The sequence below is a fragment of the Methylobacterium sp. Leaf104 genome, from assembly GCF_001422885.1.
GTDB lineage: Bacteria > Pseudomonadota > Alphaproteobacteria > Rhizobiales > Beijerinckiaceae > Methylobacterium.
Genome location: NZ_LMMZ01000039.1, coordinates 1 through 54,860, shown reverse-complemented (window position 1 = coordinate 54,860; position 54,860 = coordinate 1). Strand labels below are relative to the sequence as shown.

At 70.1% G+C, this 54,860-nt stretch carries 56 protein-coding genes, 1 tRNA gene and 1 pseudogene; 29 read left to right on the top strand and 29 right to left on the bottom strand.

Going from position 1 to position 54,860, the window contains the following annotated elements; genetic code table 11:
• The first annotated feature begins 47 nt into the window (after positions 1-47).
• From ASF49_RS19940 to pyrF, 3 genes are all read left to right on the top strand, one after another.
• Positions 48-2,255, top strand: a complete 2,208-nt coding sequence (locus tag ASF49_RS19940; protein ID WP_056477257.1) for a xanthine dehydrogenase family protein molybdopterin-binding subunit — start codon at positions 48-50, stop codon at positions 2,253-2,255.
• Between the two features lie 61 nt (positions 2,256-2,316).
• Positions 2,317-2,961 carry a uracil-DNA glycosylase family protein gene (locus ASF49_RS19935; protein ID WP_056477253.1) on the top strand — a complete coding sequence of 215 codons (645 nt, stop codon included), beginning with the start codon at positions 2,317-2,319 and terminating at the stop codon, positions 2,959-2,961.
• A gap of 48 nt (positions 2,962-3,009) precedes the next feature.
• Positions 3,010-3,705 carry an orotidine-5'-phosphate decarboxylase gene (gene pyrF, locus ASF49_RS19930; protein WP_056477250.1) on the top strand — a complete coding sequence of 232 codons (696 nt, stop codon included), beginning with the start codon at positions 3,010-3,012 and terminating at the stop codon, positions 3,703-3,705.
• A gap of 12 nt (positions 3,706-3,717) precedes the next feature.
• Here the strand turns inward: pyrF and ASF49_RS19925 are convergent, their stop codons facing one another.
• From ASF49_RS19925 to ASF49_RS19905, 5 genes are all read right to left on the bottom strand, one after another.
• Positions 3,718-4,341, bottom strand: a complete 624-nt coding sequence (locus ASF49_RS19925) for a TetR/AcrR family transcriptional regulator (protein WP_056477247.1) — start codon at positions 4,339-4,341, stop codon at positions 3,718-3,720.
• Between the two features lie 143 nt (positions 4,342-4,484).
• Positions 4,485-4,682: a hypothetical protein gene (locus ASF49_RS19920; protein ID WP_056477244.1), complete on the bottom strand. Its 198-nt coding sequence runs from the start codon at positions 4,680-4,682 to the stop codon at positions 4,485-4,487.
• 226 nt (positions 4,683-4,908) lie between these two features.
• Positions 4,909-6,705, bottom strand: coding sequence for an NADPH-dependent assimilatory sulfite reductase hemoprotein subunit (locus ASF49_RS19915; protein WP_056477241.1), 1,797 nt, complete (start codon positions 6,703-6,705; stop codon positions 4,909-4,911).
• A gap of 140 nt (positions 6,706-6,845) precedes the next feature.
• Positions 6,846-8,621, bottom strand: coding sequence for a diflavin oxidoreductase (locus tag ASF49_RS19910; RefSeq protein ID WP_056477238.1), 1,776 nt, complete (start codon positions 8,619-8,621; stop codon positions 6,846-6,848).
• A gap of 109 nt (positions 8,622-8,730) precedes the next feature.
• Positions 8,731-9,237: an Lrp/AsnC family transcriptional regulator gene (locus tag ASF49_RS19905; protein WP_056185002.1), complete on the bottom strand. Its 507-nt coding sequence runs from the start codon at positions 9,235-9,237 to the stop codon at positions 8,731-8,733.
• A 226-nt stretch (positions 9,238-9,463) separates the two neighbouring features.
• On the opposite strand from ASF49_RS19905, the gene ASF49_RS19900 reads away from it, so the two are divergent.
• The 6 genes from ASF49_RS19900 to ASF49_RS19875 all read left to right on the top strand — a co-directional run bounded on the left by ASF49_RS19900 (position 9,464) and on the right by ASF49_RS19875 (position 15,004).
• Entirely contained in the window at positions 9,464-10,276 is an 813-nt protein-coding gene (locus ASF49_RS19900) for a phosphoadenylyl-sulfate reductase (protein ID WP_056477235.1), read from the top strand.
• Positions 10,273-11,214, top strand: a complete 942-nt coding sequence (gene cysD, locus ASF49_RS19895) for a sulfate adenylyltransferase subunit CysD (protein WP_056477231.1) — start codon at positions 10,273-10,275, stop codon at positions 11,212-11,214. The genes ASF49_RS19900 and cysD overlap by 4 nt, the downstream gene beginning before the upstream one ends.
• A 1-nt stretch (position 11,215) precedes the next feature.
• Positions 11,216-12,616, top strand: coding sequence for a sulfate adenylyltransferase subunit CysN (gene cysN, locus ASF49_RS19890; protein WP_056477228.1), 1,401 nt, complete (start codon positions 11,216-11,218; stop codon positions 12,614-12,616).
• A 227-nt stretch (positions 12,617-12,843) separates the two neighbouring features.
• Positions 12,844-14,046 carry a pyridoxal phosphate-dependent aminotransferase gene (locus ASF49_RS19885; RefSeq protein WP_056477225.1) on the top strand — a complete coding sequence of 401 codons (1,203 nt, stop codon included), beginning with the start codon at positions 12,844-12,846 and terminating at the stop codon, positions 14,044-14,046.
• Positions 14,047-14,139: 93 nt separating this feature from the next.
• A complete protein-coding gene (locus tag ASF49_RS19880; RefSeq protein WP_056477222.1) occupies positions 14,140-14,337 on the top strand; it encodes a hypothetical protein in 198 nt (65 codons plus the stop codon).
• Positions 14,338-14,707: 370 nt separating this feature from the next.
• Positions 14,708-15,004 carry a hypothetical protein gene (locus ASF49_RS19875; RefSeq protein WP_056477219.1) on the top strand — a complete coding sequence of 99 codons (297 nt, stop codon included), beginning with the start codon at positions 14,708-14,710 and terminating at the stop codon, positions 15,002-15,004.
• Positions 15,005-15,088: 84 nt separating this feature from the next.
• Here ASF49_RS19875 and ASF49_RS19870 read toward each other — a convergent pair whose 3' ends face one another.
• Positions 15,089-15,664, bottom strand: a complete 576-nt coding sequence (locus ASF49_RS19870) for a type 1 glutamine amidotransferase domain-containing protein (protein WP_056477216.1) — start codon at positions 15,662-15,664, stop codon at positions 15,089-15,091.
• A 156-nt stretch (positions 15,665-15,820) separates the two neighbouring features.
• On the opposite strand from ASF49_RS19870, the gene ASF49_RS19865 reads away from it, so the two are divergent.
• Complete coding sequence (locus ASF49_RS19865) at positions 15,821-16,039, top strand: hypothetical protein (RefSeq protein WP_056477523.1); 219 nt, start codon at positions 15,821-15,823, stop codon at positions 16,037-16,039.
• Positions 16,040-16,045: 6 nt separating this feature from the next.
• Here the strand turns inward: ASF49_RS19865 and ASF49_RS19860 are convergent, their stop codons facing one another.
• A complete protein-coding gene (locus ASF49_RS19860; RefSeq protein ID WP_056477212.1) occupies positions 16,046-16,435 on the bottom strand; it encodes a hypothetical protein in 390 nt (129 codons plus the stop codon).
• Positions 16,436-16,724: 289 nt separating this feature from the next.
• Between ASF49_RS19860 and ASF49_RS19855 the strand changes: the two genes are divergently transcribed.
• Complete coding sequence (locus tag ASF49_RS19855) at positions 16,725-16,934, top strand: cold-shock protein (protein ID WP_026175704.1); 210 nt, start codon at positions 16,725-16,727, stop codon at positions 16,932-16,934.
• 207 nt (positions 16,935-17,141) lie between these two features.
• Positions 17,142-17,372 (top strand): hypothetical protein, encoded by a 231-nt coding sequence (locus tag ASF49_RS19850; protein WP_056477208.1) that lies wholly within the window; start codon positions 17,142-17,144, stop codon positions 17,370-17,372.
• 126 nt (positions 17,373-17,498) lie between these two features.
• Here ASF49_RS19850 and ASF49_RS19845 read toward each other — a convergent pair whose 3' ends face one another.
• On the bottom strand, positions 17,499-18,326 hold the full coding sequence (locus ASF49_RS19845; RefSeq protein WP_056477205.1) for a 3'(2'),5'-bisphosphate nucleotidase CysQ: 828 nt from the start codon (positions 18,324-18,326) through the stop codon (positions 17,499-17,501).
• Positions 18,327-18,642: 316 nt separating this feature from the next.
• Here ASF49_RS19845 and ASF49_RS19840 point away from each other — a divergent pair, with 316 nt between their 5' ends.
• Positions 18,643-19,140, top strand: coding sequence for a DUF6101 family protein (locus tag ASF49_RS19840; RefSeq protein ID WP_056477202.1), 498 nt, complete (start codon positions 18,643-18,645; stop codon positions 19,138-19,140).
• A gap of 16 nt (positions 19,141-19,156) precedes the next feature.
• On the opposite strand, the gene ubiA is transcribed toward ASF49_RS19840, so the two are convergent.
• Positions 19,157-20,110, bottom strand: a complete 954-nt coding sequence (ubiA, locus tag ASF49_RS19835) for a 4-hydroxybenzoate octaprenyltransferase (RefSeq protein ID WP_056477199.1) — start codon at positions 20,108-20,110, stop codon at positions 19,157-19,159.
• A 51-nt stretch (positions 20,111-20,161) separates the two neighbouring features.
• Positions 20,162-20,632, bottom strand: a complete 471-nt coding sequence (locus ASF49_RS19830) for a hypothetical protein (protein WP_056477196.1) — start codon at positions 20,630-20,632, stop codon at positions 20,162-20,164.
• A gap of 284 nt (positions 20,633-20,916) precedes the next feature.
• On the opposite strand from ASF49_RS19830, the gene ASF49_RS19825 reads away from it, so the two are divergent.
• The 5 genes from ASF49_RS19825 to ASF49_RS19805 all read left to right on the top strand — a co-directional run bounded on the left by ASF49_RS19825 (position 20,917) and on the right by ASF49_RS19805 (position 24,795).
• Complete coding sequence (locus ASF49_RS19825) at positions 20,917-21,669, top strand: 16S rRNA (uracil(1498)-N(3))-methyltransferase (RefSeq protein WP_056477193.1); 753 nt, start codon at positions 20,917-20,919, stop codon at positions 21,667-21,669.
• 128 nt (positions 21,670-21,797) lie between these two features.
• Positions 21,798-23,165, top strand: coding sequence for a glutamate--cysteine ligase (locus ASF49_RS19820; RefSeq protein ID WP_056477191.1), 1,368 nt, complete (start codon positions 21,798-21,800; stop codon positions 23,163-23,165).
• Between the two features lie 154 nt (positions 23,166-23,319).
• The gene (locus ASF49_RS19815) at positions 23,320-23,724 is read left to right on the top strand and encodes a hypothetical protein (protein ID WP_056477188.1); all 405 of its coding nucleotides are present in this window, start codon (positions 23,320-23,322) and stop codon (positions 23,722-23,724) included.
• A gap of 140 nt (positions 23,725-23,864) precedes the next feature.
• Complete coding sequence (locus ASF49_RS19810; RefSeq protein WP_056477185.1) at positions 23,865-24,152, top strand: sulfurtransferase TusA family protein; 288 nt, start codon at positions 23,865-23,867, stop codon at positions 24,150-24,152.
• A gap of 70 nt (positions 24,153-24,222) precedes the next feature.
• Positions 24,223-24,795 carry an NUDIX domain-containing protein gene (locus ASF49_RS19805; RefSeq protein ID WP_056477182.1) on the top strand — a complete coding sequence of 191 codons (573 nt, stop codon included), beginning with the start codon at positions 24,223-24,225 and terminating at the stop codon, positions 24,793-24,795.
• Between the two features lie 14 nt (positions 24,796-24,809).
• Here ASF49_RS19805 and ASF49_RS19800 read toward each other — a convergent pair whose 3' ends face one another.
• The 13 genes from ASF49_RS19800 to ASF49_RS19740 all read right to left on the bottom strand — a co-directional run bounded on the left by ASF49_RS19800 (position 24,810) and on the right by ASF49_RS19740 (position 39,935).
• A complete protein-coding gene (locus tag ASF49_RS19800) occupies positions 24,810-25,622 on the bottom strand; it encodes a WecB/TagA/CpsF family glycosyltransferase (RefSeq protein ID WP_082511438.1) in 813 nt (270 codons plus the stop codon).
• Between the two features lie 144 nt (positions 25,623-25,766).
• Complete coding sequence (locus ASF49_RS19795) at positions 25,767-27,245, bottom strand: GumC family protein (RefSeq protein WP_056477180.1); 1,479 nt, start codon at positions 27,243-27,245, stop codon at positions 25,767-25,769.
• Positions 27,246-27,556: 311 nt separating this feature from the next.
• Positions 27,557-28,666, bottom strand: coding sequence for a glycosyltransferase (locus ASF49_RS19790; RefSeq protein WP_056477177.1), 1,110 nt, complete (start codon positions 28,664-28,666; stop codon positions 27,557-27,559).
• Positions 28,663-30,747, bottom strand: a complete 2,085-nt coding sequence (locus ASF49_RS19785) for a glycosyltransferase (protein ID WP_082511437.1) — start codon at positions 30,745-30,747, stop codon at positions 28,663-28,665. Before ASF49_RS19785 ends, ASF49_RS19790 begins: the two co-directional genes overlap by 4 nt.
• A 344-nt stretch (positions 30,748-31,091) precedes the next feature.
• Positions 31,092-31,168, bottom strand: a tRNA-Pro gene (locus ASF49_RS19780).
• A gap of 96 nt (positions 31,169-31,264) precedes the next feature.
• On the bottom strand, positions 31,265-32,047 hold the full coding sequence (locus ASF49_RS24905) for a 4'-phosphopantetheinyl transferase superfamily protein (RefSeq protein WP_082511436.1): 783 nt from the start codon (positions 32,045-32,047) through the stop codon (positions 31,265-31,267).
• A gap of 129 nt (positions 32,048-32,176) precedes the next feature.
• Positions 32,177-33,049, bottom strand: a complete 873-nt coding sequence (locus ASF49_RS19770) for an RNA polymerase factor sigma-32 (protein WP_056477170.1) — start codon at positions 33,047-33,049, stop codon at positions 32,177-32,179.
• Positions 33,050-33,300: 251 nt separating this feature from the next.
• On the bottom strand, positions 33,301-33,891 hold the full coding sequence (locus tag ASF49_RS19765; protein ID WP_056477167.1) for a CarD family transcriptional regulator: 591 nt from the start codon (positions 33,889-33,891) through the stop codon (positions 33,301-33,303).
• 428 nt (positions 33,892-34,319) lie between these two features.
• The gene (gene fdxA / locus ASF49_RS19760; protein WP_055956805.1) at positions 34,320-34,658 is read right to left on the bottom strand and encodes a ferredoxin FdxA; all 339 of its coding nucleotides are present in this window, start codon (positions 34,656-34,658) and stop codon (positions 34,320-34,322) included.
• Positions 34,659-34,890: 232 nt separating this feature from the next.
• The gene (locus ASF49_RS19755; RefSeq protein WP_056477165.1) at positions 34,891-35,166 is read right to left on the bottom strand and encodes an RNA-binding S4 domain-containing protein; all 276 of its coding nucleotides are present in this window, start codon (positions 35,164-35,166) and stop codon (positions 34,891-34,893) included.
• Positions 35,167-35,172: 6 nt separating this feature from the next.
• Positions 35,173-38,616 carry a helicase-related protein gene (locus ASF49_RS19750; RefSeq protein WP_056477162.1) on the bottom strand — a complete coding sequence of 1,148 codons (3,444 nt, stop codon included), beginning with the start codon at positions 38,614-38,616 and terminating at the stop codon, positions 35,173-35,175.
• Positions 38,617-38,682: 66 nt separating this feature from the next.
• Positions 38,683-39,030 (bottom strand): hypothetical protein, encoded by a 348-nt coding sequence (locus ASF49_RS19745; RefSeq protein WP_056477159.1) that lies wholly within the window; start codon positions 39,028-39,030, stop codon positions 38,683-38,685.
• Entirely contained in the window at positions 39,027-39,935 is a 909-nt protein-coding gene (locus ASF49_RS19740; protein ID WP_056477156.1) for a DUF3108 domain-containing protein, read from the bottom strand. The genes ASF49_RS19745 and ASF49_RS19740 overlap by 4 nt, the downstream gene beginning before the upstream one ends.
• A gap of 331 nt (positions 39,936-40,266) precedes the next feature.
• On the opposite strand from ASF49_RS19740, the gene rpmB reads away from it, so the two are divergent.
• From rpmB to ASF49_RS19720, 4 genes are all read left to right on the top strand, one after another.
• Positions 40,267-40,572: a 50S ribosomal protein L28 gene (gene rpmB, locus ASF49_RS19735; protein ID WP_056185141.1), complete on the top strand. Its 306-nt coding sequence runs from the start codon at positions 40,267-40,269 to the stop codon at positions 40,570-40,572.
• Positions 40,573-40,706: 134 nt separating this feature from the next.
• Positions 40,707-41,636, top strand: coding sequence for an AEC family transporter (locus ASF49_RS19730; RefSeq protein ID WP_056477153.1), 930 nt, complete (start codon positions 40,707-40,709; stop codon positions 41,634-41,636).
• A gap of 72 nt (positions 41,637-41,708) precedes the next feature.
• Entirely contained in the window at positions 41,709-42,182 is a 474-nt protein-coding gene (locus tag ASF49_RS19725) for a nuclear transport factor 2 family protein (RefSeq protein WP_056477150.1), read from the top strand.
• 10 nt (positions 42,183-42,192) lie between these two features.
• On the top strand, positions 42,193-42,756 hold the full coding sequence (locus tag ASF49_RS19720; RefSeq protein ID WP_056477147.1) for a TetR/AcrR family transcriptional regulator: 564 nt from the start codon (positions 42,193-42,195) through the stop codon (positions 42,754-42,756).
• Positions 42,757-42,799: 43 nt separating this feature from the next.
• On the opposite strand, the gene ASF49_RS19715 is transcribed toward ASF49_RS19720, so the two are convergent.
• Entirely contained in the window at positions 42,800-44,083 is a 1,284-nt protein-coding gene (locus tag ASF49_RS19715; RefSeq protein WP_056477144.1) for a PQQ-dependent sugar dehydrogenase, read from the bottom strand.
• 330 nt (positions 44,084-44,413) lie between these two features.
• Here ASF49_RS19715 and trxA point away from each other — a divergent pair, with 330 nt between their 5' ends.
• On the top strand, positions 44,414-44,734 hold the full coding sequence (gene trxA, locus ASF49_RS19710; protein ID WP_055956782.1) for a thioredoxin: 321 nt from the start codon (positions 44,414-44,416) through the stop codon (positions 44,732-44,734).
• Positions 44,735-45,028: 294 nt separating this feature from the next.
• Here the strand turns inward: trxA and ASF49_RS23335 are convergent.
• Together ASF49_RS23335 and ASF49_RS24630 are read right to left on the bottom strand one after the other, a co-directional pair.
• A pseudogene (locus ASF49_RS23335) lies at positions 45,029-45,141 on the bottom strand (AAA family ATPase); the annotation flags it as partial.
• 1 nt (position 45,142) lies between these two features.
• Positions 45,143-46,176: hypothetical protein (locus tag ASF49_RS24630; protein WP_244472841.1), on the bottom strand; the 1,034-nt coding region annotated here is incomplete at its 3' end.
• A gap of 528 nt (positions 46,177-46,704) precedes the next feature.
• Between ASF49_RS24630 and ASF49_RS19700 the strand changes: the two genes are divergently transcribed.
• The gene (locus ASF49_RS19700) at positions 46,705-47,028 is read left to right on the top strand and encodes a GCG_CRPN prefix-to-repeats domain-containing protein (protein WP_056477520.1); all 324 of its coding nucleotides are present in this window, start codon (positions 46,705-46,707) and stop codon (positions 47,026-47,028) included.
• Between the two features lie 5 nt (positions 47,029-47,033).
• On the opposite strand, the gene ASF49_RS19695 is transcribed toward ASF49_RS19700, so the two are convergent.
• The gene (locus ASF49_RS19695; protein ID WP_082511435.1) at positions 47,034-47,381 is read right to left on the bottom strand and encodes a hypothetical protein; all 348 of its coding nucleotides are present in this window, start codon (positions 47,379-47,381) and stop codon (positions 47,034-47,036) included.
• Between the two features lie 153 nt (positions 47,382-47,534).
• Here ASF49_RS19695 and ASF49_RS23330 point away from each other — a divergent pair, with 153 nt between their 5' ends.
• Positions 47,535-47,804, top strand: a complete 270-nt coding sequence (locus tag ASF49_RS23330) for a hypothetical protein (protein WP_082511434.1) — start codon at positions 47,535-47,537, stop codon at positions 47,802-47,804.
• Positions 47,805-48,498: 694 nt separating this feature from the next.
• On the opposite strand, the gene ASF49_RS19690 is transcribed toward ASF49_RS23330, so the two are convergent.
• Positions 48,499-49,578, bottom strand: a complete 1,080-nt coding sequence (locus tag ASF49_RS19690) for a helix-turn-helix domain-containing protein (RefSeq protein ID WP_056477138.1) — start codon at positions 49,576-49,578, stop codon at positions 48,499-48,501.
• Positions 49,579-49,938: 360 nt separating this feature from the next.
• On the opposite strand from ASF49_RS19690, the gene ASF49_RS24090 reads away from it, so the two are divergent.
• Positions 49,939-50,274: a hypothetical protein gene (locus ASF49_RS24090; RefSeq protein WP_056477136.1), complete on the top strand. Its 336-nt coding sequence runs from the start codon at positions 49,939-49,941 to the stop codon at positions 50,272-50,274.
• Positions 50,275-50,295: 21 nt separating this feature from the next.
• Entirely contained in the window at positions 50,296-50,592 is a 297-nt protein-coding gene (locus ASF49_RS23925; protein WP_056477133.1) for a hypothetical protein, read from the top strand.
• A gap of 484 nt (positions 50,593-51,076) precedes the next feature.
• On the opposite strand, the gene ASF49_RS24900 is transcribed toward ASF49_RS23925, so the two are convergent.
• On the bottom strand, positions 51,077-51,664 hold the full coding sequence (locus tag ASF49_RS24900) for a hypothetical protein (RefSeq protein WP_156653110.1): 588 nt from the start codon (positions 51,662-51,664) through the stop codon (positions 51,077-51,079).
• A 32-nt stretch (positions 51,665-51,696) separates the two neighbouring features.
• Between ASF49_RS24900 and ASF49_RS19670 the strand changes: the two genes are divergently transcribed.
• Complete coding sequence (locus tag ASF49_RS19670; protein WP_056477127.1) at positions 51,697-53,112, top strand: two-partner secretion domain-containing protein; 1,416 nt, start codon at positions 51,697-51,699, stop codon at positions 53,110-53,112.
• Between the two features lie 1,061 nt (positions 53,113-54,173).
• The coding region (locus ASF49_RS24895; protein WP_442919040.1) for a GLUG motif-containing protein at positions 54,174-54,860 on the top strand (687 nt) is incomplete at its 3' end.

Here is a 54,860-nt window from a genome sequence, read left to right as displayed (position 1 = left end):
AACGACCCCCTGATTGTCTGAATCGCGCGTCTGAACTGGAGCCACCCATGCTGAAGGTCCGTCAGGCCACCCCGCCCGTGCCATCCCGCCGCGCCTTCCTGGGCGGCGCCACCGTGGCCGCCGGGGCGCTCGTCATCGGCTTCACCCTCGATCCGGCGAAGTTCGCCCAGGCCGCCGCCGGCCCCGACCTCTCGGGCCTGCCGCCGATGCCGAACGCCTTCGTGCGGATCGCCGCCGACGACACCGTGACGGTGGTGATCAAGCACCTCGACATGGGCCAGGGCAACACGACCGGGCTGGCCACCATCCTGGCCGACGAACTCGACGCGGACTGGGCCACCATCCGCACGACCTTCGCGCCGGCCGATGCCACGCTCTACAACAACTTCGCCTTCGGCCCCGTCCAGGGCACCGGCGGCTCCACCGCCATCGCCAATTCCTGGGTCCAGTTGCGCAAGGCCGGCGCGGCCGCCCGCGCCATGCTGGTGGCGGCCGCCGCCGAGCGGTGGAAGGTCCCGGCCTCCGAGATCACCGTCGAATCCGGCACGGTGCGCCACGCGGCCTCGAGCCGGCAGGCCCGCTTCGGCGAACTGGCCGAAGCCGCCGCCGCCCAGCCGGTGCCGAAGGAACCGCGCCTCAAGGAGGCGAGCGCGTTCACCCTCATCGGCAAGAAGGTGCCGCGCGTCGATTCGGCGGCCAAGACCGACGGCACGGCGATCTACTCCCTCGACATTCGCCGCCCCGGACAGCTGACCGCGGTGGTGGCCCATTCGCCGCGCTTCGGCGGCACCGTGAAGAGCGTCGACGACAAGGCCGCCCGCGCGGTGGCGGGCGTGGTCGACGTGGTGACGATCCCCACCGGCGTCGCCGTCCTCGCCAAGGATACCTGGTCGGCCATGAAGGGCCGGGACGCGCTCAAGGTCACCTGGGACGACAGCGCGGCCGAGACGCGCTCGTCCGACGCGATCCTGGCCGATCACCGGAAGCGCCTCGAGACGCCGGGCCTCGTCGCCTCGAAGAAGGGCGATGCAGCGAACGCGATCGCCGGCTCGGCCAAGGTGCTGGAGGCCGAGTTCACCTTCCCCTACCTCGCCCACGCGGCGATGGAGCCCCTCAACGCCACCATCGAGAAGGCCTCTGACGGCACCTACGACGTCTTCGCCGGCTGCCAGCTCCAGACGATCGAGCAGGCGGTGGTGGCCGCCAATCTCGGCGTGACGACGGACAAGGTCCGGCTGCACACGCAATGGGCCGGCGGCTCCTTCGGCCGGCGCGCGACGCCGAGCGCCGACTACTTCGCCGAGACCGCCTCGATCGTCCGCGCCACCGGCGGCAAGGCGCCCATCCACCTCGTCTGGACCCGCGAGGACGACATGGCCGGCGGCTTCTACCGGCCGATGGTGGTCCACCGCCTGCGCGCCGGCCTCGACGCCAAGGGCGGGATCACCGGCTGGGAACACCGGACCATCGGCAAGTCGATCATGATCGGCACCGCCTTCGAGACCATGATCGTGAAGGAGGGCATCGACGCGACCACCGTCGAGGGCGCCTCGGACACGCCCTACGCGCTGCCCGCCTACCGCTTCGAGGTCCATAACGCCCGCGAGGGCGTACCAGTGCTGTGGTGGCGCTCGGTCGGCCACACCCACACCGCCCAGGCGATGGAAGTGTTCATCGACGAGCTCGCCCATGCGGCCGGCGCCGATCCGGTCGCCTACCGCCTCGGGCTGCTCGGGGGCGCCCCGCGCCTCTCCGCCACCCTGAAGCTCGCCGCCGAGAAGGCCGGCTGGGATCCGAAGAAGGCGGCCGACAAGAACCGCGGCCTGGGCGTCGCGGCGCACGAATCCTTCGGCTCCTACGTCGCCATGGTGGCGGACGTGACCGCCGAGGACGCCAAGGTGAAGGTGAACCGCATCGTGGCCGCGGTGGATGTCGGCGTCGCGGTCAACCCCGACGTGATCCGCGCCCAGGTCGAGGGCGCCGTGGGCTTCGCCCTGTCCTCGGTCCTGCGCAACAAGATCACGCTCAAGGATGGCGTGGTGCAGGAGAAGAACTTCGACGCCTACGAGCCGACCCGCATGAGCGAGATGCCGGTGGTCGAGGTCCACATCGTGCCCTCCACCGCCGCGCCCACCGGCATCGGCGAGCCTGGCGTCCCGGTGATCGCCCCGGCGATCTCGAACGCGATCTTCGCCGCCACCGGCCAGCGCCTGCGCTCGCTGCCCCTCGACCTCAGCGGCCTCAAGGGCGCCTGAGCCGGAGCGACGACGCGGCCCCTCGTCCGAAGCGCGGGCGCCGCCTATCTCGGAGGGCATCATGCTCTCCGAGACCAAGCCGGCCGAGACCCCCTTCGACGCCACCGTGGCGCGCCTGCGTGCCTGCCGGATCTGCCGGGACGCGCCGATCTACGGCGCGCCCCTTCCGCAGGAGCCGCGCCCCATCGTCCAGGGCCTCGCCTCGGCCCGGCTCTGCGTCGCGAGCCAGGCCCCCGGCAACCGGGCGGACAAGAGCGGCATCCCCTTCATGGACCCCTCGGGCACCCGCCTGCGGGACTGGCTCGGCCTCGACGAGGCGGCGTTCTACGATGCGAGCCGCCTCGCCATCGTGCCGATGGGCGCCTGCTTCCCCGGCTACGACGCGAAGGGCGGCGACAAGCCCCCGCGCCGGGAATGTGCCGAGCGCTGGCGAGAGGAACTGTTCGCCGGCCTGCCCGACCTCGAACTGATCCTGGTGATCGGGCAATACGCACAGGCCTGGCACCTCGGCCGCTCCAAAGCGGGTCTCACCGACACCGTGCGGCGCTGGCGCGAGATCCTGGCGGGCCCCCGCACGCCGCGGGTGCTGCCGCTGCCCCATCCCTCCTGGCGCAACAGCGGCTGGCTCAAGGCCAATCCCTGGTACGAGGCCGAATTGCTGCCCGTCCTCAAGGCGGAGGTGGCCCGGGCGATGGCGCCCCGTTGACAGGCGGGGTCCTGCGCGGGATCGCTCGCCGCGGAGACGGAGACATTCATGACCGCAATGCTGGACCCGCGCGACCGCCTGATCGTCGCCCTCGACGTGGCGACCGTCGACGAGGCCGAGCGTCTCGTCGACCGGATCGGCGATGCCGCGACCTTCTACAAGATCGGCTATCGCCTGGCCTATTCGGGCGGGCTCGCCCTGGTGCCGCGCCTCGCCGCCTCGGGCCGCAAGGTCTTCCTCGACCTCAAGCTCCACGACATCGGCAACACCGTGGAGGAGGGGGTGCGCGCGCTCACCGACCTCGGGGCCACCTTCCTGACCGTCCACGCCTATCCGCAGACCATGCGGGCGGCGATCCGGGGCCGGGGCGCGAACGGCCCGAGGATCCTCGCCGTGACGGTCCTGACCTCCTACGACGACGCGGACGCGGCCGAGGCCGGCTATGCCCTGCCGGTGGCCGACCTCGTGGCCCGGCGTGCCGGCCAGGCGGCGGAGGCCGGCATCGACGGGATCGTCTGCAGCGCCGCCGAGGCGCAGGCGGTGCGTGCCCGCATCGGGGCCGACCGTGCCATCGTCACCCCGGGCATCCGGCCGGCCGGCACCGAGGCGGGGGATCAGAAGCGCGTGACGACGCCCGGCGCGGCACGGCGGATCGGTATCGACCACGTCGTCGTCGGCCGGCCGATCACCCAGGCGGCAGACCCCCGCGCGGTCGCCCAGGGCATCGTCGCGGAGATGCGCTGAGAATCGCGTGCGTCAGGCCTTGCGGCGTAGGCTTCCGAGCAGGAAGTCGATCATCGCGGCGACGGGCGGCGCACCCGCATCGGGGTAATGGCTGACCAGGGCAGGGTGGCAGTAGCGGATGATACCGGTGTGGATGCAGGCCGCCGCGATGGCCGGATCGGCCACCTCGAACTCGCCGGTGTCCACGCCCTCCTGGACCAGGCGGCGCAGAACCGAGCCGATCGCGTCGACATGGGCACGGCAGACGTCCCAACTCTCGGTGATGGCCGCCTCGACCATCTCGTGCAGACGGGGATTGGCCTCGCAGCGCTCGACGCAGGCCTGGTGCATCACCGTGATGACGCCCGCGATGCGCTGGGCCGCATTCCGGCCCGGCGCCACGGCAGCCAGCGCCACCCTCTGCTCGGTATCGTCCATCAGGCGCTGGATCACCGCCTCGTGGATCGCCTTCTTCGATTCGAAAAAGCGGTACACGTTGGCGGGACTCATCCGCAGCGTCTTGGCGATGTCGGCGACGGTGGTCTTCTGGTAGCCGATCAGCCGAAACGCTTCCTCGGCCGTCGCCAGGATGCGGCAGCGCGTGGTCGGAGCGGATTCTTCGGAAATGTCGCGGACGATGGCCACTGCACGGGTCATGGCGATAAACTAGGCTGTTGCCAGGTCGACGTCAAAGAACGCGCCGCACCGTGCCCCTCGCTGCCGGCAGCATGCCGATGCGACGCGAAGCCCAGCGCCTCGCGACGCCGGGACGTGTCTCACCAGATCCGGATCGAAAGAAACTAGGATCCGAACTGCGAACCCAATTGCTCCAGATATTCGGCCAGATCGACGCCGCCGATCCGCTTGCCGTAGTCGAAGCGCATGCCCTGGCGGATGTCGACGCTGCTGCTCTTGGTCGTCAGCGTGAAGGGCTTCACGCAGATCCAGGCGCCGTCACGCCGATGTTCGAAGAAATTCAGGATCTCATGCTTGGCCATGGCGCGCTCCCGGCTGTCTCTCCAGACAACGGGTCGGGACGGAAACGGTTGCGCTCCCACTTAGCGAAGTTCGAGCTTGACCTTTAGACTTGGTCGGCACCGCGCCGCACTCCGTGATGGTGCGGCGCGACTGTGCTGCTCTTGAGGGGATTACCACGAGGCCCGTGAACGTGGCTGCCGGAGGGCCTGTGGTCCGTCTGCGTCGCGCATTCCGGGTGATCCGAAATCAGGCGGCGCTCTTCAGCGCACCCGTGCTGTCGTGGAAATCCGGCCCGTTGATCGTCCGGGTCACGTAGCCGTCACGGATCAGGTAATCGCCGAACCGCTCGCCGGGCTGCTTGTTCCGGGCATAGGCCGCGAAGAGCGGATCGAGGATGGTCTTGATCTCCGAGGCGGTGACGTCCTCGGCGTAGAGCTTGCCGAGGCGCGAGCCGTCGAAGGCCGCACCCAGGTAGAGGTGGTAGCGCTCGGGGCCGCGTCCGACGAAGCCGATCTCGGCGATGAAGGGCCGGGCGCAGCCGTTGGGGCAGCCGGTCATCCGGATGGTGATCTCGTCGTCCTGCAGGCCGTGGGAGGCGAGGCTCGCTTCCAATTCGTCCATCAGGCTCGGCAGGTAGCGCTCGCTCTCGGCCAGGGCCAGGCCGCAAGTCGGCAGGGCGACGCAGGCCATGGAGTTGCGGCGCAGGGCGCTGGCGCCCTTCATCATGCCGTACTGGTCCACCAGCGCCTCGATCTCGGCGCGCTTCTCGCCCGGCACGTTGGCGATGATGACGTTCTGGTTTCCGGTCAGGCGGAAGTCGCCCTCGTGGATCTCGGCGATCCGGCGCAGGCCGGTCAGCAGCTGCGGACCGTTCTCGTAGTCCTTGATCCGGCCCGAGGCGACGTAGAGCGTCAGGTGGTGGCGGCCGTCGTCGCCCTCGGTCCAGCCGTAGCGGTCGCCGTTGCCCGTGAAGGTGAAGGGCTTCGGGTCGTCCAGCGGCTTGCCGACGCGCTTCTCGACCTCGGCCCGGAAGGCGGCGAGGCCGTAGCGCTCGATGGTGTATTTCAGGCGGGCGTTCTTGCGGACCTTGCGGTTGCCCCAGTCGCGCTGGACCGTCATCACGGCCTCGGCCGCCTTCAGGGCGTCCTCGGGCTTCACGAAGCACATCACGTCCGCGGTGCGCGGGAAGGTGTCGGTCTCGCCGTGGGTCATGCCCATGCCGCCGCCGACCGTGACGTTCCAGCCCGTGACCTTGCCCTTCTTGTCCAGGATGGCGATGAAGCCGAGGTCGTGGGCGAAGATGTCGACCTCGTTCGAGGGCGGCACCGCGACCACGGTCTTGAACTTCCGGGGCAGGTAGGTCTTGCCGTAGACCGGCTCGATCTCGGCTGCGTCTTCGCCGCCGACCACGCGCTCGCCGTCGAGCCAGATCTCGCGCCAGGCGCTGGTCTTGGGCAGGAGCGAATCCGAGATGTCCTTGGCGAGCTGGTAGGCGGCCTTGTGGGCGCCGGTCTGGGCCGGGTTCGTCGCCGCCATCACGTTGCGGTTGACGTCGCCGCAGGCCGCGATGGTGTCCAGCAGCGTCGCGTCGATGGCCGCCATCGTGCGCTTGAGGTTCGACTTGATGACGCCGTGATACTGAAAGGTCTGGCGCGTGGTCGCCCGCAGGGCGCCGCCCGCATAGGTCGTGGCGATCTCGTCCAGCGCCAGCCACTGCTTGGGGGTGACGACGCCGCCGGCGATGCGCAGGCGGATCATGAAGCTGAAGGCCTTCTCGAGCTTCTTCTTCGTGCGCTCGGCCCGGATGTCGCGGTCGTCCTGCAGGTACATCCCGTGGAACTTCACGAGCTGCCCGTCATCCTCGGAGATGGCGCCGGTGGCGTGCTTCAGGAGGCCGTCCGCCAGGGTGCCGCGCAGGTAGCCACTGGCGATCTTGATGTGTTCGTTGGCGGCCAGACCCGCCGCGCGCGCCGCGTCCGCGTCCGAGATCGGGCGGTCGGTGGGCGGGGTCTCGTAGGTGCGGGTGGTGGTCTTGTCGGCCATGGCGGGATTTCCGGTTCGGGAGCTCTCCTCCCCCCTGTGGGGAGGAGTTGGAGGTGGGGGTGGTGCAGGAGGCACCGCGAGCGCTCGATCCTGCACCACCCTCACCCTCGGTCCCTCCCCACGAGGGGGAGGGCGGGATCTCAGTAGACGTCCTGCTGGTAACGGTGGGCACGCTCCAGGGCGGCGACGGCCGTCTCGGCATCCGCCGGGCTCAGCGACTTCACGTCCTGGTAGGCCTTCACCACCGCGTGGCGCACGTCCTTGGCCATCCGGGTGGCGTCGCCGCAGACGTAGAAATGCGCACCGCCCTCCAGCCAGGCGACGATCTCCGTAGCGTGCTGGGCGATCCGGTCCTGCACGTAGATCTTTTCCGGCTGGTCCCGCGAGAAGGCGACGTCGATCTGCGTGAGCGACCCGTCCTCCAGGGCCTCCTGCCACTCGAGCTGGTACAGGAAGTCGTGGGTGAAGTGCCGGTCGCCGAAGAACAGCCACGAGCGCCCGGGGGCCTCGACGGCGCGGCGCTCCTGCACGAAGGCGCGGAACGGCGCGACGCCGGTGCCGGGGCCGACCATGATGATGTCGGTGGCCGGGTCCTGCGGCAGGCGGAAGTGACGGTTGGGCTTCAGCTTCACCCGCAGCTTGGCGCCGTTCCTGATGCGGTCGGCCACGTGGGTCGAGGCGACGCCGCCGCGCGCCCGGCCATGGGTCTCGTAACGCACCGCCGCGATCACGAGGTGGACCTCGTCGCCCACCTCCTTGCGCGAGGAAGCGATGGAATAGGCCCGCGGCGGCAGGGGCCGGGTGATGGTGTTGAGGTGCTCGGCCGTGAGCGCCGCCGGATAGGCGGTGATGAGGTCGATGAGGTGGCGGCCCTCGATCCAGGCGCGCAGCTCGCCGCCGTCGATCAGCTTCTGCGCCTCCGCATGGCCCGTGGCCTTGACGAAGCGCTCCACCGTGGTGGCCGACAGGGTGGTGATGTCGCGTTCGGCCAGCAGCGCCCGGCGCAGGGCCGCGTCGCCGGAGAGCCCGGTGGCGGTCAGAATCTCGTCCACCAGGGCCGGGTCGTTCTCCGGATAGATCTCCAGCGAATCGCCGGGTTCGTAGGCCGGGGCGCCGTCCTCGAATTCGAGGGCGAGGTGGATCGTCTCCTTGTCGGAGCGCGACGAGTTCAGGTTGACGTGGTCGATGACCTCGACGACCCGGGGCTCGCGGCTCGGCTCGGCCTCCTCGTCCTCGTCGCCGGCGGCGCGGGCGGCGAAGTCCACCGCCACCACGTTGTCGGCGCTCGGCGGCGGGGCCAGGGCCTTGAGGGTCTCCTTGATCCAGGCGGCGGCCGGCGTCTCGAAATCGAGGTCGAGGTCGGCGCGCGCGTGCGCACGGGTGCCGCCCAGCGCTTCGAAGCGGGCGTCCAGCGCCTTCCCGATGGCGCAGAACTCCGCATAGGAGGTGTCGCCCAGCGACAGCACGCCGAAGGACACGCCGTCGAGTCGCGGCGCGCCGTCGGCCATCAGCTCGTTGTAGGCGCGCACGGCCCGGGCCGGCGGCTCGCCCTCGCCCCAGGTCGCCGCGATGGCGACGATGCGCTTCTCCTTGGCGAGACTGGCGATCTCGAGATCCGCGAAGTCGACGATCTTCGGCTTGAAGCCGTTCTTGCGGGCGAGCTTGGCCATGTCGCCGGCGAGCTTCTCGGAGTTTCCGGATTCGCTGGCGAACAGGATGGTCAGCGGCTCGGCCGCCTTCGGTGGCGCGGCCGGGACGGCGGCGGCCTGCGGGGCGCCGCTGGCGTCGAGGCCGGCGAGGAAGCCGGCGAGCCAGGCGCGCTGGATCGGGGAGGCGGCGCCGAGGACGGCGTCGAGGCTCGCGCGTTCGGTGTCGCCGAAGGGAGCCGTGCGGGGGATGATCGCGTGTCGTGCCATGTGGGAAGCCATGTCGTCCTGAGAGGCCGGCTGTCAACGGGGTTGTCCGTTTTACAGAACGACGTCACGGTAGAAGGAGCTGCCTGCGTGTGCAGTGCAAAAGAGAATTTTATTCCCCGGCCACCACTGACAGCGTCGGCGTGAAGCGTCCGTTGGCGGGTGGGGCCGGAAGGGGCAGGGCGGTGGTGGACTTGACCTTCTCCATCGCGAACCGGGAGGTCACGTTCTTGAGGGGCAGAGTCGCGATGAGGTGCTTATAGAACGTATCGTAGGCGCGCATATCGGCGACGACGACGCGGAGCATGTAGTCCACATCGCCGGCCATGCGATAGAATTCGAGCACTTCGGGCATCGCCGAGACCGTCTCGGCAAAGCGCTCAAGCCATTCGCGCGAGTGATCCGCCGTCTCGATGGAGACGAAGACGGTGAGCCCGAGGCCGAGTTTCACCGGGTCGAGGACGGCCACGCGCCGGTCGATGACGCCGTCGGCCTCCAGGCGCTGGATGCGCTTCCAGCACGGCGTCTGCGACAGGCCGACCTTCTCGCCGATGGTGGCGATGGACAGGGTGGCGTCGTGCTGCAGCAGCGCCAGGATCTTCAGGTCGATCGAATCCAAGCTGGCCTCGCGGGTTCGTGAGCCGGGCCGGCGTGCGCGGGAGCACGTCGCGGCGACCGGTCAAAAGGAATTTTCTTCGCCAGGCAACGGAAAACGGTCCGTGCCCGTTGCGACAGGGCGGTGTTCGCGGATGGGGATTGCCCCGCGCGGATGGCCGCCATGCCTTGACAGCGTTCGTTATAGCGAACATTTCAGGGTCCAGACAAGCCACTTCACAAAGTCTCCCATGACCTCTCAACTGGATAAGGCGGCGCGGGACCTGGCCTCCGCAATGGCCGGCCTCGACCTCAAGGGCCGCATCGCGCACATCGAGGCGGCCGTGCCGGGTCGCTTGGTCTTCACCACCAGCCTCGGCATCGAGGATCAGGCGCTCACCCACGCGGTGGCGATGCACAAGGGCCGGACCGAGATCGTCACCCTCGATACGGGCCGCCTCTACCCCGAGGCCTACGACACCTGGACGGAGACCGAATCCGCCTACGGCATCCGCATCCGCGCCTATGCGCCGGAGCGCGAGGCCGAGGAGCGCTTCGTGGCCGAGTCCGGCATCAACGGGTTCCGTCATTCGGTCGCCGCGCGCCAGGCCTGCTGCGGCTTCCGCAAGGTCGAGCCGCTGGGACGCGCCCTCGCGGGGGCCGCCGGCTGGCTCACGGGCCTGCGGGCCGGGCAGTCGGCCAACCGCGCCGACACGCCGCTGGCCGAGGCCGACCCGGCGCGCGGGCTGATCAAGATCAACCCGCTGGCGGATTGGTCCCGCGCCGACGTCGAGCGCTTCGTCCTGGAAAACTACGTTCCCTACAACGTGCTGCACGACCGCGGCTTCCCGTCGATCGGCTGCGCGCCCTGCACCCGGGCGATCCGGGTCGGCGAGGACGAGCGCGCCGGCCGCTGGTGGTGGGAGCAGGCCTCCAAGAAGGAATGCGGCCTGCACGTCCAGACTTCGGACCTGCACGCGCCCGACGAGACCGTCGCGCCCGGCCAGGAAGCGGCCGCCTTCGAGACGACCCGACACGCCAACACCCTGGAGATGGCCCGATGAGCGCCGCACCCCTCACCACCCATGCGGCGAGCCGGTCCGAACGGCTCACCCACCTTCAGCGCCTGGAAGCCGAGAGCATCCACATCATGCGGGAGACGGTCGCCGAGACCGAGAACCCGGTGATGCTCTATTCCATCGGCAAGGATTCGTCGGTGCTGCTGCACTTGGCGCTGAAGGCCTTCGCGCCCGGGCGCCTGCCGTTCCCGCTGATGCACATCGACACCACCTGGAAGTTCAAGGAGATGATCGCCTTCCGCGATCGGCGCGCGAAGGAGCTCGGCCTCGACCTCATCGTGCACACCAACCAGGACGGTCTCGCCCGCGGCATCGGCCCGGTGAGCCACGGCTCGGAAGTGCACACCGACGTCATGAAGACCCAGGCGCTGCGCCAGGCCCTCGACAAGCACAAGTTCGACGCGGCCTTCGGCGGTGCCCGGCGCGACGAGGAGGCGAGCCGAGCCAAGGAGCGCATCGTCTCCCTGCGTACGGCGCAGCACCGCTGGGACCCGAAGCGCCAGCGTGCCGAGCCCTGGCACCTCTACAACATGAAGAAGAAGCGCGGTGAGTCGCTGCGCGTGTTCCCGCTCTCGAATTGGACCGAGCTCGACGTCTGGCTCTACATCGAGCAGGAGCAGATCCCGATCGTGCCGCTTTACTTCGCCAAGCCGCGTCCGGTGGTGGAGCGCGACGGCCAGCTCATCATGGTCGATGACGATCGCTTCCCGCTCGAGCCGGGCGAGACGCCCCAGGAACTGACGGTCCGCTTCCGGACGCTGGGCGACTATCCCCTGACCGGGGCCGTCGAGAGCGACGCCGCGACCCTGCCGGAGATCATCGGCGAGACCCTGGCCGCCCGCACCTCGGAGCGCCAGGGCCGGGTCATCGACAAGGACGGCGCGGGCGCCATGGAGCGCAAGAAGCAGGAGGGGTATTTCTAAGATGACGATCCATCAGTCACCCGAAACCTTCGGCTACGACGCCTTCCTGTCCGCGCACCAGAACAAGGAAGTCCTGCGCTTCATCACCTGCGGCTCCGTCGACGATGGCAAGTCGACGCTGATCGGCCGCCTGCTGCACGACACCAAGCAGATCTTCGACGATCAGGTCACGGCGCTGCAGCGCGACTCGCGCAAGCACGGCACGCAGGGCGCCGAGATCGACCTGGCGCTCCTGGTCGACGGCCTCCAGGCTGAGCGCGAGCAGGGCATCACCATCGACGTCGCCTATCGCTTCTTCTCCACGGACAGGCGCTCCTTCATCGTCGCCGACACCCCCGGCCACGAGCAGTACACCCGCAACATGGCCACGGGCGCCTCCACGGCGGACGTGGCGGTGATCCTGGTGGATGCCCGCCAGGGCCTGACCCGGCAGACCCGGCGGCATGCGCTCCTCGTCTCGCTGCTGGGCATCAGGCGCGTGGCCCTCGCGGTGAACAAGATGGACCTCGTCGGCTGGTCCGAGACCCGCTTCGAGGAACTCCTTGCGGCGTTCAAGGACTTCGCCACGCCCCTGGGCTTCACCGAGGTCCGGGCGATCCCGCTCTCGGCCAAGAACGGCGACAACGTCGTGCTGCCGGGCGCCGCGGCGCCCTGGTACACCGGCACGCCGCTGCTGCAGTACCTCGAAGAGGTCCCGGTCCGCGTCGAGGAGCAGGCCGCCCCGTTCCGCATGGCGGTGCAGTGGGTCAACCGGCCGAACTCGGACTTCCGGGGCTTTTCCGGCCTCGTCGCCAGCGGGCGCGTGGCTCCCGGCGACGCCGTGATCGTCGAGCCCTCGGGCCGGACCTCCAGGATCGCCCGGATCTTCACCGCCGACGGCGATCTGCCCCACGCGGTGGAGGGCCAGTCGGTGACCCTGGTGCTGGCCGACGAGATCGACGCCTCGCGCGGCTCGGTCATCGTCACCGCCGACGCGCCGATGCGGGTGACGGACAGCCTGGACGCCCGCCTGTTCTGGGCGGCCGAGACCGAATTGCTGCCCGGCGCCACCCTGCTCGCCAAGATCGGGACCGTGACGGTGAACGCCGTCGTGTCCACGATCCGGACCCGGATCGATCCGGAGACCGGCAATCCCGAGCCGGCCGCGCGCCTCACCGCCAACGACATCGCCGACGTCACCCTGACGCTCGACCGGGCCGTGGCGGTGGATGCCTATACGCAGAACCGCGACACCGGCGGCTTCATCCTGATCGACCGCGAGACCACCGACACGGCGGCCCTCGGCCTGATCCAGGCCGATGCCGCGGCGGCCACGGTCAAGGACGAGCCCGCGGAGGTGCGCGAGAAGCGCTCCGGCGGCGGCTTCCTGTCGAAGCTGCGCTGGGTCTTCGGCGGGATCTGACGGGGCCGGACCCGGCCCGATGGCGCCCGGATAGAACCCACCATCGACGGCCCTGCCGCCGCGGCTTCCCCTGGAGCCGCGGCGGTTTGCGTTCGCCGCAAGCAGGTCGCCGGGTCGCGGAGGGTATCGCTGCAGCAACGGAAGGTCTCCCTTGCCCGTGCGCGGCGGCGCGACTAGGGTCCGCGCCGCTCGATCCGACCTTCGTCAATATACGGGAGTGACCACCCATGGGCTTTCTGGCCGACGCCTTGTCCCGCGTGAAGCCGTCCGCGACCATCGCGATGACGCAGAAGGCGCGCGAGCTGAAAGCGCAGGGCATGGACGTGATCAGCCTCTCCGTGGGAGAGCCGGATTTCGACACGCCCCAGCACATCAAGGATGCGGCCATCGAGGCGATCCGGCGCGGCGAGACCAAGTATCCGCCGGTCTCCGGCATCGTGCCGCTGCGCGAGGCCATCGCGAAGAAGTTCAAGCGCGAGAACGGCCTCGACTACAAGCCGTCCCAGACCATCGTCGGCACCGGCGGCAAGCACGTCATCTACAACGCGCTCCTCGCCACCCTGAATCCCGGCGACGAGGTGGTGATCCCGCGTCCCTACTGGGTCTCCTACCCGGAGATGGTGGTGCTGTGCGGCGGCACCCCGGTCTTCGCCGAGACCGACATGGCGCATGACTTCAAGCTCCAGCCCGAGGAGCTCGAGCGGGTGATCACGCCCAGGACCAAGTGGATCATCCTCAACTCGCCCTCGAACCCCTCCGGCGCGGCCTATGCCCGCGACGAGCTCAAGAAGATCACCGACGTGCTGATGCGCCACCCGCAGGTCTGGGTGCTCACCGACGACATGTACGAGCATCTCACCTACGGCGACTTCGAATTCGTCACCCCGGCCCAGATCGAGCCGGGCCTCTACGAGCGCACGCTGACGATGAACGGCGTCTCCAAGGCCTACGCGATGACCGGCTGGCGCATCGGCTACGCCGCCGGCCCCGAGCACCTGATCAAGGCGATGGACTTCGTCCAGGGACAGCAGACTTCCGGCGCCTCGACGATCTCGCAATGGGCGGCGGTGGCAGCCCTGGAGGGGACGCAGGCGCATCTCGCCGAGTTCCGCAAGGCCTTCCACACCCGGCGCGACCTCGTCGTGTCGATGCTGAACCAGACCAAGGGCCTGAAGTGCCCGACGCCCGAGGGCGCCTTCTACGTCTATCCGTCCTGCGCCGAGACCATCGGGCGCAAGACCCCGGCCGGCAAGACCATCGCGACCGACGAGGATTTCGTGGTCGAGCTGCTCCAGGCCGAGGGAGTCGCCGCCGTCCACGGCTCGGCCTTCGGCCTCGGCCCCAACCTGCGCATCTCCTACGCCACCTCGAACGCCGCCCTCGAAGAGGCCTGCACCCGCATCCAGCGCTTCTGCGGCTCCTTGAGCTGAAGCCCGCCGGACGCAACCCTTGTGTCCCTGGAGCGACCGCGCCCCGGCCGAGAGCCGCGGCGCGGTCGTTCGCGTTTCGGGAGGATCGGAGCCATGACGCGGATCGCCATCCCGGCCGCCGGCGCCGCGGCGCTGGCCGCGAGCCTGGCGTCGGTCCTCGCAGCGGCCGGGCCGCAGGTCTTCGCCGGCACAGCGGATCTCGACGCCCGACAGTCCGGTGCGGACGAGGCGGGGGAGGTGACCGCCCTGCGGGCCTGCGCGGCGGCGTGCGGATCGTCGCAGCCGTCATGACGCGGACGATGCCGGTTGCCGGCTCAGCCTGCGCCGCCTACATCGGCGGTCCCTGCTGCCGAGGCGCCCGATGGTTTCGCGAACCCTCTCGGGCTTGGCATGGTGGCGGGGCTTGTCGTGACGGGACCGTGCGGACCAGTTCTCTGCGTGGCTCCTGTGAGGCCTAGTGGGCCGGGTTGCGACAGGCGTGTCACGGACGCGGGGAACAGGAACCGCTGCCTTGGCGCATGGCCCACCTCAACGGCCGCGTCCCATCGCGGGACGGAGGCGGAGCGGCATCCCGATCACGGTCGTTAAGGATCCTGGGCAAGTGTAGGAGCCGGCCGGGGAACCGGTCGCGTGCCACTGCGTAGTTTCGGGCCTGACCACTATGAGACGCCTCCTGACGGGTGGCATCAAGGCGATCCTCGCGGTCGCCGCGCTCTCCACCGCCGCTCACTGGACCTTGCGCCTGCAGCGCGAGCCGACCCCCTCGGTCCGCGCCCAGGCGGACCTCGCCGACCCCATCACCACCGGATCGATCGCGCCGCGCCGGGCCGAGCCCGCCGTGCTCGCCGAGCCGACGCCCGATTTTGCCAAGACCCTGGACCAGCGCCATCTCTCGGAGCTCTTCGCCGGCGCGTCGCCCGAGAAGGCCAAGGTCCAGAAGACGGCCGTCAAGCGCTGATCCTCCCAGCGCGGAACGACCGCCGCCACGTCGCACGCCCGGACTCAGGGCGCGCGCTCCGCGGCGGTCGGATCCGCCCATCGATCAGGCGGCCACGCGGCCGCCGTGGTTGCCTTCCCGAACCTCCTCGATGATCTTGGCGCAGAAGGCGTCGAGATCGCCGGGATTTCGGCTCGTGATGAGACCACGGTCGGTGACGACCGGCTCGTCTGTCCAATCCGCACCCGCATTGATGACGTCCGTCCGGATCGACGCGAAGGAGGTCATCCGGCGCCCCTTCGCCGCACCCACCTCGATTAGGAGCCAGGGCGCGTGGCAGATCGCGGCCACCACCTTGCCGGATTCCAGGAAGCTGCGGATCACCTCGAGAGCCTTGGGTTCGAGGCGCAGCTTGTCAGGGTTGATCTGTCCGCCGGGAAGGATGAGGGCGTCGTAATCCTGCGGTGAGATCGACTCGAGATCCTTGTCGACGGCGACGTTCTTGCCCCAATCGGTCTGGTCCCAGCCGCGAATGGACTCCTTTGCCGCGCGCGACTGCGGCGCTGCTACGTGGACGGTGGCGCCGGCCTGCCTGAGCCTGTTCTGCGGGACGGTGAGTTCGGTCTCTTCGAAGCCGTCGGTGGCGACGATCAAGACCTTGGCCTGCCTGATGTCAGACATGAGATTCTCCGGAATTCGAGGGTATGGCACTGAACAGGAGCCGCGGGACGCCGGTTCCCCGCGCGCGCGCTCCGGGCGGGGAACCCGGCCACGCTCGGCCGTGTTGGTCCGCACATCCCTCAGACAGACAGGAGGCTTCGCATGGCCAACCAGGAGATGGCCAATCCCGGCCTGCCGATCCCAGAGCCGCTGCCGGGTGGAATCCCGGGCGATCTGCCGATGCCGCCCCCGCCGGACGAGCAGCCGGATATCGGGCCGACGGGTCCGCGCACGCCCTATCCGGTCAACGACCCGGGAATCGACGAACCCGCCGGTCCGGGCTCGGAGCCGGATTACCTGCCGGGCGGCCCGACCGATCCCGGCATACGCATGTAGTGAACCTCAGTGATCGCCGTGCGACGCACGCACGTCGCGCGGCGCGCTCAGGATCTCGGAGAGGCTCGTCGCCACATGACGGGCCTCTTCGTCCGTCAGGCGAAGCTGAAACGGCGGCAGGGCGCCGGCCTGTAACGCCACGACGGCCTGGCCCTTCTCGTCGGTTCCGACCTCGATCGCCGAAGACGTGACGTCCAGCATCGCGATCTCTTCGTCGGTGAGATCGTCCGGAAGGTCGGAATCGTCGGGTTCGTCGATGGCGGTGAGCAACTGACCCACCGCGCGCACGAGGGCGCGGGCCGCTCGCGCATCCATCACGACCGCCGTGGCCTGATCGTCCTTTTGAAATGAAAGCTGAATGTTCGCCCCTTCGAGGGAAACCGAAATGCCCGCCATGAATCGCCTAACCGCTTGCTCGGGAACTCTTATATGCGGTCGTCCGGGCAAATGACACTGGGTGTCCCGTCGCGGCCGCGCCGCCGCGCCCTCGCTTCGGTCGGGTAGGATGCCTTGTTGCCGCCGCATGATCGGACTACATGATGGACAGCGGGTATCGGTGAGCTGGGATCTTGTACCGCAAGCGTCTCACGTCCTGCTGATTCCGTCAGGCCTACCGAAGAGGATCCGCCGCTTGCGTCGAGCAGACGCAGGCTGTTGATCGACGAACGATACGAGGATCTATTTCGTGAATACCGGCACTGTAAAGTGGTTCAACGAGACCAAGGGCTACGGCTTCATTCAGCCTGACGACGGCGGCAAGGATGTGTTTGTGCACATCTCCGCAGTCGAGCGCGCTGGCATGCGCAACCTCATCGAAGGTCAGAAGGTCTCCTACGAGATCCAGACCGACAAGCGCAGCGGCAAGGACTCGGCTGGCAACCTCCAGGCGGCCTGACGCTCTCGGCGCCAGCCTCCGGGCTGGCGTCACCCCGAACGGCTTCCCACGAAGCCTCCGCCGCCGGCGACCGACGCCCTTCTGGGGAGAATGGGTCGAGGCTCCGGCATCTCCCGCAACACCAACGACGCTGGCGGCTCCCTGAGTCCGACGCGTCCGAGACATTGCACGCAAAACTGCACGTTATTGAAAGCACACAAGAAAAATATGTTGTTTGAATACACCCGACGCCGCGGCGTCCGTTCGCCCGTCACCGATGCGGCGACCTTCAAGGTGGGTCATCTGAAGCAGACCATGGCTCAGGAAGCCAAGACCGTCGACCTCAGCCACCTCATCGACACCTCCTACAACTACCATTCGCCGCGCGAGCTGCGCTGGCATCTGGCCGAGCGGTTCGGCATGGCCCCAGAGGCGATCGCCCTGCGCGAGCATCACTGATCCGACGCCGCCCTGATCCTGTCGGGGCGGAGCGCTCGTTTCATCAAGTACGTCAAGGTCGAGCCCGGCGCCCAGGTGTCGGGCTTTCCTGTGTCCAGGGTGCGCAGGCCGTGGTCGGGCCTGCCTTCAGCGGGGCGTCATCGCGGCGACGACGTCGTCGCGCAGGCCCTGCGAGACCGCCACCAACTCGCCGTGCACGGGGTCGGGTCGATTGTAGGTCGTCGGCCGTCCCTGCAGGTCGCTGACCGTGCCACCCGCCTCGCGCAGGATCAGGTCGGCACCGGCCAGGTCCCAGTCCCGCGCATGGGGCGAGACGAGACCGATATCGATGGAGCCCTCGGCCACCCGCACGACGCGCAGGGCGAGGGAGGGCACCCGCTCGACGGTGACGAGGTCGACCGGCTGCCCGTTCGCGCCGGCGCCTCGGGAAAGACGGTCCATCATCGGCTTCGGTCCGGTGACCCGCGCACCCTCGACGGACCCCTGGCCGGAGACGGTGATGGTCTCGCCGTTGCGGGTGGCACCCGCGCCGGCCACGGCCTCGTAGAAGGTGTCGGTCACGGGCGCATGGACGAAGCCGAGGATCGGCTGCCCCGCGGACAGCAAGGCCACCGCGATCGACCAGTCGGGATGGCCGGACATGAAGGCGCGCGTTCCGTCGATGGGATCGACGATCCAGACGAGGCCGGCATCGAGGCGGATCGGGTTGTCGCTGGTCTCCTCGGAGAGCCACGCCGCCCGCGGCAGCATGGCGCTGAGGCGCACCTTCAGGAACGTGTCCACCGCCACGTCGGCCTCGGTCACCGGAGAGCCCCCGGCCTTCGACCAGACCCGTGCCCCGGTCTGTCCGCCCACCTTGTAGAACGGCAGGGCGAGGGCGGCCGCTTCGCGGATCGTCTCGCGCAGGGCGGGAACGAGGGCGAGCGCGGCTTCCGGGGCGATCGGGTCGGACATGCGTCTCCATACGGCTCTGGAGGTCTGGCTGGGCACCTGTTGAAGAGCCCTTCGCCCCGGCACGGATACCTGGAGGGCGGCGCTGCCTTCGTTGTAGGGTGCCGGGCGGGCCGCCACAAGCAGAGCGGCGCAGATGTCGATACGGGCAAATCTTGTCGAACGAAGCAAGGAAGCGTTGAGCATTCCGCGCGCTTCACCCTTGTCCATACTCGCTTAACGCTCACTCTTAAGCTGGTCTGAGGAGGTTAGACGCAAATCTGCTTGTCATAGACGGGCAGCCCATAGAGGTTGCCGGCGCCAACAGGGTGTACGAGCCATGAACACTTTCGCGAACATGAACGACATGTCGGCGGATGCCACCTTTGGCGGCGCTGTCCCGGCTCTCACGGTGTCGCGCCTTCCGGTGATCGCCCGCATGGGCGCCGCCCGCCCTGCCGGCGTGGCCCTGGCCTTCGCCGAGGACGACTCGGATGCCTGCGGCGAAGATCGCTTCGATCTCCTCGTCGTCGATGCCGTCGGTCGGGTCGTCACCCGACTCGGGCCGTTCTGCGAGGACGAGGTGGTGGCTCACTGGCGCGACGTCTCCGCAAAGTCGGGCCTGCCGCGGATGATCGTCAAGGAGGACGGCGAACTCGCCAGCGTCTCGAACCAGCTCGGTCCGGTGGCCTTGGGCCGGACCCGGACCCGCCGTCGGCACGGCCTGCTCAACGGCCGCCGCCCGCGCTTCCTCGTCCGTCGCAAGACCGGCGCGCTGCCGGTCCGCCCCCTGATCCATCGCGGCGAGAGCGAGATCATTTCCGGCGCCCGCTGCTGAATTCGGGTCGACAGCTTTAAAGGAGATGCTTCACGGCGGCATCCGCTGCGAGGCCGAGGAACAGGATCAGGCCCGCCTCCCGGTTGGAGCGGAAGAGCGTGAGGGCGCCGCGCCCGTCGCGCGTGTCGAGGTGCAGCACCTGCCGTCCGAGATGGGCGCCGAACAGGGCAGCGCCGAGGAGGCCCACGGGGCCGGCGCCGGCCAGGAGCGCGGCCAGCGCGACGAAGGCGACGCTGGCGCCGTAGCACAGGCCGATCGCCCACCGCATCCGGCGCCCGAAGAAGCGGGCCGAGGAGCGGATGCCGGCGATCTCGTCGTCCTCGATGTCCTGCACCGCGTAGATCGTGTCGTATCCGATCACCCAGGCAATGGTGCCCGCGTAGAGCAGCAGGGCCGGCGCATCGAGACGCGCGAACACCGCGACCCAGCCCATCAGCGCGCCCCACGCGAAGGCGAGACCGAGGACCGCCTGCGGTACCGGCATGACGCGCTTCATGAAGGGATAGATCGCCACCGGCACCAGGGAGGCGATGCCGATCGCGATGGCAGTCCCGTTGAACTGCAGCAGCACCGCGAGGCCGACCAGCGCCTGCGCCACTAGGAAGACGCCGGCGTGGCGCGCCCGAATCTGCCCCGAGGGCAGGGGGCGCGAGCGCGTGCGCTCCACCTGAGCATCTAGGTCGCGGTCGGCGATGTCGTTGTAGGTCGAGCCCGCGCCCCGCATGGCGACGGCGCCGACGAAGAACAGGGCGAGGTGGACCGGATCGGGGAAGGCGGCGCCGGACCGGATGGCCGCGAGTGAGGCCGACCACCAGCAGGGCAGCAGCAGCAGCCACCAGCCGATGGGGCGGTCGATGCGGGCGAGGCGCAGGTAGGGGCGCGCCCGGCGAGGCGCGATCCGATCGACCCAATGGCCCGCGACCGCATCGGCGACGCGGCGATCGGCGTGCGGGGAACTCACGCCGCCCATGAACCCGCAAGCGCGATGGACCGACCCGTCCGTGACTCGTTCAGCACAGGATCAGAGGGCGCCCTGCGGCATCTTCAGGCTGCCGGTCAGGCCGGGGCCACCGAGCAGGCCGCCGCCGCCGCCGTTCTGAGCCTGGGCACGGGCCTGGGCTTCCATCTTCGAGGCCTGAGCGGCGACGCCGCAGACCTTGGTCTTGATGCCCGACACCTTGACGTGGTCGGCCTTGAAGCCTTCCGCGAAGGAATCCGGGATCGAGCACCACTCCTTGTTGGCGGTGATCCACTTCAGGCCGGCGGTGCCGTTGGCCTGGAGCTTGCCGAACAGGGTGCAGGCCTCGGCCGGGGTCATCTTCTTCTTCGAGTTCGAGGCGGCGTTCGCCTTGCCGATCAGGTCCTTGCGGGCCTGGAGGGTCTGCTGGATCTCGCCGCATTCCGGCGCCTGCGCAAAGGCCTGGCCGCTGAAGAGCGCCGTGCTGGCGATGGCGATGGCGACGGCGAGCGCCGCATTGGTCTTGAACGACATGCCCTGAGATCCTTTCTCCCTCCATCCTCGATCCGATGCGGTTGAGCCCGGCGACCGGATGCGGAATGGCTTGATTCGTGCCGCGATGCGCTGGAAGTCCGACGCATGCTGGTCCTGGCCTCGTTTCGGCATAGGAATGTGGCGCCTTTCAAGCCGCAAACGCCGGGCCGCATTCGGAGGTGGATTTGCGGCGCAATGTTGCCGCTTGTTGCGGTTTTGCATCAGGCGCGACGGTTGAGGGACGTGCCGTTGACAGCCGGGGCACCCCACGCGACCACCCGGGCATGGCCGCTTACGATTTCACCGCTCCGCGCCTCTTCGTCGAGGCAGACCTGGCCGTCGGCGCCAGCCTGCCCCTCGACCGCGCGCAGGCGAACTATCTGCTCAACGTCCTGCGGCGTGGACCCGCCGACCCGGTCCTCCTGTTCAACGGACGCGACGGCGAGTGGCGAGCCGAGATCGCGCCGACCGGGCGCAAGAGCGCCGACCTCGTCGTGCGCGAGCGCACACGCCTGCAGCCGGAGCGCGCGGATCTCCACTACCTGTTCGCGCCCTTGAAGTCGGCGCGCCTGGATTACATGGCGCAGAAAGCCGTGGAGATGGGGGCCGGCACCCTCCGGCCGGTCTTCACCCGCTACACCCAGGGCGAACGGCTGAACCTCGACCGCATGCGGGCCAACGCCATCGAGGCGGCGGAGCAATGCGGCATCCTCGACGTGCCCGAGATCCAGGAGGCCACGAAGCTCCCGGTGGCGCTGGCCGAGCTCAACCCCTTGCGCCTGCTGGTGTTCTGCGACGAGGATGCATCGGTCGCCGACCCTGTCCTCGCCCTGCGTCGGGCGGCGGACCCGGCTGCCGCCCCGCCCCTCGCGGTGCTGGTCGGACCCGAGGGCGGCTTCGCACCCGAGGAACGGGCCCTGATCCTGGAGCGCCCGAACACGGTGGCCCTCTCCCTCGGGCCGCGCATCCTGCGCGCGGACACGGCCGCGGTGGCGGTGCTGGCCCTCGTGCAGGCGGTGCTCGGCGACGCCCGCTGAGGCGGCGCAAGCCCGCGTTGTTCGCGCGGGTCCCCTGGCCTATGAGGCGCGTTGACCCGACTCAAGGGGCCACGCCGCTGCGGTCCGGTGCGCCTCTCCTTTGAACGACCTTCCTGAAGAGGCAGCGCATGGCGCGCGACACGTCCGACACGACGCCCCTGACCACGCGGGACGAGCTCATCGCCTGGTTCGCGGAGGGCGAGAAGCCGCGTGCGCGCTTCGCCATCGGGACCGAGCACGAGAAGGTGCCGTTCTACCGCGATGGCAACCGGCCGGTCCCGTACGCGGGCCAGAACGGAATTCGAGCCCTCCTCGAGGGGCTCGGCCGTGAGACTGGATGGGAGGCGATCGAGGATGCCGGACATCTCATCGGCCTCGCCGGCGCCGAGGGCGGCGCGATCTCCCTGGAGCCGGGCGGGCAGTTCGAACTCTCCGGTGCGCCCCTCGCCGACGTGCATGCGACCGCGGCCGAACTGCGTGCGCATCTCGATGCGACGGCCCGCGTGGCGGATGGGCTCGGCATCGGTTTCCTCGATCTCGGCATGAGCCCGAAATGGACACGGGAGGAGACCCCCGTCATGCCGAAGAGCCGCTATAAGATCATGGCGGGCTACATGCCGAAGGTGGGTCACCTCGGACTCGACATGATGCTGCGCACCGCAACGGTGCAGGTGAACCTCGATTTCGCCTCCGAGGCCGACATGGTCGCCAAGATGCGCGTCGCCCTGGCGCTGCAGCCGGTGGCCACCGCGCTCTTCGCCAACTCGCCCTTCACCGACGGCCGCCCCAACGGCTTCCTCTCGCGCCGGTCCGAGATCTGGCGCGACACCGACGCCGATCGCACCGGCATGCTGCCGCGCGCCTTCGAGGACGGCTTCGGCTACGAAACCTACGTCGACTGGCTGCTCGACATGCCGATGTACTTCGTCAAGCGCGGCGAGACCTACCACGACGTCTCCGGGGCTTCCTTCCGCGACCTGATGGCCGGTCGCTTGGCGGCGCTGCCGGGCGAGCGCGCCACGGTATCCGACTGGGCCAACCACGCCTCGACCGCCTTCCCGGAGGTCCGCCTGAAGCGGTTCATCGAGATGCGCGGATCGGACGTCGGTGGCCCGGCGATGATCGCCGCGCAGGCCGCCTTCTGGGTCGGACTGCTCTACGACCAGGCCTCGCAGGCCGCGGCCTGGGACATCGCCAAGGGCTGGAACGCCTGCGACCGCGAGGGCCTGCGGGCCACCGTTCCGCGCCTCGGCCTCGCCGCCCGCATCGCCGGCCGGCCCCTCGGGGCCGTGGCGGCCGAGGCGCTGACGATCGCCCGCGCAGGCCTCGTCGCCCGGGCGCGCCGGGACGGACAGGGCCGCGACGAGACCCACTTCCTCCAGCCCCTCGAAGCGATCGTCGCCGCCGGGCGCTCCCTCGCCGAGGAACGCCTCGTCGATTACGAGGGCCGCTGGCAGCGCTCCGTGGAGCCGGCCTTCACCGAATGCGTCTTCTGAGCGACCCGATCCGCGAAGCGGGCAAAGGCCTGCTTCCGGCACCCAGATGTGCTCGAAGTCACGCGCGGTCGGAGCTTGGCTGTGGCGATTCTGGAACGGATCGCCAACTTTGCCGTTTCCAGGGATGTTTCATCCTGTGACGGAGAACGCTCGCATGTCGCGCATCTTGTCCCTCGCCCTCGCGGGCACCACCGCCATCGGTCTCTCGGCCGGTTCCTTCACGGCCGCGCAGGCCGCACCGATGCCGGCGCTGAGCGCCGCTCAGGTCGGCGGCGGCGCGACCGTCGAGACCGTCCGCTATCGCGGCGGCTACGGCCGTGGCTATTACGGTGGCTACCGTCGCGGCCCCGGCGTCGGCGGCGCACTCGCGGCCGGTGCGGCCCTCGGCATCATCGGCGGCGCCATCGCGGCCAGCCAGGCCCCGCGCTACGGCTACTACGATCGCGGCTACGTGGGCACGGGCTACGGCTATGGCTACGGCGCACCCGCCTACGGGTACTACTCGGCCCCGTCCTACGGTTACGGGTACGGCTACCCGGCCTACGGCTACGGCTACTGAGGTCGCGGATCCCGGGTGCCGGCGCGCCCGGGTCCACCTTCCGAATTCCCGTCGACGGTCGAACCCGTCGGCGGGAGTTTTCGTTTCGGCGTGGTAGGTCATCGGTTCGGGACGATGCCGCGCAGTGGGATGCGACGCCGATGATCGAGACGGACAGCGAGACGACGCATCTCGATCTCACCGGATTGAAGTGCCCCCTGCCGGCCCTGCGGACCCGCAAGGCCCTCCGCCGGATCTCGCCCGGCCAGGTCCTGGTGGTGACCTGCACCGATCCGATGGCGGTGATCGACATTCCGCATCTCGTGCGCGACATGGGCGACATCCTCGTCGGACAGGAGCGCGGTCCGGACAACCTGATCTTCACGATCCGCAGAAGCCTCACAATCCCGGGAACCGTTGCCGAAAACACGCGCTCCACGCCTCATTGATGCGCCAACCCCCTGTTAGGGCCGCACATCCGGTCGCCGCTGTCTCGGCGATCCGACGGGGGAGAGCAGTATGGCGCCGATTATCCGCGGCACCCGGATCGTGCATGACGGCTGGAGCCGGTTTCTCGTCGCGGAAGTGACGATGGCCGACGGCACACGCCTGGCGCGCGAGATCGAGGATCACGGACGGGCCGCCGCGGTACTGCCCTACGATCCGACGCGCCGGGTCGCCCTGTTGGTCGAGCAGTTTCGGACGCCGGCGTTCTATGCCGCCGGGGTCACGTCCGTGCTCGAGGCTCCTGCCGGCCTTCTCGACGAATCGGAGCCCGAGGACGGGGCGCGCCGCGAGGCCTACGAGGAGACCGGGGTCCGCCTCGGCGCGCTCGAAGCGGTCGCCTGCGGCTGGAGCATGCCCGGGATCTCAACCGAGCAGATGGACCTGTTCCTCGCCCCCTACGAGGCACGCGACCGGGTCGGACCCGGCGGCGGCCTGATCGGGGAGCACGAGGACATCACCGTCCGGGAGATGCCCCTCGGTGAACTCGCCGCCATGACGGATCGGGGCGAGGTCACCGACATCAAGACCCTGGCGCTGATCCTCGCCCTCCGGGTGCGCCACCCGCACCTGTTCGCCGCAGCCTGACCGGTCCGAAGGCCTCAGGGGGTGTCGGGCGCGCGTCGTGCGTTCGAGGCCGGGCGGGGCGGGGTCGGATGCGGGCGCGGTCGGGTTTTCCGGGCCAGGGACCGGCGCAGGACGATTCCGAACAGGCCCCAGGAGCGCACGAAGTAGCGGCGGAACAGCCGGTGCGGGGCGTGCCAGAACCGGAAGAACCATTCGAGGCCGATGCGCTGCATCAGGGCCGGCGCGCGGGGTACCAGCCCCGCCGCGACGTTGAGGGCTTCGCCCACGGCCAGGACCACCGGGCCGCCGAGCCTGGTCCCCTGGCGGTCGACCCAGATCTCCGAGCGCGGGGCGCCGACCCCGAGGACGAGCAGCGTGGTGCCGTGGGTCCGCACCGCGGCGCAGAGGTCCGCGCTGTAGGCGTCGTCGTTCTCGAAGCCGAAGGGCGGCACCGTGAAGGCGATCGAGGCCCGCGGCGCGCCTTCGGAAACCAGGCGCTCGGTCAGGTGCAGGCCGACCGCTTCGGAGGAGCAGACGAGAAAGATCTGCCGGCCGGCCGGCCAGGGATCGGCGAAGGCGGCCGCGATGAGGTCGTGGCCCGTCACCCGCTGCACCGTCGTACCGCCGCAGAGCCGCGCCATCCAGACGAGCGGCATGCCGTCCAGCGTATGGGCGACGGCGCCGTCATAGGCTTTTCGGAACGCCGCATTCTCCGACAACGTGACGACGTGGTCGAGGTTGGCGGTGACGATCAGGCGCGGGCGCGTCGCGGGCTGCCGCGCCGAGGTCGCGAGGATGTCGGCGGCCGTTCCGGGCGTGAACGTGATGTCGAACAAGCGAAGGCTCATGTCATCACCTGTGTGGCTCGTCGCGCGCCAGTCGGGCGACGCGGAGCTCGAAATCCGGAGCAGACCTGTTTCGGCTCGGCGGAGGGTTGCCCGGGAGCGGTTTGGGACGATCGATCGGAGGTCTCGGGGCGAACGGAGGGGCTATCAGGCATCGACGGCCCGGAAGCTGCGCGCGCCGGTCGACACGCTCGGCCGGAGACGCTGGGCGACGCGGTGGTCGCGACGGGCTCCGAGCCAGAGGGCGGCACCCGCACCGAGGCCGAGGCCGAGCAGCAGCGCGAGGGGCAGCACCAGCTTGGGGGAGGGCGGCCAGGTCCGGGTCCGCGGCGGCGTCGCCGTGGAGATGACGCGCACGTTGGAGCTGTTCAGCCGCTCCTGCTCGTTGGTCTCACGCGACCGGCGAAGGAAGGCCTCGTAGATCGACCGGCGTGCCTCGAGCTCCCGCTCGAGCTCGCGCAGGCCGACATTGGCGCGATCGTTTCCGGCCGTCTCGGTCTTGGCCCGGTCCAGACTCCGGCGAACGGCGGCCTCGCCGGCGACGGCGCGGTCGTAATCCTTCTGCGAGGTATCGATGATGCGCTCCTTCTCGCGCTGGATCAGGCGCTGGAGGTCGCGCTGCTGGGCGTATTGGTCGGCCATGGCCGGATGGCGGTCGCCGAGCCGGGCCGCGAGTTCGGCAGTGTTGCGTGACAGCGTCGCGTATTGCTGCCGCAGGTTCTGCATCTCGAGGGATTGCAGCATCTCCGGCAGCGCGGTCCCGGCCTCGCCGGTGCGCATGTGGCGTGCCTGGTCCAGGCGCGCCTTCGCCTCCGCCGTCTTCAGGGTGGCGGTGACGAGCTGCTGGTTCAGATCGCTGAGCTGCTGGTCGCTGAGGAGGCGCCCGCTCGACGTCACGAGCTTGTTCGTCACCCGGTACTGCAGCACCTTGCGCTCGGCCTCCTCGACCGCCTGACGCAGGGTCGTGAGGCGGCCGGTCAGGGCCTCCGAGGCCCGGCGCGCGGCGTCGGTGCGCGCCGCCGCGTCCTCAGCGAAATAGGCATCCGCGATGGCGTTGGCGATCCGGGCCGACTTTTCCGGGTCCTTGGTCTGGACGTAGACGTCGATGACGAAGGTCCGTTCGGCCCGCCGCACGCCGAGCTTCAGGCGCAGGTTGTCGAGAGCGAGGTTGACCGGATCGCGGCTCGCCGGCGGCGGGTCCATGCCGAGGAGCGCCTTGGTGCGCAGCACCAGCGGGTTGGTCGACGGTTCGGGGACGAACTCGTCGTCCTGGATCAGGTCCAGCCGTTCGATCACGCGCCGCAGGACGTTGTCGGACTGCATCACCCGTGTCTGGCTCTCGGCGATCGAGACGCCGCTGTCGGCCTGAGGCTGGCGATTGCTGAGGTCGTTGGCGATCACGGGAAGATCGGCCGGATCGACGAGGATCTGGGTGACGGCGGTGTAGGTCGGGGTCATCGCGCCGAGGAATACGACCGCGAGGACGACGGCTGCGAACCCGCCGAGCAGGATCACGCCCGTGCCGCGCCAGAGGCGACGCAGGATCAAGGTGCCGTCGAGACCGTCTCGGCCCTTCGTCTCGATGATCACCGGCTCACCGCGGACCGGGCTTCCGAAGTCGAACATCTGTCTCGTCTCCCGACCTGATCGCTGCCCCGGCGGTTCTGTCTTGCCGCCGTCAGGCATCCCGTCCCATTTCAGCTTCGATCTGTGTCAGGGCGGGACAGACGCTCCATGGCACGCCACCGATCTCGTCCCATGCGCAGCTCACGTGCCACCGGGCTTCCGGTCGGGGACGTTTCAAAGACGGACATCCACGCGATTCCCGTAGAGGCCAGGATTCGAAAAGATATTGGAAAGAACAGGCCTGCCGACAGGTTGAGATCTGCGTAGTCGGGCCAAACGGGATCGCTTCCCTGTGCACAACTCGTCCGGATTTAGCTCGGCCCGCCACTGCGGGGTGGCATGACCCTGTCCCGAGCCGCCTCGTAGGCGGACGGTCCGATCGCGAGAAAATTCGCGAAACATGTCGCGTCGCCGGCGGCCAGACGGTTCCAGCGCTCGACATTGGCGCGCGAGGCACCGGGTACGGCCGCGAAGCCGGCACTACGAACCCACGACAGGATCGAGGCCGCGGACCCGTCGGGATCGGACGGTTCGATGTGCAGCCCCGAGCCGGCCAGGACCTCGGAGAAGACGGGCCCGCGCGGTGCCGCGACGGGGAGGCCGCCGTGCTGCGCTTCGAGCAGCGGCAGCCCGAGCCCTTCCGCCTTCGACGTCGAGAGGAGGAGGTGGCATCGGGCCGCGAGACTGCGGATCGCCCCATCGTCCAGGTAGCCATGCAGGGTCAGGAAGGGCGGCGGCGCAGCCAGGAAGGCGTGGTCGCCCCACCCGACACGGCCCACGAGGTGGAGTTCGGCCTGGACGCCCATTCCGTTCAGGGCCGCGATGATCGCGATGGCCGCGGGGTAGTCCTTTCGCGGCTCGACGGTCCCGATGCAGAGGAGTCGGAGCGGTTCACCGGGATCGTGGATCCGGCGCGGTGGCAGATCGGCGAGACCGAACACGTCGTGAACGGTGGGCCTGAGCAGGGCCACCAGCGCCTCGCGGGCACAGAGTGCGCGCACCGCTTCGCCGGTGGTGACCGAGTTGACGAGGAAGCAGCGTCCGTAGCGCAGGGCGAAGGCGAAGCTCGGCGCCATGTAGAGGCGGCTCCGCCAGTTGAGATCCTGCGGCCGCGTCAGCAGGAAGGTGTCGTGGACATAGGTGATGCAGTGCCGGCGCCGCAGGACCGCGAGGGGACTCGGCGGAAACCCGGGAAACACGAATAGCGCCGCGGGATCTCGCAGGGCACGCAGCGGCAGGCCGATATGCTGGGCCGCGATCATCCCGGCGATGCCGTTCGCACGGATCGCGGTGACGGCGTGCGGAGACAGGGTCTCGGGCGTGAACAGGTCGAGGGCGACGCGCTCGATCCCGGTGACGTGCCGGCGCAGATGCGTATGGTCGAGGTAGATGCGCCGTGGTGTGGTCGCGCGGCCGGTCATCGGGCGTCCCACCCGAGGCGCGTCCGCGTCACGGCCGCCGCGTAGAGCAGGCCGCGCAGCCATCGCGGCATGTCCCGACCGACGACGGCATGCTTGGCCCGGCGGGCGAGGCGAAGGATCCGTGAGACATCGCTCGGGATCAGGCCCGTCCGACCCGGCGCCCGGTCCAGCGCCATGGCGAAAGCGGACAGCATCTCCGGTGCGAAGCGGATGCGTCCGGCTCCCGTCGACGGTTGCAGCAGGCCCCGTGCGACGAGCACGTCGTTCAGGCGCATCGCGGCGGCGGCAGGACTGTTGCGGCTTTCCAGGGCGATCCGCCCGAGGGTGCCGAGCCGTCGGCGCTCGGGGGCGTCCGCGAGCAGGTCCAGCAACGCCGCCTCCAGCGCGCCGGGCTCGGTCGCCACGAGGCGGCCGGAAATCCCGTCGATCACCGCCGTCGCCAGTCCGGTCGCCCGGTAAGCGACGGTCGGGGTTCCGCAGAGGCCGGCTTCCACGGGCGTCTGGCCGAACGTCTCCTGGCGACTCGCCGTGACATAGAGATCGCAGGCGCCGTACCAAGCGGCCAAGGTCTCTTCGTCGACGATGGACCCGGCCGCGATCAGGTTCGGGATTCCGAGGGAGGCCGGATCATCGAGACGCCCCACGGCGACGAAGCGAAGCCCCGGCCGGGCGATCCGGCGAAAGGTTTCGGTGAGTTCGGCAGTCCCTTTGCCGGGCGCATCCGCGATGACCGCGGCGAACAGGACGAGGGTCTCGTCGAGGGGTAGGCCGAGGGTGCGGCGCAGAGCTTCGCGCGGTTGAGGCCGGAACACACCGGTGGGGAAGGCGAGATCGATGCGGGCGACCGCCGTCCCGCGCGGCGCCAGGGCGCGCGCTGCCGCCTCGGTCCATTCGGATGCGGCGAGCAGGACCGGGCCGTCGGGACCGGCCAGGACGGCCCGCTTCTCCGCGAAGATGTCGGCGATCCGGCGGGACGCGAGCTGCGGATAGGCATCGGGCGTCGGGCAACGGGCGTCGCAACCCTCCGCGATGATCGGGCATCCGTCGGGCGAGGCGCAGCGCCCCGTGACGGGGAACAGGTCGTGCAGCATGGCGGCGACGGGCACGGCACGTCCGAGGCGATGCAGGATCGTGGTGCGGCGGGTCGCTCCGTGGAGATTGCCGGCCAGGACCAGATCGTAGCCGCCCTGTACCAAGGCGTCCTCCGTCCGTCGAAACACCTCCACCCACTCCGCCGCGGCCGGCGGCGACTCTGCCGAGAGGCGATGCTCATCGACGCGATGGCCCGCCAGAACCAGGGCATCGGTCAGGCGGCGCTGGGCGATGCCGGCTCCGCCGATGTTGCCCCTGTCGGTCAGGCTGGCCACCGAGAGACCGGTCGGCATCGGGGGGGCGGCTTGGCCGGGCTGGTACTGCAGGAGAATCGGCCGGCCGACGCGGGCGAGCGTCGCGCCCCGGCCGACGAGCCGGGGCCAGAGCGCGGCGACGGGGTGGTCGGCCGTGGGATCGAGACCGGCGGCGCGTTGGACGCAGGCGCGCGCGAGCAGGACTTCGCCTCCGGTGAAGGGGGCCAGTGAACCGTCCGGCGGATCGGGATCGACCAACCTTCCCGGCGCCGCCGCGGGCGCATCGAGGCCGAAGGGGGCGGTGTCGAAGACGACGCGCAGGCCGACGATCAGATCGGCCCCGCTGAGAACCCGCTGAAGGGCGAGGGCCGCCAGGGCATCGGGGGCCAGGAGATCGCCCGGGCGGAGCAGGATCAGGCCGTCGCAGCCCTCGTCCGAGACGATGGCGGCGAGCGAGGCCGTCCCGTCGATTCGCGAGATCAGGTCATGACGAAGGTTTGGATAGCCCTGGGCCGCGACGGAGGCGCGGGTGGCGGCGAGTTCGTCGGAATCGCCCTCGACGAGCGTGAGGACCCGCAGGCGCGGCCAGGAACGGCCCGGCAAAGGGTGGGCGGGCAGGACGGACGCTGCGCGTTGGAACGGCCACGCGGCGATCCCGTGGGCGCGCGGCCCGAAGCGGTCCGCCGCCCGAACGCTGTCGGGGTTCGCGCCGGAGCTGTCGGGTGGTTCCGTCACACTGCGCCGATCATCGCTCACACATGCGCCGCCGAGACCATCGGGGGCTCGTCAGGCCGACGATGCGGTGGAGAGTTGAATCTTCCGTGAGCGGAAGGCCGGATCTCGGCGGAGCATCGATCCGGCCCGCCTCACGAAGGTCGTCGCCCACTCGCGCAGGTCCGGGTGGTTCACGCTGAAGATGGATGGGATCTTGCTGCCGAGAGGTCTTGCCGACGAGAATACCGGCCGAAGGACCGTTCGCGCGCATCGGCCCCGCAGACGTCCGACCGGCATACGCCAGTGGGAATGGAAACATCGTCTCCGAGGATCTCGGGAAAAGGCGAAGCCTTGGGAAATCAAACTGGTCGGAGTGGCAGGATTTGAACCTGCGACCCCCACGTCCCGAACGTGGTGCGCTACCAGACTGCGCTACACTCCGACAAAGCCGGCTGTCTCGGCCGGCGAGCGGACGTATAGCGAGCCCTCTGCGGGGCCGCAAGCGCTTCCTCGCGGGAATCGTGCGATGAAGGCCCGCTCATGCAAGCGCGGTCCAATGCGCGGGAAGGCGAAACAGCCGGCACGGATGATCGGGCCGCGGAATTGCAACGGCTCCGACGACATCCGTTTCGATGTCGAGGTCGATCAAGGACCAGCCGTCCGATGCCGGGTCTACGCCGTCCCAGCGGATGGTGGCGGGGGACGGGCCGTCGACGCTGAAGCCGTCGAGCGGCAGGGCGAGGCCCGTGCCGAGGGCTTTGACGACCGCTTCCTTGCGCGTCCAGCAGCGGAAGAAGAGTGGCGCCTGCCGGTCCTGCGGTGCCCGGGCGAGGGAAGCGATCTCGACGGGATGGAAATGCGCCCGGACGATCGCGAGCGGATCGCCAACCGGGCGGATCGCTTCCACATCGACGCCGATCGGAGCGCAATGCGAGACGCCGATCAGGGCATGCGACCCCGAGTGGGAGAGATTGAAGTGAAGGCCCGCCCGCTGCGCCGGGATCAGGACCGGCTTCCCGCCGGCTTCCTGCTCGAAGGCCATCTCGCCCGGTGGCAGATCGCGGTAGCGGCCGAGGATCAGCCGGAGCGCGGCGTGGCTCTCGATGTAGCGCGCCCGATCCTCGTGACGATAGAACCGCTCGGCCCGCGCACGCTCCTCCGGGGAGAGCCACGCCGCCAATTCAGTCCGATCGGCTGCGCCGAGGGAAAGGTCCACGCGCCAGACCGCAGTTCCGGTGTCGGGCGCAGGACGGACGGTCGGCCAATCGTGCGACGAACGAAGATCGGGCTGTTGCGGCTCCTCCGCCCCGGTTCTCTCCATCTCGAAACGCCCGCGTCTCCCGCAGAGCCCGTGACCGCATCCACGGGTCCGCCAGAGAGCCTATCATGACGTTTCAGGAGAGACGATCAGGCGACGGCGTGATCACGACAAAACCGAAATCCCGGTCGTTCAGGCGTAGACGTTGCCGCCGGTCTGCGGAAACCGTTCGGCGAGGGCGCGGCGCAGCTTTTCGAGGGCGCGGTTCTCGATCTGGCGCACCCGCTCCTTCGAGATGCCGAGCCGGTGTCCCAAGGCTTCGAGGGTGGCCTGATCTTCGGCGAGGCGGCGCTCCTTGAGGATGCGCAGCTCGCGCTCGGACAACACCGTCAGGGCTTCGTTGAGCCAGATCAGGCGGCGCTCGCCATCGACCGTCGCCGATACCGTTTCGTCGGGCAGAGCGGCGCCGTCGACGAGGAAATCCATGCGCTCGGAGGAGGCTTCGCTTTCCTCGCCCACGGGCGCATTGAGCGACATGTCGGGGCCGGAAAGGCGCGCATCCATCAGCGCGACGTCCTCTCGCGAGACGCCGATGGCCGTGGCGATGCGACGGTGAATCTCGTCGCCGACATGCTCCTCGGTGGACTGCATCAGCTTGGCGCGCAGGCGGCGCAGATTGAAGAACAGGGCCTTCTGCGCCGAACTCGTTCCGCCGCGGACGATGGACCAGTTCCGGAGGATGTAGTCCTGGATCGACGCCCGGATCCACCAGGTGGCGTAGGTGGAGAAGCGGACCTCGCGCTCGGGTTCGAAGCGCGCCGCCGCTTCCATCAGGCCGACATGGCCTTCCTGAACGAGGTCGGCCATCGGCAGCCCGTAATGCCGGAAGCGTCCGGCGATGGCGATGACGAGACGCATATGGGCCGAGATCAGCCCGTGGAGAGCGCGCTCGTCCCGATCGTCCTTCCAGCGGACGGCGAGTCCGCGTTCCTCGTCCCGCGCAAGGAAAGGCGCCTCCATCGCCGTGCGTATGAACTGCCGCCGGATCCCTGCGATATCCGCCATCCCCGCCTCCGTTTCGATGGAACGTCTGCTTCTGACCACGGGTCGATCGCGCCGATCGAAATCGGACCGGAGACCTGTGCCTGGCAACGCGACAACACGAGGTGGTTGGGATGGTTCCGCGGATGGGGTGCTTCACACGGTCTCGTGAGGAACGCGCGGAATTGGGGTTGCGCAACGAAAAAGCCCGGCGCAATGCGCCGGGCTCGAAATGCGTGTGTCCGGACCTGTGCCGGGATGCGGGAGGCTGCCGATCAGGCGGCCTCTTCCTGCAGGTCGTCGCTCTCGGCTTCGCCTTCCGCCTCGGCTTCGCCCTTGGCGCGGCGCGGAGACTTGGCGAGGCTCTGCTCGATGAGCTTGAGAGCCTCGGTCTCGGTGATGCGGTTCACGGACGAGATCTCGCGCACGACCCGGTCGAGCGCCGACTCGTAGAGCTGACGCTCGCTGTAGGACTGCTCGGGCTGCGCCTCGGAGCGGTAGAGGTCGCGCACCACCTCGGTCACCGACAGGAGGTCGCCCGAGTTGATCTTGGCCTCGTATTCCTGGGCGCGGCGGGACCACATGGTCCGCTTGATCCGGGCGCGCCCGGTGAGGAGATCCAGGGCCTTCTTCACGAGTTCCGGCTCGGCGAGCTTGCGCATGCCGACGCTGTTGGCCTTCGCGGTCGGGACGCGCAGGACCATCTTGTCCTTCTCGAAAGACACGACGAACAGCTCAAGCTTGTAGCCGGCGATCTCCTGCTCCTCGATGGCGGTGATGCGACCGACACCGTGAGCCGGGTACACGACCGCTTCGCCGGTCTTGAAGCCTTGGCGGCCTGCCGTCGTCTTCTTGGCTGTGGTCATGCGAGAAGCGCCTCCAGAACATTGCGCGGCCTTGAACGCCGCGCCGAACCCTGTAATCCGGGGTGGGTGACCCGGCTCCAGCCCCTTGTCCGAAGGATCTGCATCGGCGATGCACAACCTGCCGGTTCCCGGGCAAGCCGATGATCGCGCAACGAGGGAGCGGTCGCCGAAAGCAGCAGGGCCTTCAGCGATCGATCGCGTGCGACCCCAATCCACAACTGAGTGTGAGACCCATCAGGTGATGGCTGGAGGCAGCACGTCGGGCACGAACGACGGCAGGACTTTGTAATAACACAAACCAGCCGACGAATCAAAGGATTGCCGGCCCATGGTCGTGTGATCGGCCCTGGCTCCCGAGCCCTCCACAGCCTCTTTGCAAGGTCCGGGGCTCGCGCGATGTCCTCGTCGAGACGGCGGCGTCGCGGCGATCAGTCGCCCGTTCCGGGATTGGCGGAGAAGTGCGCCTCGAACTTGCCGGCGACCCCGTCCCAGGTCTTGGCGTCGGCCGGAGCATCCTTCTTCTGGGTGATGTTCGGCCAGGTGCGAGCGTAGTCGGCGTTCACCTTGAGCCAGGTCTCGAGGCTCGGCTCGGTATCGGGCTTGATCGCCTCGGCCGGACATTCCGGCTCGCAGACGCCGCAGTCGATGCACTCGTCCGGGTGGATGACGAGCATGTTCTCGCCTTCGTAGAAGCAGTCCACCGGACAGACCTCGACGCAGTCCATGTACTTGCACTTGATGCAGTTGTCGGTGACGACGTAGGTCATGGGGCCTTCAGTCCTTGATCCGGCCTTCCGGGAGCGTCCCGATGCCGATGCATGGTCGCTCGCGCAGATCGTTGCACGGATGCCTTAATGCGGGGTGGCGTGGATGCGGGTTCGCACGGGCAAGAGGGAGTCGCGCTGGCTCTAGACCCTGTCTGGGGGGCTGACAAGCACGCCGACGGGCCGAGCGCACGACCGCCCCGCCGGTGTCGCGCCGGTGACACGCGAGCCCGGCCTATTCGGGCGCATGTCCCACCACCTCGTAGAGGCGCTGGGCGTCCGGCGCCGGGCCGCGGCGCTCGCCGAGGTCGAGGACCCGGGCGATCACGGTGGCATGGGCCGCCGCGACGGTCACGACATCCCCGAGGGCGACGGCGGTCGCGGAGGCGTCGACCCGCTTACCGTTGACCCGGACATAGCCGTCGGCGACCAGGCGTGCCGCGAGCGACCGGGTCCGCGCGAAGCGCGCGAACCACAGCCATTTGTCGAGCCGCTGGCGTCCCGGCTTCATCCCACCTCAGCGCTTGCGGTCATTCCCCGCCTCGAGCTGCGCCTTCAGGGCCGCGAGCTTGGCGAAGGGCGAATCCGGGTCCGGCGCCCGCTCGCGGCGCTGCGGACGGGGCTCGTCGCGGGGCGCGGCCCGCGGCTCGTCCCGACGCTCCGGCCGGGTCCGGCCCGGCTCGAAGCGCTCGCGACGCTGCGGGCGGCCTCCCTCCGGGCGTCCCTCGCCGGGGCCGCCGCGGCGACCGCCCTCCGGGCGCTCCCCCGGCGCACCGCGCGGACGGTCGCGACCCTCGCCGCCGGGCGCGCCCGGCCGGCGATGATCGGGCCGTGCCTCGCCGGCCGCCCGGGGGGCGCCGCCGTCACGACCCTGGCCGCGCGGACGATTCTGGCGCGGATTGGCGTTGCGCTGGTGGCGCTGGAGACGCCAGACCTCGACGGTCGCGACCTCGGCCGGAGCCTCCGCGGCGGACGCCTCACCGTCGGTAGCGTCGGCCGACGTCTCGATTCCGGTGGCCTCGGCCGATGCGTCGGTAGCGGTGGCCTCCGGCTCGGCCGTCTCGGCGCCCTCCGTCGGATGTTCCGCGGACTCGGCGACGGCCGCCGCGTCGGCGACGGGCTCCGGAGCGGCCTCCTCCACGGCCTCGGACGACGCGACGGGCGCCTCGGCTGGGCTGTCCTCCCGGGCCGGACTCGCCTCGGCGACGGCGCCTTCCGCAACGGCCTCCTCGGCAGCCGGCACTTCGCCGGCGGCCTCGTCATGAGAGGCGACGGCGACGGAATCCTCCGTCGAGCCGGGCGCGATCTCGGTCTCGGCAGTCTCGACCGATGCGTCGCCGTCGCCGGCCGGCGCCGCCTCGACGCCGCCCTCGGGAGCCGCTTCGCCCGCCGCCTCGGCCGGGGCATGCTCGTCGGACGCCGCCTCGCTGCTCGCGGCGGCGGCCGGAACGACCGGCTGCGTCGGGGCGGCCGGGATCAGCGGTACGGTGATGGCCGGCCCCGGACGGGTCTCGGGGGCATAGCCGAGGGATTTCAGGATCGAGGCGAAGTCCTCGCCCGAGCAGCCGACGAGGGAGGTCATGCCCACGGTCGCCACGAAGGCGTCGCCATCGGCCGCGCCCACGGGGGCCTCGCCCGGCGTCGTGCCGGGGCGGTAGGCGATGGCCGGGCGGATCAGGTCGGCGAGGCGCTCCAGGATGTCGACGCGCACCGCGCGCTCGCCGCAGACGCGGAAGCCGGCCGCGCGGTACAGGCCCTTGGCGATCTCCGGGTCGACCTTGATCGACGTGCGGCCGGAGCTGGCGAGATGCGCGATCTCGTCGAGGCCGCGCTGGTCGAGGCCGCCGTTCTTCAGGGCCCAGAGCTGGGCCGCGAGCGTCCGGGGCGCCGGCTTCAGCAGGGCCGGCAGGAAGATGTGATAGGCGCCGAAGCGGACGCCGTGGCGGCGCAGCGCGCCACGGCCTTCCTGGTCGAGGGTGCGCATCTCCTGCATCACCTTGGCGCGCTCCAGCACGCCCAGGGCCTCCACCACCTGGAAGCCGATGCCCTTGGCGAGCCCCGTGAGGTCCGCCGCGGTCTCGATCTCCATCAGCGGGCCGAGAAGGCGCACCACGTAGGCCTTGAGCCAGGCGACGAGCCGGGCCTCGACCTTGTCGCGGGCCGGACCGGTCAGCTGCTCGTCGGCGAGCAGGCGGACATGCGGCTCGAACAGCTTGTCGCCGGGTGTCAGCTTGGCGACCGGGTCGCCGGTCCAGCGGATGACACCGTCATGGCTCAGCACCAGAGAGGCATCGGCGGCCGACGAGAACCGCTCGGCGCGGGCCTCGATCTCGCCGCCGAGCGCCTTTTCGGCCGCCGAGCGCAGGGTCTTGGCCTCATGTCCTTCCGCACCGGGATCCGGAACGAACTGGAAGCCATGAAGATGGCCGACATGCTGGCCCTCGACGGTGACGTCCCCGCCGGCGGTGATCTCAGCTTCCAACATCGTATTCTCTCTCAGGCGCCGCATCAGGACGCTGGTGCGCCGATCGACGAAACGGCTCGCGAGGCGTTCGTGCAGGGCGTCGGACAACCTGTCCTCTACCCGACGCGTCTCGCCCTGCCAATGCACCGGATCAACGAGCCAATCCGGACGGTTCGCCACGAAGGTCCAGGTCCGCCCCTGCGCGATGCGCTGGGAGAGCGCGTCGATGTCGCCGTCGGTGCGGTCGATCATGGCAACGTGCTTGGCGAACCAGTCGTCGGGAATGCGCCCCGCCATGCCGCGCATGAGGAAGCGGTACAGCTGGGCGACGAGGTCGGCGTGGGTCTGCGGATGCACCTTGCGGTAATCGGGCACGCCGCAGACGTCCCAGAGCCGGCGGACATGGGCCGGCCGGTTCGCCAGATCGCGGATGTCGTCCTCGCGCATCAGGATTTCGAGAGCCGACTGGTCCTCGCCCATGGGCGCGCGGGTCAGGCCCTTCTCGCGCGGGTGCTCGTCGAGGCTCTCCTGCAGGGCCTTGAGGGAGGCGAAGTCGAGGTCGGGGTTGCGCCACTGCAGCACGCGCAGGGGCTCGAAGTCGTGGGTCTCCAGGGCCTCGATCATCTCGGGCTCGAAGGGGGCGCAGCGTCCCGTCGACCCGAAGGTGCCGTCCGAGAGGTGGCGCCCGGCGCGGCCGGCGATCTGTCCCATCTCCGGCGGGGTCAGCTTCCGGAAACGGGTGCCGTCGTATTTCCAGTTCGCCGCGAAGGCGACGTGGTCCACGTCGAGGTTGAGGCCCATGCCCACCGCATCGGTGGCGATGAGGTAGTCGACGTCGCCGGACTGGTAGAGCTCCACCTGGGCGTTGCGGGTCCGCGGCGAGAGCGCGCCGAGCACCACCGCGGCCCCGCCGCGCTGGCGCCGGATCAGCTCCGCGATGGCGTAGACCTCCTCGGCCGAGAAGGCGACGATGGCCGAGCGCCGGGGCAGGCGGCCGAGCTTCTTCTCGCCCGCGAAGGTGAGCTGCGACAGGCGCGGTCGCGTCGTCGTGTGGACGCCGGGAATCAGCGACTGCACCAGCGGCAGCATGGTCGAGGAGCCGATGAGCAGGGTCTCCTCGCGCCCGCGCTGGTGCAGGAGGCGGTCGGTGAAGACGTGGCCGCGGTCCATGTCGGCGGCGAGCTGGATCTCGTCGATCGCCACGAAGGCGACGTCGAGGTCGCGCGGCATCGCCTCGATGGTGGAGATCCAGTAGCGCGGCCGGTCCGGCTTTATCTTCTCCTCGCCGGTGACGAGGGCGACCTTGTCGACCCCCACCTTCGCGACCACCCGCAGGTAGACCTCCCGCGCCAGGAGCCGGAGGGGAAGGCCGATCATGCCCGTCGGATGGGCGAGCATGCGCTCGATGGCCAGATGAGTCTTGCCGGTATTGGTCGGCCCGAGCACCGCCGTGACGCCGCGTGCGCGGGCCTGCGGAGAGAGGGAGGGGCGGATCATGAGGTGGGGGCGGTCCCTTCGGCGAGGCCGGCAGGCTCAGGAACGGGGGAGACCGCCGCGGCGCCTTCAGGGGCGGCGCTGCCGTGGCGGCTGCGCCTCATATGGGTCGCCATGGCCCTGCCTGCCATCCCGTGGCGGCAGGCCGGACGTGCCGAGGCTCGGGTAGATTCCGATCTCCACGGGCGGCCGCGCGCCATGCGGTGCGACATCGGCGCAGAGGGTGTCGGGCATGGCCGTGAGGGGGCCGCGACGGGGCGGACGGTTCTCGATGACCTGAGCCGACGAATAGGCGTCGCCGCCGCAATCCGGCCCGGTCGAGAGGGTCGATTGCGCCGGAGCCTGCCCGGCGGCCAGGGTGAACAGCGCGGCGAGTGCGACGCCCAGGCCGGTCCGCCTGCCGGTGGAGGATCTCACTGCGCGAGGCTGGCCTGCGTGACGGGGTTACCGGGGGCCGACACCGTGGTGCTGCCCTGCTGGCCGCCGGTCTGGGTCCACCGGGTCGCCTCGATGATGTTGGTGCCGACGGTGGTCCGCACCGCGATGCGCACCGGCAGGAGCACGCGGGTGCCCTCGACCGGAGCGAGCCAGACCGACATCTCGCGATTGTCCTCCATGAACTTCACGCCCGGCCGGTCCGGACGATGGCCGGCGATGGGGGTGTAGCGCGCATTGCAGACGAGGACGGGACCGCTGTAGCCGGGCTTGGCCACGCTGCGGGTCTCGCCGTAGCTCAACACGACGTCGAACCGCGTCGCCCCGTCGAAGATCGGCAGGGTCCGGTTGCAATTGGCCGGGTCCATGGGATCGGCGCGTCCCTGGACGGGCATCATCAGGGCGCTCGCCGGATCGATGACCCCGCGCTTGTTGGCGGAGGTGATCGGCACCCGGTCGCCCATGTCGATCAGGGGCGGGGTGATCTCCGCCTGGGTGACGGTGCCGCGGGCCAGGGCCATGCGCACGGCGATGCCGGAATTGGTGGTCTTGGTGGCGATCGCGAAGGTGTTGGGCTGCGGGGACGCCGCGATGGCGCCGCTGGCGCGGGCCGAGCCCATGCCACCGGTGACGACGCCCGCGAGGCCCGTCAGCCGGGCCGAGACGTCCATCCGGTAGCCCGAGCCCTCGAAGGCGCCGGCCACCTGGGCGTTCCCGATGGTCAGCCCCGCCAGGGCGATGTCGTAATCGACGGTGACGGTCGCGGCCGCCTTCGCGGCTTTGGGCCGCGCCTGCGCCGCGGGTGCGGCGGCGAGGCCGGCCGCGAGCGTCAGCAGGCTGGCGCCGAGGAGGAAGAGCGGGGCGGGGCGCTTGCGGGTGCCGCACATGGCTGGGGACTCGGGGTTGGCTGTCGGTCGCCGGTCGAACGGACCGGGGACATCTCACCGGCATCGTCCGCGCTCATGGTTAACACATCGTTGGAGGCGATACAGTCGCGCTTGAAATCGCGGGGTCCGGATCGCAAGCGTCGCCGCCGGCGAATTGGCGCGAAAGATCGTCCCGCACCTTGACGCCAAGGGGCACTGTCCCCTATAGGCTCGCGCCTTCAATGAGAACGCCGCTCCACCGGGCCTGGCGTGCGAGAAGCCGTTTTCCGCGACGCGGTCTTGGTTTCCCGCCAGCCTGTCGGACATGCGGAACGAGACGGGAAATAGAACAATGTCGCGCCGTTGCGAACTCACGGGCAAAGCCGTGCAGACCGGCCACCTCGTGAGCCACTCGAACCGCAAGACCAAGTGCCGGTTCCTGCCGAACCTGTGTCAGGTCACGCTGCAGTCGGACGCCCTCAAGCGTCGGGTGCGCCTGCGCGTCACGGCCCATGCCCTGCGCTCGGTCGAGCACCGCGGCGGCCTCGATGCCTTCCTCATCAAGGCCCGCGAGATCGAGCTGTCGCAGACGGCCCGTCTCCTGAAGCGCGAGCTGCACAAGAAGCTCGCCGAGGTCGAGACGCCCGTCGCCGCCTGAGGCGTCGAACGGACCGGTTCGCGTCGGCGCGAGTCGCCTTCGAATCGGACGAAAGCTCATCGGGTTCCCGAACGGCCGCCGCACGCTGAGCGCGTACGGTGGCCGTTCGCGTTGGAAGGACCGGCTCGACTTCGATGACTGTCCTGTCGCTCGTCGCCCCGATCTTCGGCCTCATCCTGGTCGGCTGGATCGCGGCCCTGGCCGGCTTCCTGTCCGACAAGGTCAGCGACGGCCTCTCGGAATACGTCTTCTCCATCGCCGTCCCGGCCCTCATCGTCGCCACCCTGACGCGGCCCGGGCTGACCGGTGAGATCACCCCGTCCTACTGGTTCAGCTACTTTGGCGGCGCCGGCCTCTCCTGGCTGATCGGCTCGGTCCTCAGCCTGCGCCGCAAGGGGGTGGAGCGGCGCGGCGCGATCCTGCACGGCTTCGCCGCGAGCCAGTCGAACACGGTCTTCATCGGCGTCCCGATGATTCTCCAAGCCTATGGCGAGGAGGGAGCCTTCCCGCTCTTCATGCTGCTGGCGGTGCACCTGCCCCTGATGATGGGATGCGCCACCTTCCTGATCGAGGCGGACGGGCAGACCTCGATCCTGAAGCGCCTGCGGGGCCTCGCCCTCGTCCTGCTGCGCAATCCGATCTTCCTGGCCCTGATCGCCGGCCTCGCCATGAAGGGGCTTGGGCTCGCACCGACCGGCATGGTCAAGGCGCTGGTCGATTCGCTCGCGGGCACCGCCTCAACCTGCGCGTTGATCGCCCTCGGGGCCGGTCTCGTGCGCTACCGGGTGCTGCACGACCTGCCGAGCGCCATGGTCATCACCGGACTGAAGCTGGTGATCCATCCCCTGGCCGTCTGGGTCCTGGCCTTCCACGTCTTCACCATGCCGCCGGCCTATGCCGGCGTGGCGACCCTGTTCGCGGCGATGCCGGTGGGAATCAACGCGTACCTGCTCGCCTCGCGCTACAAGACCGAGACCGGCGTGGTCGCCGCTGCCGTGATGCTCTCGACCTTGCTGGCGATCGTCACGACCATCGCCTGGCTGACATTGCTCGGGCACGCTTGACGTTTCGAAGCCGCGTTTGTACCGATCGGTACAAACGCGGTCGCGTCGATCGTGGGCCGGGGAGTGTCCGTCATGTCCGAATCGCGTCCGCCGCTGCCGCCCTTCACGCTCGAGACCGCGATCCGGAAGGTGCGGGCCGCCGAGAACGGCTGGAACGGCTGCGACCCCGAGAAGGTCGCGCTCGCCTACACGCCGGACAGCCGCTGGCGGAACCGGGCGGAATTCTTCTCCGGGCGGCCCGCCATCGTGGCCTTCCTGCAGCGCAAATGGGCGCGCGAGCTGGACTACCGCCTGATCAAGGAGATCTGGGCGCACGGCGAGGACCAGATCGCCGTGCGGTTCGCCTACGAGTTCCGGGATGCGTCCGGGCAATGGTTCCGCGCCTACGGCAACGAGAACTGGGCCTTCGAGGCGAATGGGCTGATGCGTGAGCGCCATGCCAGCATCAACGACCTCGCCATCACGGAGGCCGAGCGCAGGTTCCACTGGGACCGCTCCGCACCGCGGCCGGAGGATCACCCGGGACTGACGGACCTCGGACTCTAGGGGCCTCGGCATGGGACAGGGGGAGGGCATCCGCGGGGCGGCGATTCCCGTCCTGGCCGAGGTCTTCCGCGAATACGGCTACGAGGGCGCGAGCCTCGCGCTCCTCGGCGCGCGCGCGGGACTCGGCAAGGGCAGCCTCTATCACGCCTTCCCGGGGGGCAAGGCGGAGATGGCGGAGGCCGTTCTCGCCGCGATCGAAGGGTGGTTCGAGACCCGGATCTACGCGCCCCTTCGGACGGATGCCGACCCGCGCGCGGCGATCGCCCGGATGCTGTCCGAGACCGATACCTATTTCCGCTCGGGCGGACGGGCCTGCCTCGTCGGGGCTTTTGCCCTGACGGACGGGCGCGATCGTTTCGCCGCGCGCATCGCCGGGTACTTCAAGGCCTGGCGCGAAGCCCTCGCCCAGGCCCTGCTGCGGGTCGGACACGGGCCGGAGGCAGCGGACGACCTCGCCGAGGAGGCCGTCGCGGCGATCCAGGGCGGGCTCGTCCTGGCCCGCGCCCTCGACGAGCCCGCAGCCTTCGGGCGGATGCTGGGGCGGCTCCGGCCCCGCCTGCTTCCCGATCCCTGAAGGCGGCGGCCGGGCCGCCCGGCCGCCGGTCGAGGTCGGGCGCTCAGCTGCCCGGGGTCAGCTTCAGGATCTTGCCGTCCGCTCCCTCGGTCACCGCGTAGACCGCACCGTCGCTGCCCACCCGGACGTCGCGGATGCGGTCCTGGAGAGGAATCCGCTCCTCGGTCACCACCTTGTCCCCGTCGAGCTTCACCGCGACGATGCCCTCGCTGACGAGACCGCCGATGAGGAAGGCATCCTTCCAGCTCGGGAAGGCGTCGCCGGTATAGAGGGCCATGCCCGAGGGGCCGATCACCGGATCCCAATAATAGACCGGCTGCGCGGTCCCGCCCGCCTGGGTCTTACCCTCGCCGATCTTCTCGCCGCTGTATTCCAGGCCGTAGGTGACCTCGGGCCAGCCGTAATTCACGCCGGGGCGGGGCCGGTTCAACTCGTCGCCGCCCCTGGGGCCATGTTCGGCGGTCCAGAGCCGGCCCTGCGGGTCGAGGGCGGCCGCCTGCACGTTGCGGTGTCCGTAGGACCAGATCTCGGGCCTGGCCTTCTCGCCGCCGGAGAACGGGTTGTCCTTGGGCGCATTCCCGTCCGTGTCGATGCGGAAGACCTTGCCGAGGCCGCTGGTGAGGTCCTGCGCCTGGACGCGGGTGACCTTGTCGGAGCGCTCCCCCACCGTGACGAACAGCTTGCCGTCCGGTGCGAACACCAGCCGCGACCCGAAATGCTTGTCGCCGTCATAGGTCGGCATCTGCCGAAAAATCACCTTGACCTCGTCGAGGCGGGCGGCGCCGTTCTCCTCGATCAGCTTGGCGCGGAGCACGCTGGTGCCGTTGCCCTTCTCGCGCGGCTCGGAATAGCTGAGATAGATCCGCCGGTCGGCCGGGAAGCTCGGGCTGAGGGCGACATCCAGGAGGCCGCCCTGGCCGCGGGCGTCCACCTTCAGCACGCCCGGGATCGCCGGACCGGGCGTGCCGTCCTTGGCGACGATCCGGAGCTTGCCGGCCTTCTCGGTCACGAGCATCCGGCCGTCCGGCAGAAACTCCATCGCCCAGGGGCTGTCGAGGCCCTTGGCCACCACCTCGGTCTTCACCTTTGTGGCGGCCTCCGGTTTCGGCGCCCGGGTCTGGTTCGGCAGGAGCGGTTTGTAGGGCGCGTTCGGCGCTTCCGTCTCGGCCGGGCTGTTTCCGGTGGCCGGGCTGGTCGGGGCCGCGAAGGCCTCGCCGCCGACCCGGGGCTGCCTCGGTTCGGCGCTCGCCGGCTCCTGCGCGTGGACGGCCGTGCCGAGGCTGAGGAGGGCTGCGGTAGCGAGCAGGCTGTACGGGTTGCGCTTCACGTCGGGTGTTCCTCCATGCCGGTCCCGAGACCGGCTTCGGGTCGAGCTCCATGGGCCGGCCGGGCGGCCCACCGGAGCAGGGACGACAGGGACATGGGGCGACGGACACGCTTTGACGAGGCCCGATCTGCGACGAGGCCGGATCGATCGCCGCGGCGCGCGGGCGTGGACAATCCGCGTTCCTGGGCGATGTCAGCCCTGCTTGCGGCGCAGGATGCCTTGACCGTTCCCCCCGCCATCGCCAACTCTCGCCTTCAGCGCACGGTCTCGCAGCGCGATGACAGCGAAGAGGTGGTTCCGCAGGTGCGGAACCGGAAAGGAAGTTTCCCCATGGCGACGGTGAAAGTGACCGACGCGAGCTTCGAGCAGGACGTCCTTCAGTCCGCGGAGCCGGTCGTAGTGGATTTCTGGGCCGAGTGGTGCGGCCCCTGCCGCCAGATCGGCCCGGCCCTCGAAGAGATTTCCGCGGATCTCCAGGGAAAGGTGAAGATCGCCAAGGTCAATGTCGACGAGAATCCCGGCATCGCCGCCCAGTACGGCATCCGCTCGATCCCGACGCTGCTGATCTTCAAGGACGGCCAGCTCGCGAGCCAGAAGGTCGGTGCGGCGCCGAAGGGCGATCTGTCCCGCTGGATCCAGGCCAGCGCCTGAGAGCCTGCCGGCAGGCGGCTCCGACGGAGGCCCGACATCGAAAAGCCCGGCGTCGAGCCGGGCTTTTTCATTGGGCGTTTCTCCGGTGCGTCCGCGCAGGATTGTCGCGCGGCGGGGATCCGCAAACGGAAGAAGCCCGGCCTTGCGGCCGGGCTTCCCCGTTTCGAGACCCGAAATGTCGGCTTAGTACGAGCCGAACTTGTAGTTCAGGCCGGCGCGGACGACGGCGAACTCGGTCTCGCCGCGGCGGTTGGTGCCGACGGCAGCGGCGTAGCCGGTGCCGGTGCGGAACTCCGAGATGGTGAAGAACGGCACGTTGGCCTCGCCGGCGACCGCGCGGGCGATCAGGGTCTTACCCGTGCCAGGGGGGCCGACGCCGCGACCCCTCGGCCGCGCGGGCGGCCGGGNTAGTACGAGCCGAACTTGTAGTTCAGGCCGGCGCGGACGACGGCGAACTCGGTCTCGCCGCGGCGGTTGGTGCCGACGGCAGCGGCGTAGCCGGTGCCGGTGCGGAACTGCAGGCCGGTGCTGTTGGAGACGGCGAACACGTCGCTGGCGTTGTTGCGATCGAGGTTCACGTACAGGCCTTCGACCTTCAGCGTGACGGCCGAGGAGCGGAAGAAGTTCAGGAACGAGTCGGTCGGGAGGGCGTACTCGATGCCGCCGCCAGCGGCGTAGCCGGTGCGGAAGTTGTCGTTGCCGCGGAAGCCGCCGAAGGAGCGCTCGTTGCTGCCGGCGCCGTAGGCGAAGCCGCCGGTGCCGTAGAACAGGACGCGATCGAAGGCGTAGCCGAGGCGGCCGCGCACGGTGCCGAAGAAGTCGAGGCTCGAGATGCCGTTCGGGTTGACGAAGGTCAGGTCGGGGTTCGGGATGCCGTAGAGCGAACGCGCCTGGTTACGGTTGCGGCCGAAGTCGACGTACTGGGCGTCGGCTTCGATACCCACGACGACGCCGGAGCCCGGGGTGAACTGGTAGTTGTAGCCGATCTGGCCACCACCCGTGAAGCCGTCGTTCGACGAGTTGCCCGGGTAGGCGATGGCGCCGACGGGACCGACTGCGCTGGCCTGCAGGCCGCCGACACCGGCGCCRTAGGGGCTGGTCGCAGCGGCCGTGCCCGGCAGGAACACGCCGGACGCGCCGGTGGCGACGACGGCGGTCGAGCCGTTGTTGTTGCCGACGTCGAAGCCGTAGCCGGCGTTGAAACCGGCGTAGAAGCCGGTCCAGGTGAACACCGGCACCGGCACGAAGACCGGCGGCGCAGCGCGGCGCGGCAGATCAGCGGCCGAAGCGGCGGCGTTGAAACCGGCGTAGAAGCCGGTCCAGGTGAACACCGGCACCGGCACGAAGACCGGCGGCGCAGCGCGGCGCGGCAGATCAGCGGCCGAAGCGGCGCCAGCGAGGAGAGCGGTCGCGGCGCTGGCGAGGATGAGCGTCTTGATCATGGTGGGTCTACCTGGGAACTCGTGGTGCGGTATGAGGAGACCTTACAGACAGGGCAGACCTGAGCACTAGTGCAGACGCGCAACACTCGGATCAGATTGATGAAGCTCCAGATCATCGAGGAAAGTATTATCTTTTTACTAACCATATGATTGGCGCGGCGCGAGATTGCCGACTGACCGATTGGTTCCAAGAAAACAGCTTTTAGGTCGAGAATGGGCCGACGTCCCACGGCTGACCGCCGCGGGATCGAGATCTCCCCGTGCGAAGCGTTCAGCCACGGTATCCCGCCGGCCGGTGACCATCGCCGGAATGGTGCGGGCAGGAGCGACCGAAGTGCCTCCGTGTCCAGGATGCCCGCGATGTCAGGCTCGCGCGTCCGGCTCCCGAGAACCCCTGCCCATCACGGCCTGCCATTGCCTGAACGGAACGCCGCGGCGGACGTCAGGAGCGGTTCAGCAGGTCAGGCGCAGCTTCTGATCGCGCCGATCGGGATCGAGCCGGGATCGGGCGCCAACGAGGTGCAGGTCATGGTGCGCGTAAAGATCTTCGGGATAGCCGCGGTGATGGCCGCCGGACTTGGTCTGGCGACCTCCGCACAGGCCGCTCCCCTGTCGCTCGAGCCCTCCGAAGTGGTCCGCGGCGAGGCCGCGATCGAGTTCGTGGCCGGCGGCTGCGGCCCCGGCTTCTATCCCAATCCGTGGGGCCGTTGCCGCCCGAACGACCGCGGCTACGGCTATGGTGGCTACGGTGGGCCTCGCCGCCTCTACGAGGTACGGGCTTTTGGCGATGGCTATGGCCGCCGGGGCGGCTACGATTACGACCGTCCGCGACGCTTCTACGACGGATACTGAGGACGTCACGGCTGGCGCCCCTCAGGCCGCCAGTCGTGCAGACCGGCCCAAGCCTGACCGATGATGCGGTCCCGCCGCTCAGCGCGATCCTGAGCGGCATCGGCGACGATCCGCAGCGCGGACTCCATGGCTTCGCGCCCGCCCGCTGCCGAGGCTTCCTCACCCTTCCGGCGGATCGCGGCCTGAAAGGCTTTCACCGCGGGCCCAGCCGTAGGCCCATTCTCGACGGCCGAAACGAGGCTCAGCAGCGCCTCGGCGATCGGCACGATGGTGTCCTGCCAAGGCGGCGCGGAGAGGATTTCCGGGGCATGGGGCGCAGCGGAGGAGAGCATGGTCGTTCGTGGACGGATCATGGCGCCGGACTCCTGCTCACAAAACTTCGGCTCGCTGAGATCGTGCCAAATAGCACGGCGTTCCAGCCAAGGCAGGCCTAGATCAACGTCACCGAGCAAGTCACGGCCCACCGCCATTCGACGGAGACCGCGCAAACCCAAGTGGATTGTGCCATGAACACGCGTCTTTCTTCTGCTATCGCTGCTCTTGTCCTGAGCGTCAGCGCGATTGCTTCGCCCGCCCTCGCGCAGAGTTACACTGCTCCCGCTGGCATCGCTACTGTGACGGCGCCTGGTGGCCGCGAGGTCCGTCGTTACGACGCCATCACCACCGGATCGATCGCCTACCGCCACGGCCATGACTCGGCCCGGGAAGGCAATGCCAACCAGCCGAACTTCGTGGTCCAGCAGTACGGCCAGACCTCGGGTGGCCCACGCCACTGAGTCATCGACCCCTAGAGACGACCGGCGGCGGGGCGAAAGCCTCGCCGTTTTCATGCGCGAAATGACGGTCGTTGCAGCACGGGACACGGTGCGCACGATGCTGCGCTCCGGGGGCGGACCATCGGCATGGCTCTCGGATCGCAGAAAAGGCCGAGCACCGGCTCGATCGCCATCGCTGCGTGGCCGGTCGGCGTTCTGATCCGCCAAGCCAGGTGGTCTCCGACCCCACCGGACGACGGCCGAGACGGAGCAGCCTCCGTTGGACCGGGCGAGGTCGGGTCTCGCCGCGACCACCAAGAGGTCGCGCGGCAACACGCGGCCAACGAGGCACTCGTCCGGTTCGGAATTGACGCGAATCCCGAGAGTCGAACGGCCCAACGCCGCTCGCTCATCGCACCATCGTTACGCCACCGGCGATGAACGCCCCTCAAACCGGAGCCACGGAATGGGGGCAGGCCGAAGCGATCGCTCGGAACGTCCACTGCACGGTCGGAAGCGACCCAGCGGCCCCTCTCCGCCCCGACCACCCCATCGGGCGCGGGCTCCACGCCAGCGTGTGAGGGGCCTGAGTGCATGACGCTGTCGATGGCGGTGCCGAACGACGCGACGGCCAGCCAAGAACCTGCGGCTGAATCACGGACATATCGCCTCCGACTTTGCGTCTCGCCTTTCCGGTGCGCCGCTCTTCAGCCCGCTAAAGGTCGTCGAACAGGCGACTGATCGCCACCGCCGCCGCCTCGTCCCGCGTCTCGGCCTCGATCCCCTCGCGCATGATCGTGCGCGGCGACGCGCCGTAGAATTCGTGCAGCGCGTTGCGCAGACTGCGCTCGGTCCCGAACCCGCTCGCGCGCGCCACCCCGGCCATGGAGAGCTGTGAGGCGTCCGGCTGCGTCAACAGCCGCACCGCCAGGGCTGCCCGTCGCCGCCGGATCACCGCCGCCACCCCGCCGTCGGGGGCGAACACGCGGTACAGCATCGAGCGCGACAGCCCGAATTGCGTGCACAGGCTATCGACGCCGAATTCCGGCCGTGCCGCCTCGCGGTCGATGAAGCGCCGCAGCTGTGCCAGGGGCGGCAGGGCGACCGGGCCCCGGTCGGATGCCGCGCCGCCCGGCAAGGTCCGCTCGGGCGCCACGAACGCCGCCGTCACCCCGACCACGGCCCGCGCCAGGGCGAGGGCGGCACGGTCGGGGATGCCCTCCGCCTGGGCGGCCAGCGACGTCAGCAGCGAGCCCAGAACCCGTCCCGCCGGGCCGCCGGCCGCGAACACGACGCCGTCGACCGCGACCGCCTCCCCCGCCGCCGCCTGGAACACCGCCCGCGGCATGATCAGGCCGACGAGCCGCATGTGGTCGACCCGCAGGTGCATCCCGCCCTTCAGGTCGACCAGCAGGCAATCCCCGGCGCGCAGGTCCACCGGACGGCCGCCGACATGCCCGTGCATGCGCCCCGACACGATGCAATCGGCGATGATGTGGTCGTGCTTCCAAAGCGCGCGGCTGCTCGGCCCGCGCACCAGCGTCGCGGGCGCCAGCGACAGATCGACCGCGAGGAACGCCCCGACGGGATGGACGCCGACGCTGCCCTCAAACCCGTCGAGGTCGCCAGATGCGAGCGTGGTTTCCATCGAGACGGAGGTCGCCGCTTGCCACACCCGCGCCCGGACGGCGGGATCGGGATGGCTGTGCCGGTCGACTCGCAGGCGGATCGGTTCGGGGGTGGCTGCGGTGCCCGCCCCGACCTCGTCGGGCTCCGTCTCCGCTTCAGGGTTCATGTCGAGCCGTCCTTCGCTACGGCGGCGAGCCTAGCGCCCTCCGGATCGGCGACGATGGAAAATTCGTCCAGGCCGATTGAATTCTGAGACGCGGTTTCCGATCAAGATAATCCCAGTATTGTCCGGCGGTTTATCCTCGTGTTTATGCTATAGAGACGCCCTGCTCTTGCGATCCGGACTGACAAACCCGAGACCGGGCCCGCCGGCCTGCGGAGGCGGCGTGGAACCGCGCAGGGGCGCTGGACCCGTCCGGCCCCGGCCATGCGGGAACGGGCGCAGAGGAGATCGGTGATGGTGCGCCTGGATGACGACCTGCGGCGGGATCGCGTGCCCGCGGACCTGCGCTGAGCGGCCAGCCCGGTGAGCCCGTCGTTCCAGCGCGCCGTCGTCGCCCTCGTCCTGTCGGGGCTGCCGCTCGGCGGCCCCGTCCGGGCGCAGACCGCCTCGCAGATCACCCCGCCCTCGTTCAGCCCGCCGCTCCAGCGCAGCGGCGGCGGCCTCGCCATTCCCGACGGCATCGGCCCGGCGGCCCCGGCCGGTGCCGAGCGCCTCTCCCTGCGCGTCGGACGCCTGCACATCGAGGGCGACCGGCCGGCACCCGGGCCCATCGCCGGCGACCTCGCCGCCCGCCTGTCCGGCCGCGCCGTCACCGTCGCCGACCTGTTCGCCGCCCCGGGCGAACTGGAACGGGCCTAAGCCGCCCAGGGCTTCGCCCTCGTGCGGGTCGTCCTGCCCGCCCAGCGCCTGACGGACGGCGGCACGGTCCGATTCCTCGTCATCGACGGGCAGATCGAGCGCATCGACACCACGGCCCTGCCGGGCGAGATCCGCGACCGCATCGCCGCCGTGCTCGCCCCCCTCGCCGGACGCCCCGGCCTGACCCTGGCCGAGATCGAGCGCCGCGTGCTCCTGGCCGGCGACACGCCCGGCACCGTGCTGCGCTCGACGCTCGCCGCCGGCCCGGCGCCACCGTGCTGGTGGTCGAGGCCCGCTACAAGCCCGTCACCGGGCTGATCACCACCGACAACGTCCTGGCGGCAAGCCTCGGCACCTACACCCTCGGCACCGGCCTCGATCTCAACGCGCCGACCGGGAACGGCGAGAGCCTGTACCTCTGCGCCTCGGGGGCGCCCTATACCGGCGGCGAACGCAGCTTCCTCAGCGGGGAGCCGAGGAACCGCGCGCTGGCCCTCGGCCTGATCCTGCCGCTCGGGACCGACGGGCTGACCCTGAACCTCGAGACCACCGAGGCCCGCACCGCCCCGCGCCGGACCCGGCACGCTGGGCATCGCCTCAACCTTCGCGCGCTCCTCCGCCCGGCTGCGCTATCCCCTGGTCCGCGCGCGCGCCCTCACCCTCAACGGGGAGGCCGCCTTCGATGCGCAGGAGGAGCGCGTCGACGTCCTCACCCCAGTCGCGGCGCCGCTCACCCACGACCGCCTGCGCATCGCCCGCATCGGCGGCGATCTCGTCTGGTTCGCGCCGAGCGGCGCGGTCCTCACCGGGCGGCTGTCGGCCGCGTTCGGTCTCGACGGGCTCGGCGCTGGCGCCGCTGTCGCGGCTCGGCGTGCGGCCGGATTTCCAGAAGCTGGAGGCGGCGTTGGCCGTGACGCAGCCGCTGGCCGAGCACCTCGCCCTCGACCTGCGCGCCCGCGCCCAGACGGCGTTCAACCAGGCCCTGCCGCGCTCCGAGCAGATCGGGCTGGCCAACCTCTCGGGGCTGTCGAGCTTCGATGCCGGCCTGCTCCAGGGCGACGAGGGCTTCGTCGTGCGCGCCGAGTTGCAGGCGCCTTTCGTGGAGCCCGTCACCCCGCCGTTCGGGCTGGTCTCGCTGCCGGCCCAGCTCGGCCGCGGCCTGCCGCCGGCGCAGGAAATGCCCGGCGCGGTGGTGATCAGCCCCTACCTGTTCGGCGCCTTCGGCCTGACCCGCCAGCAGCGCCCGACCGCCCTGGAGCGGCCGATGACCCGCGCCGCCGCCTACGGGGCGGGCGTGCGGCTCGCCGCAGCGCCGTCCTCCAGCTTCAACAACGCGGCGGCCACGGTCGAGCTCGGCCGGGCTGCCCGACGACAGCCGCCTGACCGTCACGGTCGCCCTGCAGTTCTGACGGAGACCCCGCCATGGCCCCCTCCGCCCCGCTCCGCGCCCGCGCGCGCCTCACCGCCCTGCGCGCCTCGACCGCCCTGGTCGGCGTCGGCCTCGCCGCGGCCCGGGCCGAGCCGCTACCGACCGGCGGGCAGGTGGTCTCGGGCAGCGTTGGCATCGGCACGCCCCAGGGCGGGACTCTGGCGATCCGGCAGTCGAGCCAGACCGCGATCGTCGACTGGCAGGGCTTCTCCATCGGCCAGGGCCACCGGGTCGATATCCACCAGCCGAACGCAGGCGCGGCGATCCTCAACCGGGTGACGGGCGCAACCCCTTCGACCATCGCCGGGCAGCTCAACGCCAACGGGCAGGTCTACCTCGTCAACCCCAACGGCGTGACGATCACGGGCTCGGGACAGGTCAACGCGGCCGACTTCGTCGCCTCCTCGCTCGGTATCACCAACGAGGACTTCAAGGCGGGCCGGAGGCAGTTCCGCGGCTCGGGCGCTTCGGCGCCGGTGACGAACCACGGGGCGATCACGATCGGGCGCGGCGGCTACGCGGCGCTGATCGGCGGACAGGTGACGAACACCGGCACGATCCAGGTGCCGATGGGCCGGGTCGGGCTCGGTTCGGGCGAGCGGGCGAGCGGGCGAGCGGGCGAGCGGGCGACGCTGGACCTCTCGGGCGACGGTTTTTTGCAAGTTGCGGTGCCGACGGAGGCCAAGGAGCGCGGCGCTCTGGTCAGGCACTCGGGGACGATCTCGGCGGATGGCGGGTCGGTGACGCTGAGCGCGGCCGCCGCGCGGGACATGGCGCGGCAGGCGGTGAACCTGTCGGGGGTGGTCGAGGCGCGCTCGGTCTCGGGGCGCAACGGGAGCATCACGCTCTCGGGCGGCGAGGGGGCGGTGGCGGTGACCGCCACGGGCCGGCTCGATGCCTCGGGGGCGGGGCCGGAGGCGGGCGGCCGGGTGCGGATCGGCGGCGGGCGGCTCGACGTGGCGGGCACCGTCGATGTGTCCGGCGCGGCCGGCGGCCGGGCGCGGCTGAAGGCGGGCGACAGCCTCGCGCTGTCGGGGCGGGTTCTGGCGGAGGGCCGCGCGGGCCGGGGCGGGCGCGTGGTGGCCACTGCGCCGGCGATCGCCACGCAGGCGGCGCTGATCGAGGCCTCGGGCGCGACCGGCGGCGGCGTGGTGCGCCTGGGCGGCGGCCGACTCGGGCAGGGTCCGCTGGCCCGTGCCGAGCGGGTGAGCGTGGATGCGGCAAGCACGATCCGGGCGGAGGCGCGGGAGCGGGGCGACGGCGGCGACGTGGTGGTGTGGTCGGATCGGGCGACGCGGTTCGCCGGCCGGATCGAGGCGCGGGGCGGGGCGGGGCGCAGGGCGGAAACGGCGGACAGGCGGAGGTGTCGAGCCGGGGCGTGCTCGACTACACCGGCTTCACGAACCTGAGCGCGGCCAAGGGCGCCTTCGGCACGCTGCTGCTCGACCCCTACGACATCACCATCTCGAACGCGCCCGACAGCAACCAGTCCGGGTTCACGGCCACGGGTGCCGGCTCGGTCATCGACGCCGGAACGCTGCTGACGGCGCTGGGCAACGCCAACGTCACGGTCTCGACCGGAGCCGCGGGCAGCGCCGGCGCGCAGGCCGGCACCATCACCGTGGCGGCGCCGCTGACGTGGAACAGCGGGGCGACGCTCACCCTGCAGGCGGCGGGGAACATCACGATCGACGGGGCGATCAGCGCCCCGGCGGGCGGGCTCACCCTGCAGGCGGGAACGAACGCCACGGCCACGGCCGACCTGTCGGTCGCCCGCTTCAGCCTGGACTCGGGCGGCTGGGTGCAGAACGCGGCCATGCTGCCGGGCTTCGCCTCGGCGGACTTCCGGATCGCCGGCGGGGCGAGCTTCCTGCGCGCGGCGGGCGGGGACGGCACGAGCGCCGAGCCGTACCGGCTGAGCGACGTCTACGGCCTGCAAGGCATGGGTACCTCGGCGGGCCACCGCGCAGCGCGCTACCAACTCGCCGACGACATCGACGCCTCCGGCACCGCCACTTGGTGGGGCGGGCAGGGCTTCGTGCCCGTGGGCACGTCCGGGGTCCATTTCACGGGTGGGTTGGACGGGGCGGGGCACACCGTCTCCGGCCTGACCATCGCCCGGACCTCGACGGACTTCGTCGGTCTGATCGGCGCTCTCGGCAGCAGCGGCACGNCACCTGCTCGGAGACCACGATGGAGAGGCCGCGGTCGTCGCGGCACGGGCGGGTTGGACGGGGCGGGGCACACCGTCTCCGGCCTGACCATCGCCCGGACCTCGACGGACTTCGTCGGTCTGATCGGCGCTCTCGGCAGCAGCGGCACGGTGACGAATATCGGCCTGCTCGGCGGAAGCGTCTCCGGCCGCAACAGCGTGGGCGGGCTGGTCGGCTCCAACGCCGGCGGTGGTACGGTGAGCAACGCCTNGACGAATATCGGCCTGCTCGGCGGAAGCGTCTCCGGCCGCAACAGCGTGGGCGGGCTGGTCGGCTCCAACGCCGGCGGTGGTACGGTGAGCAACGCCTCCGCCACCGGGGCCATCACCGGCAGCGGCGTCAACGTGGGCGGGCTGGTCGGCGTCAACAACGGAGGCACGGTGAGCAACGCCTCCGCCACCGGGGCCGTCACCGGCAACGGCAGCACTGGCATCGTGGGCGGGCTGGTCGGCTTCAACGCCGGCGGCACGCTGACGAACACCTACTGGGACACGCAGACCACGGGGCGGAGCGCGGGGGTGAACGGCAACACCACCGGCGCGAGGGGGCTGACCACGGCGCAGGCGCGCACGGCGAGCGCCTATGCGGGCTTCGACTTCGCGGGGGTGTGGTACCAGGTGGGCGACCTGCGGCCGATGCTGCGCGGGCAGGCCGCCCCCGCGGCGAACGGGGTGATCCCGGTCTCGAACCTGTACCAGCTCCAGCTGATGGGGGCCAATCTCGGTGCCGCGTACCGCCTGACCCACGACCTCGACGCGGGCGCGACCGCCGGCACCGATGCCTCCGGCATCTGGGGGGCGGGCGGCTTCGTGCCCGTGGGCACGAACTCGGCACCATTCACGGGCGGGTTGGACGGGGCGGGGCACACCGTCTCCGGCCTGACCATCGCCCGGACCTCGACGGACTTCGTCGGTCTGATCGGCGCTCTCGGCAGCAGCGGCACG

What these genes read in the sequence shown, in the direction of transcription:
- ASF49_RS19940 (WP_056477257.1), top strand. Translation starts at nt 48, where the DNA reads ATGCTGAAGGTCCGTCAGGCCACCCCGCCCGTGCCATCCCGCCGCGCC.
- ASF49_RS19935 (WP_056477253.1), top strand. Translation starts at nt 2,317, where the DNA reads ATGCTCTCCGAGACCAAGCCGGCCGAGACCCCCTTCGACGCCACCGTG.
- pyrF (WP_056477250.1), top strand. Translation starts at nt 3,010, where the DNA reads ATGACCGCAATGCTGGACCCGCGCGACCGCCTGATCGTCGCCCTCGAC.
- ASF49_RS19925 (WP_056477247.1), bottom strand. Translation starts at nt 4,341, where the DNA reads ATGACCCGTGCAGTGGCCATCGTCCGCGACATTTCCGAAGAATCCGCT.
- ASF49_RS19920 (WP_056477244.1), bottom strand. Translation starts at nt 4,682, where the DNA reads ATGGCCAAGCATGAGATCCTGAATTTCTTCGAACATCGGCGTGACGGC.
- ASF49_RS19915 (WP_056477241.1), bottom strand. Translation starts at nt 6,705, where the DNA reads ATGGCCGACAAGACCACCACCCGCACCTACGAGACCCCGCCCACCGAC.
- ASF49_RS19910 (WP_056477238.1), bottom strand. Translation starts at nt 8,621, where the DNA reads ATGGCACGACACGCGATCATCCCCCGCACGGCTCCCTTCGGCGACACC.
- ASF49_RS19900 (WP_056477235.1), top strand. Translation starts at nt 9,464, where the DNA reads ATGACCTCTCAACTGGATAAGGCGGCGCGGGACCTGGCCTCCGCAATG.
- cysD (WP_056477231.1), top strand. Translation starts at nt 10,273, where the DNA reads ATGAGCGCCGCACCCCTCACCACCCATGCGGCGAGCCGGTCCGAACGG.
- cysN (WP_056477228.1), top strand. Translation starts at nt 11,216, where the DNA reads ATGACGATCCATCAGTCACCCGAAACCTTCGGCTACGACGCCTTCCTG.
- ASF49_RS19885 (WP_056477225.1), top strand. Translation starts at nt 12,844, where the DNA reads ATGGGCTTTCTGGCCGACGCCTTGTCCCGCGTGAAGCCGTCCGCGACC.
- ASF49_RS19880 (WP_056477222.1), top strand. Translation starts at nt 14,140, where the DNA reads ATGACGCGGATCGCCATCCCGGCCGCCGGCGCCGCGGCGCTGGCCGCG.
- ASF49_RS19875 (WP_056477219.1), top strand. Translation starts at nt 14,708, where the DNA reads ATGAGACGCCTCCTGACGGGTGGCATCAAGGCGATCCTCGCGGTCGCC.
- ASF49_RS19870 (WP_056477216.1), bottom strand. Translation starts at nt 15,664, where the DNA reads ATGTCTGACATCAGGCAGGCCAAGGTCTTGATCGTCGCCACCGACGGC.
- ASF49_RS19865 (WP_056477523.1), top strand. Translation starts at nt 15,821, where the DNA reads ATGGCCAATCCCGGCCTGCCGATCCCAGAGCCGCTGCCGGGTGGAATC.
- ASF49_RS19860 (WP_056477212.1), bottom strand. Translation starts at nt 16,435, where the DNA reads ATGGCGGGCATTTCGGTTTCCCTCGAAGGGGCGAACATTCAGCTTTCA.
- ASF49_RS19850 (WP_056477208.1), top strand. Translation starts at nt 17,142, where the DNA reads ATGTTGTTTGAATACACCCGACGCCGCGGCGTCCGTTCGCCCGTCACC.
- ASF49_RS19845 (WP_056477205.1), bottom strand. Translation starts at nt 18,326, where the DNA reads ATGTCCGACCCGATCGCCCCGGAAGCCGCGCTCGCCCTCGTTCCCGCC.
- ASF49_RS19840 (WP_056477202.1), top strand. Translation starts at nt 18,643, where the DNA reads ATGAACACTTTCGCGAACATGAACGACATGTCGGCGGATGCCACCTTT.
- ubiA (WP_056477199.1), bottom strand. Translation starts at nt 20,110, where the DNA reads ATGGGCGGCGTGAGTTCCCCGCACGCCGATCGCCGCGTCGCCGATGCG.
- ASF49_RS19830 (WP_056477196.1), bottom strand. Translation starts at nt 20,632, where the DNA reads ATGTCGTTCAAGACCAATGCGGCGCTCGCCGTCGCCATCGCCATCGCC.
- ASF49_RS19825 (WP_056477193.1), top strand. Translation starts at nt 20,917, where the DNA reads ATGGCCGCTTACGATTTCACCGCTCCGCGCCTCTTCGTCGAGGCAGAC.
- ASF49_RS19820 (WP_056477191.1), top strand. Translation starts at nt 21,798, where the DNA reads ATGGCGCGCGACACGTCCGACACGACGCCCCTGACCACGCGGGACGAG.
- ASF49_RS19815 (WP_056477188.1), top strand. Translation starts at nt 23,320, where the DNA reads ATGTCGCGCATCTTGTCCCTCGCCCTCGCGGGCACCACCGCCATCGGT.
- ASF49_RS19810 (WP_056477185.1), top strand. Translation starts at nt 23,865, where the DNA reads ATGATCGAGACGGACAGCGAGACGACGCATCTCGATCTCACCGGATTG.
- ASF49_RS19805 (WP_056477182.1), top strand. Translation starts at nt 24,223, where the DNA reads ATGGCGCCGATTATCCGCGGCACCCGGATCGTGCATGACGGCTGGAGC.
- ASF49_RS19800 (WP_082511438.1), bottom strand. Translation starts at nt 25,622, where the DNA reads ATGAGCCTTCGCTTGTTCGACATCACGTTCACGCCCGGAACGGCCGCC.
- ASF49_RS19795 (WP_056477180.1), bottom strand. Translation starts at nt 27,245, where the DNA reads ATGTTCGACTTCGGAAGCCCGGTCCGCGGTGAGCCGGTGATCATCGAG.
- ASF49_RS19790 (WP_056477177.1), bottom strand. Translation starts at nt 28,666, where the DNA reads ATGACCGGCCGCGCGACCACACCACGGCGCATCTACCTCGACCATACG.
- ASF49_RS24905 (WP_082511436.1), bottom strand. Translation starts at nt 32,047, where the DNA reads ATGGAGAGAACCGGGGCGGAGGAGCCGCAACAGCCCGATCTTCGTTCG.
- ASF49_RS19770 (WP_056477170.1), bottom strand. Translation starts at nt 33,049, where the DNA reads ATGGCGGATATCGCAGGGATCCGGCGGCAGTTCATACGCACGGCGATG.
- ASF49_RS19765 (WP_056477167.1), bottom strand. Translation starts at nt 33,891, where the DNA reads ATGACCACAGCCAAGAAGACGACGGCAGGCCGCCAAGGCTTCAAGACC.
- fdxA (WP_055956805.1), bottom strand. Translation starts at nt 34,658, where the DNA reads ATGACCTACGTCGTCACCGACAACTGCATCAAGTGCAAGTACATGGAC.
- ASF49_RS19755 (WP_056477165.1), bottom strand. Translation starts at nt 35,166, where the DNA reads ATGAAGCCGGGACGCCAGCGGCTCGACAAATGGCTGTGGTTCGCGCGC.
- ASF49_RS19750 (WP_056477162.1), bottom strand. Translation starts at nt 38,616, where the DNA reads ATGATCCGCCCCTCCCTCTCTCCGCAGGCCCGCGCACGCGGCGTCACG.
- ASF49_RS19740 (WP_056477156.1), bottom strand. Translation starts at nt 39,935, where the DNA reads ATGTGCGGCACCCGCAAGCGCCCCGCCCCGCTCTTCCTCCTCGGCGCC.
- rpmB (WP_056185141.1), top strand. Translation starts at nt 40,267, where the DNA reads ATGTCGCGCCGTTGCGAACTCACGGGCAAAGCCGTGCAGACCGGCCAC.
- ASF49_RS19730 (WP_056477153.1), top strand. Translation starts at nt 40,707, where the DNA reads ATGACTGTCCTGTCGCTCGTCGCCCCGATCTTCGGCCTCATCCTGGTC.
- ASF49_RS19725 (WP_056477150.1), top strand. Translation starts at nt 41,709, where the DNA reads ATGTCCGAATCGCGTCCGCCGCTGCCGCCCTTCACGCTCGAGACCGCG.
- ASF49_RS19720 (WP_056477147.1), top strand. Translation starts at nt 42,193, where the DNA reads ATGGGACAGGGGGAGGGCATCCGCGGGGCGGCGATTCCCGTCCTGGCC.
- trxA (WP_055956782.1), top strand. Translation starts at nt 44,414, where the DNA reads ATGGCGACGGTGAAAGTGACCGACGCGAGCTTCGAGCAGGACGTCCTT.
- ASF49_RS19700 (WP_056477520.1), top strand. Translation starts at nt 46,705, where the DNA reads ATGGTGCGCGTAAAGATCTTCGGGATAGCCGCGGTGATGGCCGCCGGA.
- ASF49_RS19695 (WP_082511435.1), bottom strand. Translation starts at nt 47,381, where the DNA reads ATGATCCGTCCACGAACGACCATGCTCTCCTCCGCTGCGCCCCATGCC.
- ASF49_RS23330 (WP_082511434.1), top strand. Translation starts at nt 47,535, where the DNA reads ATGAACACGCGTCTTTCTTCTGCTATCGCTGCTCTTGTCCTGAGCGTC.
- ASF49_RS19690 (WP_056477138.1), bottom strand. Translation starts at nt 49,578, where the DNA reads ATGAACCCTGAAGCGGAGACGGAGCCCGACGAGGTCGGGGCGGGCACC.
- ASF49_RS19670 (WP_056477127.1), top strand. Translation starts at nt 51,697, where the DNA reads ATGGCCCCCTCCGCCCCGCTCCGCGCCCGCGCGCGCCTCACCGCCCTG.